Consider the following 57,671-nt stretch of genomic DNA (forward strand, 5'->3'; position numbering starts at 1 on the left):
CCCCAGCGATTTCATCGACCAGGTCCGATGAGCCGCATCGCGTTGATCGGTGGGTGACACCAGGGTGGACGATAAGCCGATGAGGCCACTCGAGACGTCGGCACTGGTCAGCGCGCGCATGAGTCGGCAGAAGTCTCGAAACACGCAAGTCGAGATTGAGTTGCGTAGGTACCTGCACGCGGCCGGCTTGCGTTACCGGATCCACCGACGCCCGGTACTGGGAGTTCGGCGGGAGGCCGACATCGTCTTCGGTCCTGCACGTGTGGCCGTTTTTGTCGACGGGTGCTTCTGGCATGGATGTCCCGAACACGCTACGTGGCCCAAGAGTAATGCGGAGTTCTGGCGAGAAAAGATTGAGGGCAATCGCCGGCGGGATGCCAACACAGACGCCCTCCTCGCGAAGGCGGGGTGGCTCGTAGTACGGGTCTGGGAGCACGAGGGTATCGAGGCCGCCGCCGCACGCGTGCAACGCGCGGTAGCGGCACGACGCGTAAGTCAAGGGCGAGTCGTCAAGTAGCCCGGCACACTGCCTGAAGGAGTGGACACCAAGAGAGCACGGTCCAAGAAGCTGTTGTTCGTCTCGCAGCTGGTTTCCGGGAGCAGGACACAGGCATGGCACGCTGCAAGATTCACGCTGTCGGCGCCGCTCGCCTCGGACTCCATACAGAGCGGATCGTTGGAGCACCAGGTGGCTCGCTCAAAGGCTGCGGGAAGGGAGGATGCCAGGCTGGCGATTTCGCCTTGAGCGACCAGGCCGCCCAGGCTTCCGGCAGAGTCACTGGTCGCTGTGTAGATCAGCACGCCAGCCATGTTCTCATCGGCGTACAGGCGTTCCCGGAGGGCTGCGGCCGGGTAGCCGCCGTCGAGACTCCATTCGTTGATCAAGACGTGGGCTAGCGTGTGAAGGAGCAGGAAGCGTGGCGTAACTGGCGACTCAGGTACCGATGTCTCAGCTCCGCGATCAACAGCCGCCCGGCCTCGGAGCAGTTCGAGATGGTTTCGCCGGATTTTCTCACTGCGTGCGATGATCGCTGGAATAGTCTCCCAAGACTTCAGGCGATTCTCATCGAGTCGCAGAAATACACCTTCGCCGCTGACCTCCATCGCCGGAAGCCAGTCGATGTGTGTAGCCAGGGTCAGCGCTGCATGGCGTTGCGCCGGGTCAGCATCCGTCGGGATCGCCCCTCTCGAAAACGAGGTCAGGACGCGAACCTCGCGGAGGCGTTTCACCAGCATGCTCCGGTCGATGCCCAGTTCCTGGATCGGTGCCGTATCGGCCGCTGGCCTTTCGCACTCGAACTGTGACGCCACACGGGATTCCGAGCGATGCCCGCGAACGAGACTCTTATACTCCTCGTTCCGCAGTGAATCGAACCCCGTCGCGTAGTGGACCTCTTCTTCAGCGGCGAGTCGGTCCTGTTCTTCGATCTCCCGAACCTCATGAATCAAGTCTTCGAGGTCCACGTCGTGTTTTTCACTTGGCCGAAGTTGGTTGGAGTAGACCCAGCGGATCACCTCGTCAGGGGCGCCGATGAGGCGGTGCCGTTCGATCACTGCGTGAATTCCCTCGCCCCAGGGCGGAATCGACAATGCGCTGCGCATGATCGGGTGCCAGGTGGAAGACGAGCCACGCTGCATAGTGCGAGGTTGTTGATCGCAGGCCTCTACTGGGGCGTCCCTTAGCCAGGGCCGCCTTCCCTCACAGCGAATGCGAAGCTTATTGAGCTCAGTGGTTCGAAAGGCACCTTCCATCGATACCTCGGGCACACCACAGCTACAGCTGATGACGACTGACCGAAGTGACGCACTGCTGGCAAGAGTGTTGATGGAGATGCTCCCACCGCAGGAGCCACCAGAGTGATCGCTGCCCCGATGGATCCACTTCCAGTATGGGAAGTCATCGATATGACCGTTGTCGCAGCCGAGCACGAATCGGGACGGTACGAGTTCAATTTCGCACTCTAGGCACTTCGCATGACCAGTCGGTGAGTTGAATCTCCCGAATGGCTGGAGGGCGCTGCATTTCGGGCAGGAATAATATTCCGGAAATCGGCGGACCCGCACTCCGTCGGTTCCGCGGTCGAGGTCAGGCGTCGGCGGCAGGCGGAAAGACCGGACGCCCAGCACGCGAGCGAGGCGGCGTTCGAAGATCTCGGTTGTATCCCTGGTATCCCAAGAGTCGAGTCCGGCCACAATAAAGGACTCGTTGTCGATCGCGATCATCGCTCCCACTCCGTAGGTGGTGATCAGTTGGGACCGTCGAACCATGCCCAGCTTGCGAGGTACTACTTTCGGGGAACTGCCGGGCCGGCAACGTCGAGATGATGGCAAGCCGGGCATTTCAGCGCTCCTGTCGGCTGTGTTCGAAGAAGAGCGTCGACTGGGCGTCGACGTCACGCAAGCTCCACAAGGTGGACCAGGCGGCGGGTCTGTCTGAATGCTCGGCGCGTTCGAATCCGTCGAGCAATGCTGGACTGGAGCTGCCTCCTCTGGATTCATAGACGAGATTTGGGCTCCAGCTCGCCGCCTCCTGCCAGAATTCGATAAACCTGTCGAACTCTCCGGCGGTCTGCTCGCGCTCCCGAGCATCTACGGATCCGACTCGTCGCAGAAGGCGCGGACGCACTGTCGAATTGATGTCTTCCAAAAAGTTGTTGATGCGCGCCGCATCGGCGTCACCCGAGGCTGCGGGGATCATCAGACGTGTCAAGGCGACAATAACTGCGTGTAGGCCCCGGTCACGGGCGCGTGCGGAGAACGGAGTCACGCTGGTTGACTCCACCTCTCGATAAAGGGCTGAGTGGAACGCGGGGAAGTTTTCGTAGTGGGACCTATCCCTGGAGCGTGCCGAGTTCAGCATGACCGCGATGAGACCGGGGTGACGACGCCCCACCCGGCTCGTCGCCTGGATGTACTCCGCGGTGGTCTGAGGTTGACCCATGACGGCCATCAAACCCAATCGGTCGATGTCAACTCCGACCGAAATCATGTTGGTGGCAAGCAGGACGTCGACCACATCCCTGTCAGGCTTCGACCGTTCGAGCTCCCCTAGATAGCGAGGGACGTCGCTTGAACTGGCACGGCTGCTGAGCTCGATGATTGTTGGTGCCTTGCGTAGCCGGCTCTGACCCTGTGTCGCCAGCATCTCGAGGCGGTCTTGTACGTCGTCGCGCACCTGCAGTTCTGCGGCGGATAGAAGGCGCAGGCTGTTGAAGTACCCGACCAGGGTCCAGTAGGCATCGCGAATCTCGTCGATCTCCTCACCGGCTTCGACCGCATTCAACAGCGCCGCATAGGTTCGGATCAGCAGCGTGGCTTGACTTGTGCTGGGTGTCAGGAGGCCAACGTATCGGCGGGAAGCCTTCACAGTCCTCGGGGCTTCAACTGCAAACCAAGAGTCACGCGAGTCGAGGCCCGCGGGTGGGAACTGTGCCACTTCGCGATCGAACAATGCCCGAACTTGGTCGGATGCACGCCGAATGGTCGCGGTCGATGCGATCACCTTCGGTCCATCAGCGAGGACATCGACCGCAGTCTCATACAACCCTGTCAAGGTGCCGAGCGGCCCGGAGATCAAATGCAACTCGTCCTGGACGATAAGCTCAGGCGGCCGCACCCCGGCCGGCAGATCTCGATTGAAGAGTGCGCCCGTCTGCGGTCTCCACGGCATCGCAGCAAACTTGTCGACGGTGGCGATGATCAGGGTCGGGTGCGCTGCATAGATCGCCTCGTCTACCAAATGGACCGGTAGGCCATCAGCGGCATTGAAGTCGCAATCTGGCTCAGGACACCGCGTGTGCATTCGGACCGACTCGATATCAACTTGGTAGTTCGTTGCGTCTAGCGGCGAACCACACCATGGACAATGGTGGAGTTGTATGGGGTTTTCGCGTTGTAGGGACTTATGTGGCTGCCTCCGAACGACGGCGAGTTGTTCCTCGGCCCGCTCGAGTGTGTTCGGCGTGGCAGATGATCCGACCCACATGCCGATCGAGATGGGTGTCGATCCTAGCTTGATGTCCGGGCGTCGCCGAATGGTCTCCATGGCGCAGATCAGCGCGGTCGCCCGCTCGAACTGTTGGAGGGTGAGCAATCGTAAGGTATAGCGCATGAGGACGGTGACGCCTTGGCCGGTGTCGCCTTCACGCAGCCGCCGCAGAAAGACAGTAAAGGCGATGAGCCCTAGGTACGCTTCCGTCTTCCCGCCACCAGTTGGAAACCACAGCAGATCGGCTAGCTCACGATCCGGGTGATCCTGATCGGCTATGCCCTCCAAACAGAGCAGCATGAAGGCGATTTGGAACGGACGCCATCGACCCTCATGCGGCTTAGGGTTGCCATTCCTGCCGGTCTTGATCCACGATGTCCGAGCCCGCTGTTGAGCCATTGCTTCGTTGGCTAGTGCGAAGGCGGTGAAGATCTCAGATTGGCTCTGGTCACCAAGCAGGGCCACGCCGCGTCGCATTCGCGCGTGCGCTTGGCGACACATCATGAGCTGATGATCCGCCGCGATGGCGAGCTCGGTTCCCTCAAGGTCCGAAGCTTCTTTCGTCCGGTCGGCAATCCATTGTTCGTAGCCGTCGAGCAGTTGTCCGAGAGAAGACACAACCGCCTCTCGAGGAGCACGAGCAAGGCAGAGCATAGCGAGAGCCTCGTCGTCGATCTCCGGATTGGAGTCCGTCAGAAGCACTTCATGGGTGGGGATGAACTCAGTACGGATAACAGAGACGGCAGCCCTGGATGGCATCGGACTGCGGATCGGAGCAGGCACCCAGTCCCACGCAACGGAGCATCCATGACCGCTCGCGAAGTACGGCGCATGACGGTGAAGGAGTCTGCTCAATGCTTGCTCATCATCGACTGCTCCGAGGGCCGCAGGACGTTCGACGAAAGGACGTGTGCCTACCGGACCTGAGATAGTCAGCTCTGGTTGGAAGAAGCAATAAGCGTCTTGTAGATCGAACTCACCGGTTTCCCAGGTATTGACGAGGGTGATGGTGACTGTCCTGATCCCATCGGACCTTGGCGGACGTACCAGTGTCCGAAGCTGCAAACCGTCGCAAATGCCTTGCGGTTCGTGCATACCTTCGATCCGAAGATCGACGCTGATTGGTTCGCATCGGACGGGGACGCGGTGCCACCGTTCCTTCTGTTGGCCTGTACTGCGAGCTTCGCTGCGGCGCGGTTCAATCCGCGCGCCGTTCTCGTCGTGCGGCTCATAAATCGCGGCCGTGACTTCGGCGAACAGCGTTTCGGTGACCAGCAGATCGACGGCCAACGTCAGGCCCATGGTCGAAGGCTTGCGTCGGTTCGCGAGCGTGATGCCAAGATCCGTGGTTCCTTGTTCCTGATCATCTCTGGTGACAATGTCCGGAGGAGCATCGTCTGCAATGTCGTCCTCGACCCGATCCCTACTCTCGCCAGCGGCCTGAGGAAAGAGAACGCCGATCGGATACGCGGTGATTGGTGCGTCGTTCGAGAGAACCTCTTCCTCACCGCCCAATGGTCCGAGAAGGTCGGCCTGCAACGTGTCACGAAGCCTGGTACGCAGCTTGTAGTGCTGATCATGCTTGGAGCCGGTCATGCGTCAAAGCCGCCTTCCAGCTCTGAGCTGCCACCATGCCATTCGAATCTGCCCAAGCCGCACAGCCGGGGCGCCAGCCAGACGCCGCGATCATTCAGGCCAAAGCGCTTGGCGACCGCCGGAGAACCTGCCACCGTCTCAAGTGCATCAATCCTTAGCTCGGTGATGCGTAGCGGCCACCGCTCGACCTTCCAATCGCGGCTGACCTTGAGTAGCCGCCATAAATCCTGTCGGAAGCGCTCGGAGGTAGAGCCGATCGGGCGACCTTCGTGGAAAAGTCCGTACTGTGGCGTTTCTATGGCCGACATGGGCAGGTCGTGGAGGCGGCGTAACTCCACCGCGTCGCCGCTGCGCACGCAATCGGTGAGATAGCGCTGGGTTCCCACCGGATCGGAGGTCGGCTCGTCGGCTCCGGCTGGCACCTCGCGATTGATATCCAGACCTGCTGCCTCCATGCCGTAACGCTTCCACCGTGCCTGTGGACCCCGGCCACCACCCCGATACCACCGTTCCATCGGCGGATAGCCGTGGGCGAACTTGCGGACCATCCAGTCACGGTCTCGAGAGATTCGGTACAGATCGTGGCGAGCGCGGGTCAACGCAACATAGAGGAGGCGCGCCTCGGCCGGCGGATCATTATCTGCTCGGCCGTCCGGTAGCGCGCCAGGGGTAAGGACCAACACGCGATCGAACTCTAGACCTTTAGCCCTGTGGATGGTCGACACGGTGATCCGGTGTGCGAACTGACAGGTAAGTTCATCAGGAAGGCGATCTTCGGCAATAGCGCGATGTAGGGATGACAAATCGAGCTGACCCCGCGCTCCGGCGACGCGCAGCATGGAGCGCCAGGCCCGAGTCACGTCAAGTCCGTCAGGTGTAGTGAGCGTTGTCATGATCTCGAGGAAGCGGTCTTCCGCGATCGCTGCCGCAGATGTTGCAACCAGGATGTCGGCCAGCCACTCAGGTGCCAGTCGATCACGCGCAGATCGCTGGATACGGTGATCGACGCCGTTGTCGCCGAGCTCCTTGGAGAGAAGGAGAGCCTGGCCGTTATCCCGGCACAAGATTGCGGTGGTGCCGGCGTAGTCGAGGAGTGAATCTCGAACGAAGCCGTCATCGAAGCTTCCGAAATCGATCACCCTCTCAAGTAGAGCCCGCAATTCGTAGTGGATCGCCGTCGCCTTTGCATCGGCATCAGACTGCTCGCGGGGCAGGTCCTGAAGGCGTCGCCCGTAGGGCAGCGCGAGGCGAGCCTCGGACGTCACCGCCCGGAAGTTGTCAGTTAGCCGGAGCTCGACCAATTCCACACCGAAAGACGAGCGGAGCCAGTCGAAGAATCTGTTTGTTTCGGCGGCTCGCTCACGGGTATCAGAGACTTGAAAGCCGTAAATCGCCTGAGCGGCGTCGCCGACGACGGTGAACCCACTGTCGCCTCCGAATCGATCGAGAAGAGCTTCGACCAGCTCACGCCGGACACCGACGAGGTCCTGAACCTCATCGATGACAACGTGGGCTGGCCGACCGATCTCGGTCTGCTCGATCAGGCCGGCCTCGATTGCCTCGGTGGCCATCTTTATCCGCTTGTCGAAACTTAGGCTTGTGAGGTCTTCCCGGCCGGGGTCTTGTTGCAATAACAACGAGAGCGCCCAGCTGTCGAATGTGTAGGCCCGGACCCGTCGAGCCGTGACGGCGAGTCGATCGACTCGCTCACGAAGCTCCCGGACTGCGGACCGCGAGAAGCTGAGGACCAGGATTTCGGAGGCCTCCAGCTCCTCGACAGCAGTTAAGTGCTCGAGCCGGTAGGTGAGCGTTGTCGTCTTGCCCGCGCCGGCACCCGCGGTGACAAGTGTCCACCCATCCCATGGCTGTGTGACGACCGCTTGTTGCTCGGCAGTAAGCGTAAGGCGGACGTCGCTGGTGACGGTCATCGCGGGTCCTTCTTCCACAGGTAGTCGAACTCGTTGAATGCGAGTTCCTCGTGGAAGTTGGTGATGTTGTCTCGCATGTCGAGGATCAGGCAACTGTCCTTGCCGCCGTTGCGCAGGCCGCGCAGTCCGCGCCCGATCATCTGCTGATAGGAGTTGGCGCTGTAGACCGGCCGTGCGATGACGACTGCTCGGGTGGCGGGCGCGTCGAAGCCTTGCGTCAGGACCCCGTAGTTCGTGATGACCCGCACCTTTCCGGCACGGAAGGCGTCTACCCGTTGACGTCGCTCGGCAAGCGGAGTCGCCGAATCTATCGCGGTTGATCGAATACCTCGATCACCCAGCTTGGCGGCCAAGAACTTGGCATGCTGCACTGAGGTGGCGAACACCAGCACCGGCCAGTCGGGCGGCAACGAAGAAATCTCGTCCAGCAGTACGTTGTTTCGCCCTTCGTCCTCAGCCAGCCGCTGCTCTGCCGCACGTGGAAGGAAGCCACTGAACTCGGCGACATGCGCCAGCTCGTCAGCGTTGAGCTGCATGTCGGCACCAGTCAACTCGCGGTGCTCAACTCGCGAGAGAATCCCGAGGTCCTGCAAGCTGCTGATCGGTTCGCCAACGAAGATGCCCTCGTCCAACCGTGAATCTCCGAATCGCTGGACCAGGCGCTGAGTGAGATCGGCATTGCTCCTGAACGGTGTGGCTGTCAATCCGACCAGGTGTCTCGACGTCTCGCGATGGGTCAGTCCGAGCTGAGCGAGAAGGTTGGTATAGGTCGCGGATATGGCTCCGTGTGCTTCATCCACGAGCACCAAGGATGCCTGCCGTAGCCAGGAATACTGGTCGGCATCGAGAATCGATCGGAGCTTCGCGTCGGTCGCTACCACGAGGTGAGTACGTTCGGTGACCGGGGTCGCAGAGTTCGTATGCCAGAGCCGATCAATGACCAACGGAAGTTTGGGACCAACCCTCTCCCAGACGAACTTCCAAGACTGCACAGCCTGCTCACAAAGTTCGCTGGTCTGGGCAATCCAGAGAATCGGTCCTCGTGGTGCCCCATCTTCTCGGATCCATCGAATGACACCCTCAGCGGCGACACGGGTCTTGCCGGCGCCGGTGGGGAGGCTCAGCATGGCCCGTTGAGGTACATCGTGACGGAGTAGGGCGACCAATCGAGTCGCGATCCGTTCCTGATAGTCGTGTAGCGCTGGGAACTCAGTAGGACCATCTGTCTCGACCCGCATTGGTAATGGCGGGATGCGAGCGCCCGCGAACGTGTCCGGAAAGCCCAGATCTGTGACGAACCGCAGGGCCGTCGGGCCGCCGTCGAATTGGGAGGGCGCGGTAGCCAGCTGCGCGGCAATATCTTTCGCGTGAGCGCGCAAAATTCCGTCATCGTGTGCGTTATAAGCCATCGCGGCCAATCGGCGGGCATCAGGCTCCTGCCCTGCCTCGATAATCTCGCTTTCGAGCAGACCTGCCGGCAATCCTTTCCGTAGGTCGTCTTCGGGGATGAGCAACGAGATCTTGTCCACGACGCTCTCAGCTCGCCGAATCGATTCGAGCCGCACTCGTACTGCCTGGTCGGTCTGCTGCTGTCGATGGACCTCGATCAATCTTCTGCAACCCTCGCTGCCAAGTCCCCAGCCGAGTTCGCGGTCGATGAGCGTCAGCGTCTCCTCGAAAGAGATCGTTTCCGTTACCAGAACGGTCCCCTCCTGGCGGGCGCTCCTGAGCGGTACAGTCCGGATTCCGTGCGGTGTGCGGACGACCTCCTCGAGCTCTGTGCAACGTTGGAGCAGTAGGCCTGCTGCTCGGGGACCGAACCTTTGTCGCAATGGGGGATACTCGTCGGTGAGCAAGACTGAGAGGCCGCTAGGAACGGCCCTCACCCTCTTCTCGATCACGTCGGTGACCCGGCGCATACCCCACTCGCGGATCATGAAGTCGGCCTGCTCGGAGTCTGTGCTGGAGGCGACCAGTAGCGCTGGATGATTCTCGCGGATCAGCTCGTCGTATTCTTCGCGGTTGATTGCAACGGCGATGTCGCTATCAGGTCTGTGCTCCCAGCGATCACCTACCCGACAGCGAACATCAGACTCAGTGGTCACTAGCTCTAGAGCGACGCGGATAAGCAGGGCATACGCGCTACCGACGAATGCGTCGTCTGTGCTCTGCTTGGCCATTGCCAGAAGGTCCGCCCAACGCTCGGGCGCGACGGCCTCAGCGCTGTCAGGCATGCCTAGGCGCCGCGCCTTGTCAGGGCTGATCTCTGCAACCGGCAGCACCGTCGCATACGCGCTGAGCTGCGGCCCTACTGCGTCTCGAACCGGGACCAGTCCCTTTGAGGTCTTTACCATCCCATAGCTGCGCAGCAGCCAACGTATCGGTGATGAGACTGCTACCCGGGTGCTAACGGCCTTGCCGATCTGGCGGGTCCAGTTCTCGACCAGTCCGTCGTCGGGGATCGCGGCAAGGAAAGACGCCTTACCCTGTTCGGACAGCTGATCGAAAAGGTGTAGAGGGCCGGCGGTCGGGGAGCCTTCGAGCTTCACCGTCTGGAGTTGCACTCGGTGCGCGGTGACGTCGAGCTCTTCGCAGTACGCATCGTAAGCGGCTTGGTGGTAGAGGATGAACCAGTTGTCGTTCTCCGGTCGGTGGCCCTTCGTTGGCCTGTCCGTCATACCAAGCTCACGGAGTACTGCCAGATCATCGGTGTGGAATCGAATGTCCACAGTAAGATTGGCGTCGCGCGAGCCGTCATGAGGTACGACAGGCCCGGGGAGCAAGCAGTTCTTGATAGGGCGGAACGCGCCAGCGACCGTTCTGACCTGGAGAATGACGGAAGCGTTCTGAACTTTGTCCCGTATCGCTGGGGTCTGGCTTGTTCCCCCAGCGCTGCGCATTAGTTCCCAGAACCTGGTCCACAATTCTGGCGTGTACCCGCGGAAGCCTTGGTCCAGGACACTGTGAAACCGACCCTGACTGTCAGCATCACGGATACCGAGACGGTCGAGCTGGGGCCTCATGGCGGGATTGTCGGAGATCCTCTGATCTACATAGATCAGGTCGTCTCTCAGCCCGTCTTCGACCGAACGTCGGAACACAAGGCCGGCAACGGGCGCAACGAACCCATGTTCTTCGGTGAGCACGATCTTGGCCTTGCGGGCCTCGTCCGCTAGAACCTCGTGAGCACTGTCAATCGACGCGAGTTCGTGATCGAGAAGTCTTGCAAGGACGCGGATGGCCGCCGCCGAGGCCTCGGCCGTTCCATCTTCGACCAGCGCCTCCAACCAGTCACGGATGGTCTCAGGTTCTCTCCGTGCCGCGGCGTCGAGGATATGGTTCATTTTGCCGCGACGCACGGGGTTTGCATCAACAGAGTGATGAACCCAGTTGCTGGGGCGACCGGGATAGTCACGCCAGAGAGAAAGGGATGCTCCGCTCAGTCGTTCCGGGTGGATGCGGAGCGCCGAGGGCACCCTGAGCGTCCCTTCTTGGTCGGGTAGGGACGGGCTAATAGCGGCGAGCGTCCAGACTTGGTCGGTCAGATAGGCGCAGGCCCAGTTCGGTGACTCCTTGGTACGGCCAGGTAATAGCGGCAGATATGCGGCCGGGTCACCCGGAACGACCAGCTCAGGGAGGGAACCAATGACCAGCTTCGCAGCCACCGCCAACAGTTCTGAGTTGAGGTCGCTGCTGTCCAGGAGGTTCTGTCGATCCTCGTTGGTCTTCCACGCGGCATTGAGTGCCCCGCTCAGAGTGGTCGGGTACTTGGTGGGGAAGAACGACCAGAACATCCCTCGTTCGTTGGGCACCTGGTACTGCACATCCCCGGATTCGTTGATCACCGAGCTGTACTCGGGAACTGCCCACGACACCTCGAGGGTGACTCGGTCGTGCAACTCTCCTGCTCTGCCGCGGGCATTGTCGCTGATCTGGTGCGGAAGAACGAAGACTCGATACTGCTCGGAGCGAGCCTTGGCGCCGCTACGCGCCTCGTGGATTGTGTGATGAGCGCGGTGATGACTCACCGTGATCTCACGCCGGACAATTGGCATCAGACGACGATCTTCGAGCAGCACAGTGCCCACGTGATTGGAGAAGAGCTGGAACAAGTGGGGGAACTCGCGGGCGCCGGATCCGTGCCTGAACTGAGAGTCCTGCTGGATGTCGTTTCCGAGGCGTGCGTGGACCCCAGTCAATAAGGGCAAGCGGACGACTGTCGTCGCCCAGGTGAGCAAGTCGCTGAGGATCGGATCAGCAGCTCGCTCTGCATCGAGGTCCAACGCGCGGGCCAGCCGCAGAACCGGTGTTTCTCCCACGTCCTGAACGGGTGGAAGGTCTCTCCTCTGCCGTCCTTCGTTGACGGCCTTGAGTATCTCGGCAGCCGACCAATCTGCGTCGAACCCGAAGGATCCGGATCGGCTGAAGAACTGCGGTGTTCGAGTCACCGAAAGTACCGATTTCACGCCGACACCAAAGCGGCCGATCTGGCCGCCGCGCTTCCTGGAGACCCCCATACGCAGGATGGTGTCTGCACCCTCAGGCGTAATCGGGGTGCCTTCATTCGCGCAGTACAGGTTCTCCTCGGTGAGGATCGCGTGGATCGTTCCGCCGCGATGTTCGTCGCCGATCATCTCATCGGCAGCATTCTGTACGAGCTCGAAAAGCTGGCGATCGCCGTAGCCGCCCTGATGAATCCGCCGTTCGCCGTTGGTGTCTTCCTCGATGCGATCGGGGTTATACGCGTATGTACCTAGCGCAAGTTCGGTGAGTTCGGCAACCCGTCTCAGGACAGGTCGATCGATCGGCGTGTTCACTCAGTGCTCCGATCCGCGCGTGCCGGTCGGAACAGTCCACGGCTAAGCCGTGTCTGCGCGTTTCCCGGCGTAGTGGATCGTGATAGTGCCTGATGTGACGTTGATGCGCGCACGAAGTTCCCCCAAGTAGTGGAGCAGGCAGCGAACCTGCCCCCATGGTTGTACTACCGCTCGCTGACTACGTTTCGTTACAACGGAGTGGCTCTCGTTTTGGCAACGGTTCCTCAGCGTGTTACTTGAGAGGATCAGCGGCGTCTCTGTCTATCGTAATTTGACAGAGATCATCGTGTCAATCAAAATTTGAGTACGAAGTCGATGTATCAACTGGCAGGCAGCAGAGGGAGCACGGCGATGGAACCGCAGCAAGCTGAGCCGTTCGGGCCATGGCTGGGACGCCAGCTCCGCCGAGCTGGATTTTCCCAGGCTCAGCTCGCCGAGCGGCTAGGCCTGACTAGAGCGGCTGTGTCGGCGTGGATCACTGGGCGGGCTGAGCCGCGCGAAGATACCAAGCGTGCGATCGCGGACGTGCTGGGTACAGATCCGGCGTCGATCTACAACCGAACTGTCGACATCGAAGTGAGCCGGCCTCTTGGCTGGCATCATCGACCGGCCCACGCAGATGGTGGGCGGGAGTACGGCAACGCCGCCGCCTTTGCTTTCGATGCGGACCTCTCTATTCTCGCTCGAGAGGCCACGCAGAACTCCATCGATGAGCGTTACGACGTCACCAAGCCGGTTGGCGTGCACTACATCTTGCATGAGCTTAGCGGCGAATCCCTTGATACATTCCTGACAACGTTGCGATGGAATGATCTGAGGCGGCACTACAGTAACGCGGCTTCGTCGCAGCAGAAGGTCTCCCGTAGCCTACAGGTGGCTCTAGACGACCTCGCGGAGAGTCAGACGCTGCTCCTGTTGAGAGTCGACGATCACAACGCGGCGGGCCTTACGGGACCGGAGTACGGGGATGGCCGATTCGCCGCTGTCGTGCGCAGGCAGCTTGACAGCCACAAGCAATCCGGCAGTCGCGCCGGCGGATCATATGGCCTAGGCAAAGCCGCATTGTGGGCAACAAGTCGCTTTGGGTTTGTCTTGATCAACTCGACGCTCTCCATTCCGCACGAAGGCCGTACTGAGCGCCGCATGATCGGCCGGCTCGACCTGCCGTGGCACGAGGTGGACGGCGAAGCGTACGCAGGCCCAGCGTGGTTCGGCGAACCCGATACCGAGCCCGATCATGAGGGTGTTTCCCGATCTTGGTGGGCGGATAAACAGACTGTCCGTAACCTCTGCATAGAGCGCCCAAACGGGGAGCCAGGCACCTCCTTTCTGATTGTCGGAGCCCACGACGCCTCGGGAGATGCTGAGACCCTGCAGGAGATGCACGACAAGCTGGTGAAGTCACTCGCTGACGGGTTTTGGGCGGCGATGGTGGCCGGCAGGACCACAAGACCGGTGCTAGAAGCTCGAGTGACCACGTTGCGGAACGGGCAGATTCACATATCCGAGGAGCGAGTGGATCCGGAAGCCCATCATCCGGCACTGAGCCGTGCGGTTCAGGCCTACCTAGATGGTGAAACCGTCGACGGGTTGACGTCAGCGGACCAGGTTGCCCGCATCGATGTGCCGCTCGTCGTACCCCCGAGAAAGGATAGTAGTAAATCGCAGGTCAAAGGATGTACGCATTATGCTGTTCTGCTGGTCACGGCTCCTGACGTCAATGAGGACCGGATCAATCGCGTGATCTGCATGCGAGGTACACGTATGACCGTTACCGAACAGCGTCCGCGAGAGCTACCACTGGGTGCGATGCCATTCCAGGCAGTACTTCTGGCCGGATATGCAACAGGCCGGGGAGATGAGAACGTAGGACTTGCAGAGCAATTCCTACGCGCCTCCGAACCGCCGGATCACGACCGGTGGGATCGCACGGAAGAACTGACATCTACTTATGAAAGGGGAGCGCTGTCCCGCCTCCGGGAGTTTCGGGCTGAGATCGACAAAGCTGTACGACACCTTGTCGGACGTCGCGAAATCGCCCCGACTGCAGGCCCAACCGTTCTCCGCGAGTTGTTGAAGCTGGACGGTGTCGGAATGGCAGGGACACGCCGTGTGCAAGGAGCGCCGACAATCCATAACCTCGGTGCACAGGTCGAACTCAGTGGTGCGTGGCGGGTCCGAGTCGAACTGAGGCTGCCCAACGCAGAGGATCCGTGGCTACTCACACCAGTCGCCAAGTTCGACGTCAGGTCAGGTGGTCGGCCGACTGTCAGTTGGAAGCTCACCGCATCCGACAACTGCTTCGTGAAGGACGGCAATCTACTCATCGAAGCAGGGATCCGCTCGGCGACGTTCGTCGGGGTCACCGATCCGTCCAGCCATCCCATCCATAGTGGTTTCGCCCGTCTGATCGTTGAGCTTCAGAAGACGCGTGGAGGTGCCGCATGAGATCCGTCGTTCCGTATCCCACACTCTTCGGAGAGATTGACTTCGAGGTGGTGGCGGTGGCTGTGGACGGCGCGGATCTGCCGTACGGAAAGATCTCCAGGGCGGAACGGGCTGTGGCAATGCACCAGACCGGCCGTACAGAATGGGATACAGCCGTCCTCCGGCTGAAAGCGGTACTTCCCGATGACGAAATCGCTGACGGCCCGTGGGAAAGCATTGTCTGCCTGGCTATCCTCGCAGAGCGGGCGACCAACGTACGGTCAACCGCGTTCTTGACCCACGACGCGGACGGCAGTTGGCGCGGGATGATCGATCTCAGTCATGCGCGCCATCTCCAGCGGGCAACCCTGTCTCTAGCCGTCGTTGGCAAGGTCGAAGGCATTGGCGGGCGGCTCATCGGTGCAACGGACAAAGACTGGGTCGTCGATCTGGAGGCAGCAGCTCCCCTGCGACAAGGAGCGATCGAGATCGTCCAAGTCGACTTCGTAGAGAGCGCCGATGAGTGGTTACGACCATTTAAGGAGTCGGCCTGGATCGTTGAGACAAGCGGTGAGATCCCGACCGTTTACATCAATACGACTGCAGTTGATGGCCTCGTCGCGGTCCTTAACGGGAATAGTACCCAACCTGCAGAGAGATTGTTACGCGAGGCGACGGCTAGCCAAATTGCTCAAGATGTGTGGACTGCCATGTTCCATACGGCAATCGGAGATTTCGAGTTCGACGAGGACGGTACGCCACAGATGCCCACTGGATGGCGTGAGCGTGTTCTACGGGTGATGCTCCCCGATATCCTGCCTAATCGTCAGTTGAGTGATGCGCTGTACGAAATTCATGAACGCCGCACCAAAGGATTCGGCTGGGCCGAGCTCCAGACCAACATTCAGCATGCTGCGGGGCGACGCAGTCAGGTCACCAAGAAGTTGACGAACGCTATTCGTTCTGTCGCTCGTGGCGAAGCAAGAGAGGCTCGATGAGCCAGAAGAATGCTGGACATGCGCCCGGCGTGTTGGGGCTGCTCCCCGACTCGAGCGTAACCAAATTCCTCGGACACGGCATTCAATCCGGCACGGAGAGCCCTCCGCTGGTCGCGCTCCTCCGGACGGCTACGACACTTCCCGACGGGGAGGTTCGCTGGCGGACGGGTCCGCTACGCGAGTTGGTCGACGAGGCGATGCGTCGTTTCGATGCTAGGCGGGTAGAGGCGGACGCCTGGCTGGCGCCGCGGCTGCATGCGACCTTGCGGATGTCGAGGGCTGAAGCTGCCGATAGTCGTCGATGGAACTACCTTGCCATGGTCGTTGCTCCGGACTACGTGGTCTGGCGCCACCGTGGCGCGGTAGCGGCGGCAGCCAGTCGATTCAGCGGACCCCATCACACTCAGGCATTTGCCCGCCTATGGTGGGCGGCCGAAATGTTCCGCAACGGTTCCGATTATGGACCGGTCGAGACGGCTTGCCGGGTCCAAGACGTACTCAACACGACGTTGAGGCTAGACATCATCGATCACCGACCGACGGCGCTGGCCATCATTCGTGTACTGGAACGGCTCATCGCTGATGAAAGTCCGCGTCTTGGCGACCGAGTTAACGCCCTGTCCTCGGCTGTCAATACGGCCGGCAGCACACTGATCTACGACGTGTTGGCTCCTGACGTGTTGGTTGACAGTGCCGCGCTACAGGATTGGATCAGCGACTCGATGAGCATGCCGCCCGTCCCCTGGGCGCGTCTGCCATTCGGTCCTGAGGACGGCGAAGTGCCCAACGAAGCTGTGGAGGCGCTCCTGCCGCTTTTCGAGCGGTTACTTGGCGATTCTCAAGTTCGGGCACGGCCAAGGCACGCGGCCGGCGAAGACAACTGAAGCAGGTCCGGGTTGGGTGCGGTGATCTGATTCGCACCCTGGATGGCTAGACATGCTGGAGCGATCTGGGGCGGGCCGCTCAAGCTCAGATTGCGTTAGCCAGCGGCGGCTCGTCATATTCAGTCGCTCGCCATCTACCTTTGACCGCCGCGTTGAGGGCGTCTTCGTCGAGCCTGTGGTCCAACGCCGCCGCTAGGACATGAGCGGCAAGTCGCGGAGGAATCGCATTGCCGATCTGCTGTGCGATGTCTCTTCCCGCCCACGGATAGTCGACGGGAAAGGTTTGTAGTCGTCCCGCCTCTGAGAGCGTAAACCGCCCCTCGTTCGCGGACGTTAGTAATCGGTTGCGTGAGACCTTGCCGGTGACGGTGGCGGCGGGCTCGCTCGAGGTGCGCCGACCGCGAGCTCTCGGGTCGCCGCCGGTGCCGTAGTTGGAGATCACCTCGAATGGACCACCTCGATCGAGAGCATCTGCCATGGTCTCCCAGGGTTGTAGCCCAGGATCCCCTTCGAACCGTGGAACGCCCTTGCGATAGCGGCGGTGTGTCGGCTTCGGAAGTTCAGGCTGGCGGTCAATGCGAGCGATCAGAATCGCTCGGCGGCGTGTTTGCGGTACCCCGAACTCTTCAGTGTGAAGGATGCCGCAGACGGTCTTGTAGTCGGCTCTCTCCAGCGCATTGCCGACGGCCTGCCATACTGGGAGTACAGCTGGCACCTGCTCCAACACGATGGCCTCGTATGGACGATTCCGCTTCACTGCCGCTAGCGCCCACCGCAGCGGCTCCAGCACCAGACCGGTGCGCTCGTCATCCAATTGGTCCAGATTCTGCGTGATGTCATCGCCATCGGCCATTTGCTTGACGAAGGCAAGTACTTGATCCAAGGCGCGACGTCCTGCTCCGGAGCCGGCGACTGTGTATGTCTGACACGGCGGACCGCCTGCGAGAACGGTCGCATCAGGAAAATCGGCGGGTCCGCATTGACGGACATCGGCCTCGGTGGTCCGAAGACCCGCAGCGCGCCGGGTGGCGCAAGCGTTCGGATCCCACTCGATCCCTTCAGTGGTCACGCCCAGCCACCGAGCGGCGACATCGAGCCCACCAGGTCCGGCGAAGAGGTCCACCATCTGTACGTCCGCTGAGGAGAACGGCTCGGGCTGGACGGATGTCATGGCGTCGGATCTTATCCGATATCGATGGCCGCAGCCGTCAAGACACTTCCAGCGCTGATCGGATCGCATAGCCCAGCGCCTCACCCACTGGTGGTGGAGAGGCATGCCCGACCTGGCGGTATCTGGCGGTCTTCCGGCCGGCGAATTGCCAGTCGTCGGGGAATCCCTGGATCCGTGCTGCCTGCTCGACCGTCAGTGGCACCATGCCCGCTCGTCCCAGGGTTGGATTCCAATCGAAGCTCGCCCCGGGGACCTCGTCGGCAACGGTCCCACCGTCGACTCCCATTCTCGCCCAGGCGGCCTTCGTCCCACTCGGCCCGAGGTCGGCGCCTCCGCGCTCCCAAGAGCCACCCACCAACGTTGGAGCGATTCTGTCCGCTTGGGCAGCCCACTCCGCAGCGCCGCTCCAGCCCCCTGCTGCCATGGACTCCTCGAGTACCGCACCCACAGTGTTGGGAGGCTCAAGGCGACGAGGCGGCACTGCGAACGCATCCATCGCAGAGCCTTTGAACGCGATTAGAACCCCCTGCTTGCGATCTTGTGGGACGCCGTAGTCGGCAGCGTTGATCACGAACCAGCTGAACCGGTAGCCGAGGTGGTCAAGTTCGTTGCCCACGAACTCGCGGATCGGTGCAAAGGTGTCCCTGGTCACGAGGTCCGGCACGTTTTCCACGAGGAGTGCGCGTGGTTGCACGCCGTGGAGAAGGAGGATCGTTGCCTTCAACAGCTCGAGTTCGAGATCACTGCCGCGAGGGCGGGTCACGGTGGCTGTCGCCTGCACGCGGGGCAGTCCCGCCGCTACCAGATCCACGTCATAGACCTGCTGATGGTCAACAGGATCGAAGTCAAGCAGGTCCATGTTTCGCACGTCCCACTTGGGCCGGTTCAACCGCAACGTAGTGCAGGCGACAGCACGCTTGTCGAGCAGCAGTACAGGGTCAAAGCCAGCTCGCTCAAGGCCGAGTGCAAGACCGCCAGCACCTGCACACAGCTGAAGTGAGGACCACCGTTGTGCCGGGCTCTGCTCTGCGGATCGGGCGGCTTCCACTGGCGACATGCCCCTCCGGTCGTCGGACAAATACTCGGTCCCGAAGCTGGGACGGCTGCATGACTCGACACATCATCGCACTGCAAGGCTGGCGCGTACTTCGGTCTACCCGGTCGAAGGCCCCGTCGTCGGACACGAGCAGACCGAGATCCGTGGCATCGTCGATCGAGGCTGCGGCCGACAGTACGACATACAGGCGGCTGGGCATGAATGGCTCCGGAGTCGACGGTTGGTGTCCGATCGCCGATATTCATCGGAGCCGCGGTCGCAGCGCCGGAGCACGTGGGCGTCTGCGACCGTTCGCTTCAGACTCTCGGGTCGGTGGCGGAGCGCAGAGTCCTGAAGAAGGTGCGGAGGTCGTTGGTTAGCTGGTGCAGGGGCTTCCATGGCGGCGAAGTGGCCGCCGTCCGGGTGGTCGGACCAGAAGGGGGCTTGGTGGGTGGGGTCCATGAAGCAGCGGACGACGGGGGTGGTGTTGCAGACTGACCAGCCGGCGGGGACGGTCGAGGGGGCTAGCCAGGAGAGGCCGGAGTGGGCGGCTTCCCAGAGGAAGCGGGCTGCGGTGGCGCCGGTGCGGGTGAACCAGTAGAGGGTGATGTTGGTCAGGAGTTTGTCGCGGGAAACTGCCTGGTCGGAGGTGGTGGCGCTGGGGTTGGTCCAGGTTTGGAACTTTTCGGTGATCCAGGCCAACTGGGCGATGGGGGAGTCGGTCAGGGCTGCGGCGATGGTTTCGGGGCGGTGGGGCTGGAGGTCCAGGTAGCCTCGTTCGGCTTTCCAAGACTCGCGCTCAGGCTCGAGAACTCCGAGTTCGTCTTCGGTGAGGTGGTCGGGGATGGGGAGCTGTTCGCCGGCCAGGTCGAGCGAGCCTCGGTCGCTATTGACGAGGGTGCCGATGACGGAGTCGGGATACAACGAGGCGAGGCGACCGGTGATGCCGGCGCCGACGGCGCCGCCGTGGGCGCCGTACGAGGTGTAGCCGAGACGCTCCATCAAGACGGCGAACGCTTCCGTAGTACGGGCGACCTCCCAGCCGGGAGACGAGACTGGTGTGGAGAAGCCGAAGCCGGGGATCGACGGGATGATTAGGTGGAAGGCGTCGGTCGCGGAGCCGCCGTGGGCGACGGGTTTGGTGAGCGGGTCGATCAGTTCGAGGAACTCGACGAACGATCCGGGCTAGCCATGGGGCATCAGGAGCGGCGTCGCGTCGGGTTCGGGGGAGCGGACGCGGAGGAAGTGGATGGTCTGGCCGTCGATCTCCGTGAGGAACTGCGGGTACGAGTTGAGTGGGGCCTCCTGAGCGCGCCAGTCGAAGTCGTTGGCCCAGTAGGTGGCGAGTTCGCGGAGGTAGGTCAGCGGTACGCCGCAGCTGAAGTCGGCCGCCTCGGTTGGAGCTGGCGCGGGCCAGCGGGTGTTGGCCAGGCGGGAGCGGAGGTCGTCCAGGCCGGCCTGCGGAATCTCGATGCGGAACGGGCGGATCGCTGATGTGTTCATGTCTGAGACGTTAGAAGTGATTGCGGAAGACTTTCATCCGCGATGCTGAGAAGATCTGAGAATGTTGGAGACCTCCGCACGACTGCTGAGACTCCTCTCGCTGCTGCAGAAGCGGCGGGATTGGACCGGACCCGAACTGGCCGAGCGACTCGGGATCTCGACGAGGACGCTCCGGACCGACATCGAGCGGCTGCGGACGTTGGGGTATCCGGTGCACGCTCAGCCGGGCGTCGCGGGCGGGTATCGGCTGGGGTGCGGGTGCCGCGTTGCCGCCGTTGTTGCTGGATGACGACGAGGCGGTGGCGGTCGGGGTTGGACTCCGTACTGCGGCCGGCGGGAGCGCGGCTGGTATCGAGGAAGCCTCGGTCGGGGCGCTCGTGAAGCTTGAGCAGGTGCTGCCGTCGCGATTGAGACACCGAGTGAACGCGATGAAGGCAGCTGGGGTCGCCGTACCGGGGTCGGGGCCGACTGTCGACGGGGAGGTGCTGACGGTGGTCGCGACTGCGATTCGGGCGCGCGAACGGCTGCGGTTCGGCTACTCGAGTCACGTCGGTTCAGAGAGCGTTCGTACTACGGAGCCGCATCGCCTGGTGACCTGGGGACGACGCTGGTACCTGGTTGCCTGGGACAACGATCGCGAGGACTGGCGGACGTTTCGGGTGGATCGGATGACACCTCGTACGCCGACCGGGCCGCGGTTCGCGCCGAGGGAGCTGCCGTTTGAGGACGTGGCCGACGATGTGCGGCCGAACGTGAGTGCTGCGATTTGGCGCTACTCCGCGCGGATCCGGGTGCACGCGTCGGCGGAGTAGGTGATTGCCCGGATGCCGGTGCCGATCACGCCCGAGGCGATCGATGACGACAACTGCATCATCACGGTCGGCTCGGATACCCCGCATCAGCTGGCTTTGTGGATCGGCATGATGGACGTCGACGTCGAAGTATTGGATGCGCCTGAGTTGGGCGGCCGCGTTCCGAGCGCTGGGGGATCGGCTTTATCGAGCGGCGCCGTTGGTTGACTGAGGCGCCCGGGCAGTGCTTGATCGGCAACTGGGCGCCGCTGGGCGTATGCAGTACGGGCTGACATTGGTCGACGCTGAACTGTCGGAGGCGGGCGTTAGCGTCGGGTGGTGAGGAGGTCAGCGTGGCTGAGACCAGTGATGCGCCGGTTGGAGTCGTGGAGCGGTTGGGGGAGATTTGCGAGGGGTTCCCGGATGCGTATGAAGAGGATGCGTGGGTGGGCACGCGGTGGCGGATTCGAAAGAGAACGTTTGCGCATGTGCTGACGATCGTGTCGGGCGTGCCTGCTGCGTACGTCGATGCGGTCGGCGATGGCGGACCGGTGACCTTGATGACATTTCGTGCGGCTGGGCCTGAGCTTGCTGCGCTGACTACTGTCGGGCACCCGTTCTTCAAGGCGCAGTGGGGCGACGACGTCGTGGGGATCGTGCTCGACGAGGACGAGACCGACTGGGAGGAGGTGCCGGAATTGCTTGCCGAGAGCTACTGCATCATGGCGCCGAAGGGGCTCGCCCGGCGACTCCGGGAGAGCTTGGTTGCGAAAATCGGCTGACTCAATGCCGTACGGGGGGCGTGGGTGAGTGAGGGCAAGGTGGTCGGTCTCGTCGCCAGTGGGGCAGGCGGTGTCGAAGACCTGCGGACCGGCCCGGTTGAACCGCTCGTTGCCTTGGGGCATACAGTCAACCACGCTGCCGCCAACGGCCGCTCGGTGGTTGGAAGACCTGGACGAGATCGGCAAGCTTGAGGCCGTCACCCGGGCTGCCGGTGCGGTCGGAGCCACGCCTTCCTGGCGAGCCGCTGCCACATCCGAGGGCTGTTGCGTACGTCGTCGCGCCGGGGTCGGCCAACACGGTCGCGAAGCTGGCGCTCGGTATCGGCGACAACCAGGTGATATCCATGCTCTGCGAGTGCGTCGGCACGACTCCCATGCTGGTGTTCCCCCGAGTGAAGCCGCGCACGTGCGCCATCCAGCGTGGCGATCACTCCTCGCCGTACTACGAACTGTCGGCGTCCGACTCCTGTACGGCAACGACATCTGGCCGCTCCACGAGCCCCGCTCCGAGGGCGACCAACGTCCGTTGCCTTGGACCCAGATCGTCGATGCCACGCAGCAGTTGGTGTCCTGAGGACCAGCAGGCGGTGGCGATTTCGTAGTACGGAATCCTGCGGCCTGTCGTCGGGCTAGCGGTGGGGCTCGGGTCCTAATGGCGAGTTCCGACCAGTGGGAGCTCTTGGGGAAGTGTCGTGCCGGGGCGCGTTGACTGCTCCGCGAGCGGGAGCGAGGCCAGACGATGCGGCCAGGGCCGTGCGCATGTCGGGTGGCAAGGGTAGGCGAACAGGGGCCGTTCCGCCTGGACCGCGTGAGCCGAATCGCGGCCGAAGACCAGAGACGCCGTCCAAGGACGGGAGTCTGACGCCTAATCCGCGTCCGAGGCGGGCAGCGGCCTCTTTGAACGGGCGGTCACCACCCCTGTGGGAGAAGGAGATCACCTCGCGGTACGGCGGACCGCCGTCCTCCGGCTCGAATTCCCGGTAGAGCAGGCGATGTGAGGGACCGAGCTCGCGGTTGCTTCGCGTCTCGTTCACGACGGGAAGCTTGATCTCCGCGCAGTCTCGGAGATCGTGATGGTCCGGCGAGTAGCCGAGGCGTTTGCCGTCGAAGCCCTCCTCCTCGCCGTTCGCGATCGCTCGCAGGCCGGCCTTGAGAGCGCGGAACTCACGCTCACGCAGGCCACCCGGCTGAGTTTTCGCGGCAATGCTGAGCGCGGCCAGTTGTTGGAGCACTTCCCGTCGCATCAGCAGCCGGTACTGCGTCATCGCGGCTTGCGGAACTCGGAATCATCCACCTCTTCGTCGAGATCCCAGCCGATCTCGGCTGCAGCCTCCTCCAGCGGGATGGAAGGCTGAGGATCCGCCAAGCGCTGCCTTGCTGTGTCGTACATGTGCTTGAAGCCGTCCTCGTCGGTTGCGAGGGCATCCAGGCGTTGCCAGAGCGCCCACGGGATGACTACGCCTTCTGGCTGGCCGGCGTCGCCGAAGACCATTGGTTCGGACTCGCCGGAGCGGAAGAGACGGAGAAGGTTCGGCAGGAGCCGGGCAGCCTCCGAGGTCGCGATGACCCAGACACGATCTCCGTTGGGAAGCAGATGCTCTGTCTCCGGGTGGTCCATGGAAGTCCTCTCTCTTGGACGCTTGAACAGAATAGAGCCGCCAGGCCGACTGGATCGGGAGTTATCCACAGGGGCCGGCGGGTGACATTGCGATCGGATGCGGAGTGGGTGAGGGGCGTTTACGCTGGTTGGAGGTTACTGAGCGTGAGCGAGGCGGGCCGGAGGAGGGGCGATGTTTGGGGGTGGGGACTTCGGCACGCTGGTGGCGCTGCGGGCTAAGCAGGGGGAGGTTTGGGCGCTTGAGGCTGTGCGGGACGGGGGCGGCGTAGCCATTGCTTCAGTTTGATGGGGGAAGTGACGGGCAGCTCGACAATGTGGAGAAGGTTGCGCGTTGGTTGTACGGGCTCGGGCGGTTGATCTTGGTGGATGCTGCTGATCAGCCGGGGGCGCTCAGCTTTGGTGGGGAAGAGCATGGTGGGCTTGGGGCGTTGGCTGACAGGTTGTCTGGGTCCGATGAGCTGTTCGGTGGGCAGATTCCGTTCGTTCCGATCGCTCGCGGGGATATGCCGGCTGGTCGGATCAAGTGGATCGGGCGGTTGGGTAAGGAGCTTGGAGCGGGTGGGGCGATTAGGGTGGGCAGGGACTGGGCGACGTCGGAGGACGTCGATCGCATCGTCGGCCATCTCGAACTGGACGTTACGCAGATCGATCTGATCGTGGATCTGCAGTATCTCGACTTCTGCAGTCCGCAGCTCGTGGAGTGGACGTTGGCGACGTTCGCAGCTCTGCGACGCTCGGACGGTTTCGGTCGATGACGACCTTGAGTGGCTCGGTTCCGTCGACGTTGGAGCAGACTGCGCTGTGGGAGCGGCCTCGGTTCGAGGAAGAGCTCTGGCGTGCTGTGACGGCAGGCGGCGGGCACGGGATTCGGCTCGGTGATTACGGCGTCGTTCATCCCAACCCCGGACCGTAGTTTCCCAGTAAGCACGTGAACCTGAAGTACACCTGCGCTGATCACTGGTTGTTCGTCAGGGAGCGGGTGAGGGAGCAAGTAGGTCGAGGACCGACTCTGCAGATTGTTTGTCGGGACCTCGTCCAGTCGGGCAGCTTTTCGGGGCCGCAGTACTCGTGGGGTGATGAAGAGATCGCCAGCGCTGCGAGCGGTGGAGGCAAGAGTCTTGGCTCGACCAGTAAGCCGGTGGCGATCGGGACATCACACCATCTCGCTTACCTGGCTTCTCTGACTACAGCTTGAGGCCGGCTAGCGGGTTGGGCGGAGGGCGGTGATGGCGAAGCGTTCGACGGATTGAACGTGGCCGCCGGTTGAGGTGATGAGGGTTAGGGCTGGGTCGGTTGCGCCTTTGTAGGTGACTCGGGCTGACCATGGGTGGCTGGTGCCGCCGGTGGGGACGCAGCAGAAGTCGCCGATCGGGTTGGGGGAGGAGGGCTGTCTGACTGTTAGCCGGATGGTCTCGTCTACGCCTGTGATCAGCCCGCTTGCGGTCAGCGGGGAGGTGACGGTGGCGCCGTAATGGGGGTGGTCGAGGGTGAGGGTGGTGTCGACTGTGCCCACGACTTCCCAGGGGGCGTCTGTGCCCTGGCCGATGCGGGACAGGTGGAGTACGGCGGCGACGCCGGCAGCATGGCCTACGGCGATGCGGGCCTCGTTTCTCTGGACTGTGCTCGATACGACTTTGTTGATGTCGGTGAAGCCGAGGAAAGCGGTGGTGAAGGAGAGGGCGGTCTGTTCTGGGTCCAGGTGCCACGGTTGTTGACCGCCTTCGCGGTAGGCGCGCTGCCAGGCGGCGGCCGCGGCTGTCGAGGTGAAGGGCCACAGCGGCTGGTATCGGAAAGGCGTGGCCGAAACAGACGGGCTAGGAGAAACTGGGACGCCGGGTGTAGAGGTGGGCGCGGTGGCCGGCGTACTGCGTGCCGGCAGCGGAAGCGCGGGCTGGCTCGAGGTCGACGGGCCTCTGAGATACACAACGGCGAGTCCGGCCAGCAGCGCGGAGAGCGCCGTGATCAGTACGGCGGCAGCGACGATGGCCGCTGGGCGTCGCGAGCCTGCCGAGCGACCGTTCTGTGTCATGGCTGTCTCCCTCGTAACGAGGAAACACCATGAACAGCCGTCGTGGCAGAGCCAAGCGCCAAGAGGTCTGGAAAAACGATTTGGCACGACATCTTGACAGCCCGGATCGAGCACGCGACTGTTGTCCCCAATAGTTGGAAAAACGATTGGGCAAAGAGATGTCGCAGGCCAAGGTGTCGATCAAGGATGTGGCGGCGCATGCCGGGGTGTCGGTCACGACCGTGTCACATGTCCTCAACGACACGCCCGGGAAGCGGATCACCGACACCACGCGGGATCGGGTCCGTCAGTCCGCGGCTGAGCTCGGCTATGCGCCGAGCAGCATGGCGCGGAACCTGCGGCTTCAGCGGTCGCAGATGCTGGCCTTGGTCAGCGACGAGATCGCGACGACGCCATACGCCGGGCGGATGATCCTTGGCGCTCAGGAGGCCGCGTCGAAGGCCGGGTGGTTGCTGATGCTGGTCAACACCGGGTCGGACAGCGAGTTCGAGGCGGCCGAGATCCGGGCGCTTCGGCAGCGGCAGGTCGACGGCCTTCTCTACGCGACGATGTATCACCAAGAGATTGAGCTGCCGGAGGCGGTGGGCGATGTGCCGACCGTCCTGCTCGATGCGCGATCGTCGGACGACACTGTGCCTTCGGTGGTGCCGGACGAGGTCGCCGGCGGAAGAACTGCCACCGAGGAGCTGATCCGCCACGGGCATACCAGGATCGGCTTTCTCAACAACATCGACGACATCCCTGCCACGCACGGCCGGCTCGAGGGATACCAGCAGGCCTTGCAGGCGGCCGGCCTGACGTTCGACCCGCAGCTGGTGGTTGCCGGCAGGTCGGACACCGTCGGCGGGTTCCAGGCCGCACAACAGTTGCTAGAGGCAACTACAAGACCGACGGCGGTTTTCTGCTTCAACGACCGGATGGCCATGGGCGTCTATCACGTCGCGGCCGAGCTCGGTCTGCGTATACCTCAGGACCTCTCGGTGGTGGGGTTCGACAACCAGGAACTCATCGCCGATGGACTCCGCCCGGGGTTGACCACCGTCGCCCTGCCTCATTACGAGATGGGCGCTTGGGCCGTGGATGCCCTGATCGCACGTATCGAGGGACGGGAAAGCGACGGTGCGGAGCACGCGGCTCTGGACTGTCCGCTGGTGGTCCGCAAATCCGTGGACCGACCCAGCTGATCACCACGTAACAGCGGGGCCATCGACGCCCGCCGCTGCCACAGACACGCAGTACCGGCAGACCTTGCCTTGGTTCGGCCTGCCCGAAAACGAAGGGAAAGACCATGCAACAAATCACCAAGCGGAGTATCGGCGCAGTCGCCCTGGTTTGCGCGGCTGCCGTCGGTCTGCAGGCCTGCTCCTCGGGCTCTTCGGACAGCGGTTCGACCACCGAGGGCGGAGTCACCACGCTCGAGCTGTGGACGCACAACGGCGGCAACCCCGTCGAGCTGGCGGTGAACAAGAAGGTGGTCGACGCGTTCAACGCGAGCCAGAGCAAGTACAAGGTGAAGCTGCAGTCCTTCCCGCAGGCCGCCTACAACGATGCGGTCACCGCAGCCGCGGCAGCCAAGAAGCTGCCCTGCGTGATGGACATCGACGGCCCGAACGTGCCGAACTGGGCCTGGGCAGGCTATCTCCAGCCGCTCGATCTGCCGAGCGGATTCTTCGACAAGCAGTTGCCGAGCACGCTCGGCAAGGTCGACAACAAGCTCTACTCCTTCGGTCACTACGACGTCGCGATGAACCTGACCGCTCGCAAGTCGGTGCTGACGCAGTACGGCATCAGGATCCCGACGATCGACAAGCCGTGGACCGGCGAGGAGTTCGACGCCGCGGTCGGGAAGATCAAGGCGGGCGGCAAGTACGCGTACCCGCTCGACCTCGGCACGGCCGGGACCGGCGAGTGGATTCCGTACGCCTACTCGCCGATGTTGCAGAGCTTTGGCGGTGACCTGGTGAACCGCGACGGCTACCAGACGGCGAAGGGTGCTCTGAACGGGCCGGACGCCCTCAAGTGGGCGACGTGGTTCCGCAGCATGATCACCAAGGGCTATGCTCAGCAGAAGTCCGGCAAGGACTCGGCCGTGGACTTCGTCAACGGCAAGAGCGCGATCATGTGGAACGGCAGTTGGGCCGCGGACACGGTCACCAAGAAGTACGGCGCCGATGTGGTCTTCCTGCCGCCGCCGGACTTCGGCAAGGGCCCGAAGATCGGTGGCGCCTCCTGGCAGTGGGGCATGTCGTCGGCCTGCGCGGCCAAGGACGGCGCGCTGGAATACCTCAAGTTCTCGGCCAAGCCGCAGTACTACGTCGACTACGCGAAGGCACTCGGCCTGATCCCGGCGAACACCGATGCGGCGGCACAAGTACCGGCGTACGCGCCAGGCGGCAAGTACCGGATCTTCCTCGAACTGTCGCAGAAGTACGCCGAGGTGCGACCGGTCACGCCGGCGTACCCGTTCATCTCCTCGACGTTCCAGAAGGCCGTCTCGGACATCCTGGCCGGCGGTGACGCCCAGAAGATCCTCGACAAGGCAGCCGCCGACATCGACAGCAACATCAAGTCCAACGGCAACTACGCGTACTGACATGTCTGCCACCACAGCTCCCCGACAAGTCGCCGAACAAGCGATTCCACGACAGGTCCGTACGGCGAACGCCCGGTCGCGCGAGACCCTGATCGGTGCCGCGATGGCATCGCCCGCCGTCATCCTGCTGGTCGTCTTCTTCCTCGTACCCGTGGCCCTCGCCTTCGGGCTCGCCTTCACCAACGCCCGGCTGATCTCGCCGAGACCGCCGCGATTCGTCGGCGCGGACAACTTCATCAGGCTCTTCGGTGACAGCTTCTTCTGGGCATCGTTGCGCAATACGGCGTACTTCGCGGTCGTCGTCGTCCCCGTCCAGGCCGGGCTCGCGCTGGTCCTGGCGCTGCTGGCCAACGCCAAGGTCCGCGGGACGAACTTCTTCAGGACCGTGTACTTCGCTCCCGTAGTGACGTCGATGGTGGTGATCTCGCTGCTCTGGCGGTTCATCTACCAGCCGGACGGGCTGCTGAACCAGATCATCTCGGCGGTCACCTTCGGGCACTCGCACGGGACCGACTGGCTGAACAATCCCACCACCGCGATGCCGGCGATCATGTTCATGTCGGTCTGGCAGGCCGTCGGGTTCCACATGATCATCTGGCTGGCGGGCCTGCAGACCATCCCGCGGGACCTGTACGAGGCCGCGTCGCTCGATGGCGCCTCTGCGTGGAAGACGTTCACTCACGTCACCTGGCCGAGTCTGCGGGCGACCCGGACCTTCATTCTCATCACCATCACTATCGGCGCGCTGAGTCTGTTCACCCAGATCAACGTGATGACCCAGGGTGGGCCGCTCGACCGGACGACCACCGTGGTCTTCATGGCGGTCCGGGCGGGGTACGAACAACAGTCCACCGGCTACGCGGCGGCGGTCTCGCTGGTGTTCTTCGTGCTCGTGCTGACCGTCTCAGGGGTCCAGCGCTTCCTGACCAGAGAGAAGGCCTGACATGAAACGCGTGCTGCCCTTGCAGTTGGGGCGGTCGGTGCTGGTGATCTTCTTCGCGTTCCCGATCGTCTTCATGCTCATCTCGTCCTTCAAACCGGACGCGCAGATCTTCGCCGACCTGACCTCGCTCAAGGCGATCCTGCCGGTCGGCGACATCTCGCTGGACAACTACCGCGGCGTCTTCCACCGCGTGCCGGCCGAGCGGCTACTGCTCAACTCGGTCGGCATCTCCCTGGTGACGGTTGCCTTGGGCATCTTGATCAACAGTATGGCGGCGTTCGCGCTGTCCCGGATGCGGTGGCGCGGGCGGCGCGTAGTACTGGCCGCCATCATCGCGACCTTGATCGTGCCGTTCGAGACCTTCGCGCTGCCGTTGGTGTGGTGGGTCAACAAGCTGCCCTGGTTGGAGGTGCACGGTTTCCACCTGACGCTGACGTCGGGCTGGCTGGACACGTACCACGTGCAGATCCTGCCGTTCGTGGCCAACGCCTTCTCGATCTACCTCTTCTTCCAGTACTTCAGCAGCATCCCCGTCGAGCTCGACGAGGCCGCGCGGATGGACGGCGCCGGTTGGTTCGGTATCTACCGCCGCGTGGTGATGCCACTGTCCGGACCCGCGATCGCGACCGTCGCGATCCTGACCTTCCTGCCCGCGTGGAACTCCTACCTGTGGCCGCTGATGGTGGTGCAGAGTGAGGACCTGCGTCCGGTGATGGTCGGCATCCAGTACTTCTTCCAGCTCAACGTCTCCTGGGGGCAGATCATGGCCTACGCCTCGATGATCACCGTGCCGGTCCTCGTCCTGTTCGTCGCATTCCAGCGCGCCTTCATCGGCAGTATCGCCTCCGCGGGGGTGAAGGGCTGATGCTCGAACTGCCCGACTCGTGGGTGTGGGATTTCTGGTTCGCTCACGACGGCGACCAGTACCACCTGTTCTTCCTGTACGCCTCACGTGCCCTGCACGATCCGAGCCGGCGTCACGGCCGGGCTTCCATCGGTCATGCGGTCTCGGACGACTTGCGGGACTGGACGCGGGTGGCGGATGCCCTTGTCCACGGGGATCGCCCGGCCTTCGACGACGCGGCGACCTGGACCGGGTCCGTAGTACAGGGGCCTGACGGTACGTGGCACATGTTCTACACCGGGGCGAGTGAGCGGGACGGGGTGCTGATCCAGTCGATCGGGGTGGCGACGTCTCGTGATCTGGTCAGCTGGGAGAAGTACGACGGCAATCCGGTCGCGTCGGCGGATCCGCGCTGGTACGAGAAGTACGACGGCTCGACGTGGTTCGACGAGGCGTGGCGAGATCCCTGGGTGTTCGAGGATCCCGGCGGTGACGGGTGGCACATGCTGATCACCGGGCGGGCGAACCATGGGCCCGTCGACGATCGCGGTGTTGTCGGCCATGCGCGGTCGCGTGATCTGCTGCAGTGGGAAGTTCAACCGCCGTTGAGTGAACCGGGGGCGGGCTTCGGGCATCTCGAGGTGTTCCAGGTCGAGGTGGTCGAGGGACAAGTCGTCCTGCTGTTCAACTGCCTGCGGAACGAACTCTCGGCCGCCAAGAAGGCGACGTCGGGCAGCGGCGGCGTCTGGTCCTTGACCGCCGACAGCGTGACGGGCCCGTTCGACATCAGCAAGGCGACGCCGCTGACCGACGATTCCCTGTACGTCGGACGCCTGGTACGCGACGTCGACGGAGCTTGGGTGATGCTTGCCTTCCACAACGAAGGACCGGACGGCTTCATCGGCGCCATCAGCGATCCGATGCCGGTCTACCTCACCCCCGACGGCCTTGCGTTGAAACCTGCCTGACCTGGGGCATGCGAAGGCCGGCTCGCCGCGTGGAGCGGGGAGCCGGCCTTCGCGGCTGGTCAGTTGGAGCGGAGGGTGTTGAAGAACGTGCGGAGGTCGGTGGTGACGTCCTCGGGGCGTTCGAGGGAGGCGAAGTGGCCGCCCTTCTCGAAGGTGGACCAGTGGACGATGTTGGTGTTGTCGCGTTCGGCCAGGGGGCGGATGGTCTTGAAGTCGTCGGCGAAGACGGCGACTCCGGTGGGGGCGGTGTTGGCGGCAGGGTTCGGCTCGGCGTGGGCTTCTTCGTAGTGGTAGCGGCCGGCGGCGGCGCTGGTGTTGGTGAACCAGTAGAGGGTGACCTCGGTGAGGATCTGGTCGCGGGTGACCAGGCTGGTGCCGTTCCCGAAGTTGTTGAAGAGTTCGTTCCAGGCGAGCTGGCCGACCGGGGAGTCCGAGATGCCGACGGCAACGGTCTGCGGGCGGGTCGAGTTGATCGCGTTGTAGCCGCCGACGGACTGGAACCACTTGAGGTGTTCGAGCGCGGCGTAGTCGGCCGGGGTGAACTTCTCGAACTCGGCCGGGGCACCGGACGGGAACGAGAACAGCTGCAGGACGTGCAGGCCGAGGAAGCCGGGAGGGTTCAGCAGGCCGAGCTCGCGGGAGATCATCGCGCCGCCGTCGCTGCCGTGCGCGCCGTACGAGTCGTAGCCGAGCTTGCGCATCAGCTTGTCGAAGGTGCGGGCGACGCGGGCCATCGTCCAGCCGCGGTCGACGAGCGGAGTACTGAAGCCGAAGCCCGGGATGGACGGTACGACGACCGAGAACGCGTCCTCGGCCGAGCCGCCGTGGGCGACCGGGTCGGTCAGCGGGCCGATCATGTCGAGGAAGTCGACGAACGAACCCGGGTAGGTGTGGAGCAGGAGCAGCGGGGTCGCGGAGGCCTCGGCGGACGGCACGTGGATGAAGTGCACGGTCTGGCCGTCGATCTCGGTCAGGTAGTGCGGGAACTCGTTCATCCGGGCTTCCTGCTCGCGCCAGTCGAACCCGTTCTGCCAGTGGTCGACCATCTCGGCCAGGTAGTGGTTCGGCGTACCGAGGTCCCAGTCGTCGCCGGGCGCCGGCTGCGGGAGGCGGGTGTTGGCGAGGCGGGCGAGCAGGTCGTCGAGGTCCGCCTGGGCCACGTCGACGGTGAAGGAGCGGATGTCTGCGGGGGAGCTGCCGTTGTTGTTCATGGCTCTACCGTAGAAGCCATATAGGAACGATAGATTCCTATTCGAAGTACTATTTTCTCCATGCGTGATACCTCGTCGAGATTGCTGTCCTTGCTGGCCCTGATGCAGTCGCGGCCGGCCTGGCCCGGGTCGGAGTTGGCCGAGCGGTTGGGCGTCAGTACGCGGACCATCCGCAACGACATTGATCGGCTCCGCGAGCTCGGCTATCCCGTCGACGCGACCCGCGGGTCCGCGGGCTACTACCAGTTGGGCGTCGGGGCGAAGCTGCCGCCGCTCTTGCTGGACGACGAGGAGGCGGTCGCCGTGGCCGTCGGGTTGCGGACGGGCGCGGGGGTGAGCGGGATGGCGGAGAGCAGTAGCCGCGCGCTGGCGAAGCTCGAGCAGGTGTTGCCGCATCGCCTCCGCCGGCAGGTGAACGCGATTCACACGACGCTGTCGAAGGGGCCGGACAACACCGGTTCCAACGTGCAGGATCCCGAGGTGGATCCTGCCGTGGTCAGCACGATCGCGGCGGCGATTCGCGACGAGCACTACCTGCGCTTCGAGTACGCCGTACCGGAGAGCGCTCCCTCGTTGCCGATCCTGGTCGAGCCCTATCGGCTGGTGAGCTGGCAGCGGTACTGGTACCTGGTCGCGCGGGACGAAGCCGGCGAGTGGCACACGTATCGCGTCGACTGGATGGACCTGCGGATGGCGACCGGCCGGCGGTACAAGCCACGCCCGATGCCCGAGGACGACTACACAGACTTCGTACTTCGTGACGTCGCCACCACCGGCTGGAAGGTGCACGCGACCATCACCGTCTTCGCTTCGGCCGAGGAGGTGCTGTCCCGCATCCACGCAGCCGTCGGGATCGTGGAATCGGTCGACGAGAACACCTGCATCCTCATCACCGGCGCCGAGAGCCTCGAAGTCGTCGCCGTCTACATCGGCATGCTCGGCCTCGACTTCCACGTCACCGCGCCACCCGCCCTGGTAGAACACCTCAAGACCATCGGAGAGCGCTATCTCCGCGCCATCGAGTGAGGCTAGCTGTTTCCGAGGCCGGCGTTGCGGGCTTGGATGATGGCGGTGGCGCGGTCGGCGACGGCGAGTTTGGTGAAGATGGTGGACACGTTGTTGGCGACGGTCTTGGCGGCCAGGTTGAGGTGGGTGCCGATCGCGGCGTTGGACAGGCCGGCGGCCAGGAGATCGAGGATCTCGCGTTCTCGGGCGGTGAGTTCGGGGAACGGGTCGGGGGCGGCGGGCGGGGGAGCGGAGAAGAAGGAGAGCATCCGGCGGGCGACACCGGGCCCGAAGATCGCTTCGCCGGCGGCGACGGCCTGGATGGCGCGGGCGATGTCTTCCTGCTCGGCGCCCTTGACCAGGTAGCCGCGGGCTCCGGCGCGCATCGCGGCGAAGACCGAGTCGTCGTCCTCGAACATGGTGAGCACGAGGACGGCGACGTCCGGCGCGCACCGGGCGATCTCGCGGGTGGCGGCGAAGCCGTCGAGGTCGGGCATCTGGAGATCGAGTACTGCGACGTCCGGGCGCGCGGTGACGACTTCGCGTACTGCTTCTCGTCCGGTCGCGGCGACCCCGACCACCTCGATACCGGGGAGCGAGGTGAGCAAGGCGGCCAGCCCGGCCCGTACGACGGGGTGATCGTCGGCCAGCACGACGCGGATCATCGCGGCCTCACCGTGGTGAGCCACACGGCGGGGTGATCGTCCGCGCTGGTCATGGTGCCACCGCCGGAGTTGCCTACCGCAATCATCCCGATCATGGCGTTGCCAGCGGGAAGGTGGCGTGGACGCGGCCGCCGGTGGGGGAGGGGCCGGCTTCGAAGGCGCCGCCTAGTTCGGCGGCTCGTTCGCGCATCGCTTGCAGGCCGACGCCTGGTTTCCAGGCTCCGTTCGGCGGGCCGTCGTCCGTCACCTCGATCTCCAATTCCGTTCCGCACCGCAACGCCAGTACTGCGACTGTCGCACGCGAATGCCGAACTACGTTGGTCAGCGCCTCCGTGGCGATCCGGTACGCCGCGACCTCGAGCGCAGCCGGCAATGCGGGCAACCCCTCGGCAGACACCGAAACCGAGACCGAAGCGCCGTCCGCCCGCCAGGACAGCTGATCCGCTCGTTGCCGCAACGCCCCGACCAGACCCAGTTCGTCCAGCGCCGGCGGCCGCAGATCGTCAACCAGCCTCCGTACGTCGCCGATCGCCGTACGCGTGTCTCTTCGCAGATCGCTCAGCAACTCCGATGCACGCGTCGCATCGACCGACACCAGATTGGCCGCGGCGTCGGCGGTGAACGCGACCCCGGTCAAGGTCGGGCCGAGTCCGTCATGGAGATCTCGCCGCAGCCGGCGACGCTCCTCCTCGCGCGCCGCGACCAGCTTCTCGCGCGAGGTCTGTAGCTCGACCGACAACCTGGTCGCGTGAACGGCCACCGCCAGCGGTACGGCGACCAACGCGAGCACGTTCCGATCGGCCGGGGACAACGCCGACTCGCCGGAGCGGAGCCCGACGAGGAGCGACCCGACCGTGGTTCCGCCGTACGAAAGGTCAACCGGTACGACGTTTCCCGGCACTCCGGCGGTCGCCAGGAGTTCCCCGTCGACGGCGATTCCGACGTACGGGAGTCTCAGGGCGGAGCGGATCGCGCCGACCACTCCCGGCATCCCTCCGGCCGGGTTGGTCGCCAGCTGTTCGCCTACGCGGGAGGCGACTCGGGCGGGATCGCGACGGTCGCCGTACATCGCTCGGTCGACCAGGCGCTGGAGTTGCGGGAGCACCGGCGCGATCAGGAGAGCGACGATCACGGTGACCGCGGCCGAGCGGCCGAAGCGCGAGGAGATGAACGAGTCCGTCATCGCGACCAGGGCGGCATAGGCGCCCATGGCAACGATCGACAGGAGCGCCCAGGTCAGCGCGCGGGAGACGACCAGGCGGATGTCGAGCAGTTGGTGCCGCACGATCGCGACGGTGACGGCGATCGGCACGAGCGGGAACGCGAGGAGGACAAGGATCGGCGTACCGGCGACCAAGGCCCACGGTGTCATGAAGATCAGCACGATCACCGCGGCCAGTAGCAGCCAGAGCAGTTGGCGGCGACGGGTCTCGTCCGCTCGGCGGAAGCGCACGACCAGGCTGGCGATCGCGAGGGCGTAGGCGAGCAGGCCGCGGAGTTCGGTTGCCGTCCACAACGGTTGCAGGGAGTCGTACCAGGAGAAGGTCAGGTACCCCGTGACGCCGCCCTCGAAGGCCGGGGAGGGACCTGCGCCCATCTCCAGCGCGAACAGCGGTGCGGTCACGACGATGGCGATCGCGGCGATGCGCCAGCGCGGTGAAGCCAGCTTGCCGTCCGGGAACAGCAAGAGGGCCAACGGCAGAAACAGGGCGATCGACCACGGCCAGGAGTAGGAGATCAGGGTCGAGAGGATGCGCTGCAGACCGATCGGGGCCGACGCGTCGTGGAGTACTTCGGTCAGCGGTGCTCCGACGGCCGTGGTGGCGTGACCGATGCCGTCGGCCACGAACAGCCAGCCGATCGGGTTGTGCGGGCGGTACCACGCGATCAGCGCGCCACAGATCGCGAAGCTCAGCCCCATCAGACCGTTCGTGACGGTGAAACTGTCGATCGCCTCCTGCACGGACCAGCCGGCGGCGCGAGAGAGCGCGATCCCAGCGATCACCTCCGCCACCCCGAACGCCGCCAACCCAACAGCGACCCATCGCCAGCCAACCCACCGCCACACCGCCCAGCGCCGGACTTCGGGCCGGCTGGCCGGGCCGCCCTGGGCCTCGCCCCGCCGGGCTGCGGCGCTCTTGGGGGCTGGGCGGCGGAGGGGTCGTCGGCGGGGCAGGGGATGGGGGACCGCCGTTGGGGTGGTCTGTTGGGGCGACTGGGCCTCGCCTTCCGTCATGGGAATCAGTGTGCTCCTCGAGGGCTCCCGGCGTCCCGGGAACGCGTTCCCGGATGTTCCGGGCAAGCTCCCGCCGCCCGGTGAACCGCTGCCCAGGCGGCGGGCGCCTCCGGGCGCGACGGTGGTGACACGCCCGCTTCGGGGCGACCCCGGTGGCAGCTCGAGAGAGCGTGAGCACCGGGTTCCACAGGGGAGGTTCTGATGTCTCGTACTTTTCGGGCCGGTCTGATCTTGTTCGGACTGCTGTCGGTCGGCGATCTGGCCGGTCCGTTGCTGACCGACGGTGAGCACCCGCCGATGTCGATCGCGCTGATCGGGGCGGTTCTCGGGCTGATCAGCCTGGTGCTGGTGGTGCTCGCCTGGCGTGGTGAGCGGCGGGCCGTAGTACCGCTGATCGTGCTGCGGGTTCTGTCCGCAGCGAGCGCTCTCCCGGCGTTCTTCGTCGGTGACGTGCCCGCTGCAGCGCTGGTTGCCGCCGGGGTGACCGTCGCGCTTGCTGTCGGAGGAACCGTGCTCGTTCTCCTGCCGGCGCGCGAGTTCGCAGGTGTGCGATGACAACGACAGCCGCTCGTACTACGAACAGCGTCGGCGGGCGCGGTCTGTCGAGCTACGCGGTGGCGCTCCTGCTGCCGATCGGCCCCGCCGCGGTCGCCGTACTGCGATACGCCTTGCCGTACTACACGGTCGACGACTCGACCGCCATGGCGAACAAGGTGATCGCAGCAACGGGACGAATGTCGCTCGTGCTGTGGCTCGGCTTCATCGCAGTACTGACGCTGGTGCCCGCCGCGTACGCCGTCAGCCGGGTGACTCGCCAGCGGGCGCCGCGCATGACCCTGGTCGCGATGCTGCTCCTGGTCCCCGGATATCTCGCACTGGGCTGGTTGATCGCCGAGGATCAGCTGATGTTCGCGGGTGCGAAAGCCGGCCTGGACGCGGGAGCGATCACGCGGCTGATTGACCACCTGCATCCATCGGGTGCCGTGGCCGGTGTGTTCTTCGTCCTCGGACATGTCGTCGGGACGATCTTGCTCGGGATCGCGCTGTGGCGGACGCGAGTGGTCGCGCGCTGGGCGGCGGTGGCGGTGATCGCCTCGCAGCCGATCCACTTCTTCGCCGCGGTGATCGTCCCCAACCACACGATCGACCTGATCGGCTGGGGGCTGCAGGCAGTCGGGTTCGCCGCGGTGGGGTGGGCGATCCTCCAACGACCGGACACCGACGTCTGACGGAACGGTTGTCGGCCGGGCTCGCTTCGGGGGACGAGCCCGGCTCATCGACCGGCCGCCGACGGCCGAGCGCCGGCCGTCAGGCGGTGGCGAGGTCGTGGCGGAGGAGGACGGTGCGGTTGTCGAAGGTGCGGGATTCGGCCAGCTTCAGCGCGAGGCGCTCCTTCACCGGGTGGTACGCCGGCTTGCCGCCGCCGAGGGCGACCGGGTGGACGATCAGGTGGTACTCGTCGAGCAAGCCGAGATCGGTCAGCGCCGCGGCGACCGTCGAGCTGCCGGTGAGCAGGATGTCCTTGCCGGGCCGGGCCTTGATCTCGCGCAGCGCCTCGGCGTCCCGGATGATCTGCGCGTTCCAGTCGGCGCTTTCCAGCGTGGTCGACAACACGACCTTCGGCATCTCGCGCCAGATCGGCGCGAAGGCGAGCCCGTGCTCGTCGGTCCCGATCGACTCCGCGTTCGGCCAGTACGAGGACATCATTTCCCAGACGGTCCGCCCGTACAGGAACAGGTCGGCGCGCTCGGCCAGGCTCAACGAGTAGTCGGACAGCTCGGGCCCGAGCGAGGCCCAGTCGAACTCTCCGTTCGGTCCTTCGACGAAACCGTCGACCGACTGGTGGACGTAGTACATGATCTTGCGCATGAGGTGCTCCTGATCTCCCGGGCCCTGTCGGCCGCTCTCGCCGATGAGTCGGAGCCCATCGCGCTGGTTTGACATCCGGGTCGGAACTTTAGGCAGCCGACGGGTCGAGCACCCCGCGGTACGAGGGATTGACTAAACGGTTTAGCGGGGGGAAGGTCGGGGGGAACGAGGTTGTCAGGGGGAGGTCTGGCGGCCGTCGGGGGAACTGGCGCTCTCTGGGGAGGGTTCCGCGCCGTTGCCGACGGAGGCTCGCCGGTCTGGTCGGCGTGCCCGCGATGCACGCCGGTCGAGAGGTGAAGGCCCGCTCGGCTTTGGAGGAGTCATGGGCGAAGGCACGATCGAGGACTTGAGGGAGCGCACCAGGGGATCGGTGTACGCCGCCGGGGACGACGGGTACGACGAGGCGCGCAAGGTCTACAACGCGATGCACGACAAGCATCCGCGAGTAGTGGTCAGCTGCGAGAACGCCGGCGACGTGATGGCTGCGGTGAAGTTTGCCGCCGGCAACGGGTTGGAACTGGCCGTTCGCGGTGGTTCGCACAGCGTGCCCGGGTTCGGGACCGTCGACGACGGTGTGGTCGTGGATCTGAGCAGGATGCGGCAGGTCCGCGTCGATCCCTACACCAGAACGGCCCGCGCCGGCGGGGGAGCGACCTGGGGCGACTTCAACGCGGCCACGCACGCGTTCGGGCTGGCCACGACCGGTGGCATCATCTCGACGACCGGGGTCGCTGGGCTGACTCTCGGCGGCGGGATCGGGTACCTCGCGCGCGGGCTCGGGCTGTCCTGCGACAACCTGATCTCGGCGGACGTGGTGACGGCGGACGGGCGGTTCCTGATCGCCAGTGAGAAGGAGAACGACGACCTGTTCTGGGCCCTGCGCGGTGGCGGCGGCAACTTCGGCGTCGTGACGGCGCTGGAATTCCGGCTCGAACCGGTCGACACGATCTACGGCGGGCCGATGCTGTTCGAGATGTCGGACGCCGCCGCGGTACTGGCCGGGTTCCGGGACCTGATCAAGGACGCGCCGGAGCAACTCGGTGGTTTCCCGGCGTTCCAGCTCGCGCCGCCGCTGCCGTTCATCCCCGAGGACCGGCACGGCGATCCGTTCGCGCTGATCGTCGGCTGCTGGGCCGGCAGCCCGGACAAGGGTGAGCAGCAGATCGCGCAGTTCCGCGAGTTCGCGCCGGTGGTCGCCGAGCACGTCGGGCCGATGCCGTATCCGGCGCTGAACGCCGCGTTCGACGGGTTGGTGCCGGCGGGATTGCAGCACTACTGGAAGGCGAACTTCGTCACCGAGTTGACCGACGACGCGATCCAGGCGCACCTGGAACACGCGCCCGGGCTACCCGCGGTCAACTCGACCGTGCACATCTATCCGATCAACGGAGCGTGCCATCGAGTGGCGGCCGACGCGACGGCCTTCGCGTACCGCGATGCCAACTTCGCAACGGTGATCGCGGGGATGTGGCCCGACCCGGCGATGAACGACGCGGGGATCGAGTGGGTCCGGAACTACTACGACGCGGTCGCGCCGCACTCGGAGTCCGGCGGGTACGTCAACTTCATGGCGGACGACGACCAGGGGCGCGTCGCCGACAACTACAAGGGCAACTACGACCGGCTGGTGGAGGTCAAGCGCAAGTACGACCCGGAGAACCTGTTCCACCTCAACCAGAACATCGTTCCCTAGGTACTGCGGAACGTCGGGTCGCGTTTGACGGTACGACGTACAGCGGCCGCCGCAGCGAGCTCGAGAGCGGGCTGCGGCGGCCGGTTCGGAGGTGATTACAAGGTCAGCAGGCGGTCGAAGAACGCGCGGTAGCGCTGCAAGGCGCCGCGGAGGTCCTCGGTCGACGGTTCGCCGTCGGCCCATTGGCCTTCGAGGCTCTGGTGCTGCTTGTCGAAGGTGTTCGACAGTCGCTGCAGCACGTCGCCGACCAGCTTGTCCGCGTCGGTCACCGCGGACCGCGGATCGTCGACGAAGCCTTGCTGGATGACATCCCAGCGGGCCCGGAAGTCCACGACGACATCGTCCGGAACCAACGGGTCCTCCGGGCTCACATCCGGCTCGTTGTCGGACTGCGCCGATCCCCGCTGCTCGCTGATGTCGCCCAGACCCCGCTCGTTGGCACTGGTGTCGTCGAGCCCACGCTGGTCGTTGGTGTCGCCCAACCCGCGGTCGCTGTCGACGGTATCGTCGACCGGGCCGGCGGTCGGGCGGTCGTACGAGTCGTCGCCACGGTTGTCAGCCGGTCCACCCAGACCGCCACCACTGCTCCCAGGCGTCGCGTCCAAGGCGTCGTCACGGGACGCGTCGCCTCCCAGGGAGTCGTCGCGCGAGCTGTTGCCCAAGGCGTCGTCCCGCGAGGAGTCGTCCCGCGAGGAGTCGTCCCGCGCAGCGCCACCTAGAGCGTCTCCACGGTCGTCGCGCGAACTGTTCAGAGCGTCGCCGTCGCCGAGCCGGTCGTCGTTTCCGTACGCAGCACGGTCCCCTTCGGCTGCGTAGTCAGAACTACGGTTCGCTTCACCGGAGTACGCAGTACGGTCGTCGTCCACTGCCTGCGAGGTCGGTGTGCGTTCGTTGTCGGGCGTGGTCATGCTTGCTCCCTGCTGTCCGTCGTTCCCGTGGTGTGCCGTTCGTCCCCGTGGTCGAGCAGTACGGAGACCAGTCGCCGGTACGCCGTGACGGCCTGCCGCAGATCTTCGGTGTCGGCCTGGCCGCGGCTCTGTTCGACCGCGATGCGGTGGGCCTGCCGATAGTTCTGCGCGACCTCGGGGTGGTCGACGGAGATGTCGTCGGCACGCTGTTCGAAGTCGTCGACCGGGTAGCCGGACTCGCGCATCATGCGCAGGACAAGGCGATCGGCCTTGGCCACCGAGTCTCCTGGTGCGTCGACGAAGCCGCCCTGCAGCTGGTCCCACTCGACCCGGTACTGCGCTGTCGACTCGGCACTCAGCGGCTTCAGGTCGAGCTTGGACCGCCGGTGCTCGCGCTCGCGCAGGTCGCGCTCCGCAGCCCGGCGATCACCCGACTGCTCCAGCGTGCGGTCGTACTCCGGCCCGAACCGCTCCTGCAGTTGGCCCGACCTTCTCCGCTGGAAGGCGTAGAACGCCGCCGCGGCGACGATCACGACCGCGACGATGACGATGATGGTGATGACGGTTCCCATCAGACCTCCAGTCCGACGTGTGGCAGGCCTGCGATCTGGGGCGGATCGCCGGACCTCTAACCCGGCCACCGTTTCCGGTACGCCGTTCGTCCCCGTACATCCCCCAGTACCCAGGCCGAACCCCCACAAGCCGTCCCTGTACGGAATGCGAAACGTCCGGAGCACCCCGAGGGTCTCCGGACGTCCACCGCGCCGTCAGGCTTTCGGTGCCAGCTTGTGCACGACGATGCCGGACTTGAAGGTGGTCGAGTCGAGCAGCTCCAGGTGGGTCAGCGACTGGCCGTCGAACAACCGGTCACCACTGCCGGCGACCACCGGGAACACCCAGAAGTGGTACTCGTCGACCAGCTTGGCGTCCAGCAGGGCCTTGGAGAACTCGCCGGTGCCGTACTTGATCAGCGTCCCGCCGTCCTGCTCCTTGAGCCGGCGCACTGCCTCCACAGCGTCACCTTCGAGCAGCTGTGCGTTCCAGGTCAGCTCGGTGAGCGTGCGGGACGCGACGTACTTCGGCATCGCGTTGAAGTGGTCAGTGAACGGGTCACCACTGCGCTGCGACCACGCCTCGGCAAAGCTTTCGTACGTACGACGGCCGAGTACTTGCGCGTCGACCCCTTCCATCAGGGACACGGAGTACGCACTGTGCTCGTCGTCCCAGTACGGCGGGCTGTACACGTGGGGGTCGGAGATGACGCCGTCCAGGGTGACGAAGGTTGACTCGAGCAACTTCCTCATGACGCGTTCCTTTCCAGGGTTGGCTTTCTAGGGTCGATAGGGACGCTTCGCGCGCGCATCCCTCAGCGCTTGGGCCCACCAGACGAGCTGGTCGAGCAACAGCTTGGCGGCGGCGTCGTAGCCGCTGCCGGGGCGGGGCCAGCTGCCGTCGGCGGCGAACTGTTCCCAGTAGCAGGGCAAGGTGACGGTGTTGCGGATGGTGACCGCCTGCAGTTCGGCGAACACCTGCCGAAGTTGCGCCACGGCGTACAGGCCACCGCTTTCGCGGCCGTAGGCAACGATCGCCACCGGCTTGGCATGCCACTCGTCGTAGTACCAGTCGAGTGCGGTCTTCAGTGGCGCAGGAAAGCTGCAGTTGTACTCCGGTGTCACCACAGCGAACGCATCTGCGGCAGCAAGGCGCGGAGCCAGTACTGCGACCGTGGCGGGCGTCGGCTCGTCAGTGCCGGTGAGCGTGGGCGGCAGGTCGGCAGTAGCGAGGTCGATGACGTCTACGTCGAGATCGGCCCGCTTGGCAGCCTGCCGTGCGAACCACTCGGCCACTGTCGGCCCGAACCGTCCTCTGCGAGTACTCGCGATGATCACCGCCAGCCGCAACTTCATTGCCGCTCACCTCCTCCCTTCCTTGCTGTTGATGTTCCTGACTCTGGCGGAGAGGGTTTACGGTTTCTTTCCGGTCGGCCGTCACGCGGCGGAAAGATAGGGTGCGGCCATGCGTTTCGGGGTGCTCGGACCGGTGACGGCCTGGACCGACGACGGGGTGGCCGTCACGGTGCCGGGGCTGAAGGTGCGGGCTCTGCTGGCCGACCTCCTGGTCCACGAGGGTCGACCGGTGCCGGCAGACCGCCTGATCGACGACCTGTGGGGCGACGACCTGCCGGGCAACCCGGCCGGAACGCTGTCGGCGAAGGTGTCGCAGCTCCGCCGGGCGTTCGAGGACGCCGAACCCGGCAGCCGCACTCTGGTGTTGTCCGGACCGGCCGGCTACTCCCTCAAGGTCGACAGCGCCGGCTGTGACGCGCTGCAGTTCGCGGAATGCCTGGAGCAGGGGCGGCTGGCCGAGGCACTGAAGCTTTGGCGGGGTCCTGCGTATGCGGACTTCGCGGACGAAGCGTTCGTGGAGACGGCCGTCGCCCGCCTGCACGAGCAACGGCTGACCGCTCAGGAGGAGTACTTCGAGGCACGGCTGGACTGTGGCGACTACGCCGTGAGCGAGTTGGCGGACCTCCTGACGCAACACCCGCTGCGCGAGCGTCTCCGAGCCACGCATATGAAGGCCTTGTACCGGGCAGGCCGGCAGAGCGAGGCGCTGGAGAGCTACGAACAGGTACGTCGGCTGCTGGCTGAGGAACTGGGACTGGACCCAGGCCCTGAGCTGGTCGCCCTGCAGCAGTCGGTCCTGGCGCAAAACCTTCCGCAGACCCGGCCGGAGCGTCAGCCGACAGCCCGGACGAATCTGCCGGCGCAGCTGACAGAACTGATCGGACGCTCCGAGGCGATCCAGGAGATCAGGGCACGGTTGTCCGGCGATCGGCTGCTGACCCTCACTGGTCCCGGCGGGGTTGGCAAGACTCGACTGGCCTTGGCTGCGGCCGCTGGAGTGGTCGACAGGTTCCCGGACGGTGTGGTGCTGGTTGAACTGGCCGCAGTGGCACCGGATGCGCTCGACGTCGCCGGGTCGCTTACGGACGCAGTACAGGCTGCTCTGGAGTTGCGGGATGCGGGTGGCTCGGGGAAGTCCGTGGTGGCGCGGTTGGCGGCTGTGCTGGGGGAGCGGTTGCTGGTGCTCGACAACTGCGAGCACGTCATCGAGGAGGCTGCCGCGCTCGTCGACGAGCTACTGGCCGCTGCACCTGGGCTGCGAGTGCTTGCGACGAGTCGGGAGCCGCTGGGCCTTGCTGGGGAAGCGGTCTGGAGTGTTCCGACGCTAGAGGTCCCAGAGGTTGCCACTGGCCTGGAGGATCTCGCAGAGCTCAGTGCCGTGCAGTTGTTCGTCGCCCGAGCCGTTGCTGCGGATCGGAGCTTCGTACTGGACGCCGCGTCCGCTCCTGCTGTCTCGGTGCTCTGTCGACGGCTCGACGGCATCCCGCTCGCCCTGGAGCTGGCCGCTACCCGCGTACGCGCACTGGGCGTCGACGGTCTGGTCGCTCGACTCGACGACCGCTTTCGGCTGCTGGCGACCGGGCACCGCGGTGCTGCGCCTCGCCAGCAGACACTGATGTCGATGATCGACTGGAGCTGGGACCTGCTGTCCCCAGAAGAGCAACTGGTGCTCCGGCGGCTCGCAGTACATGCAGATGGCTGTACTGCGGACGCGGCCGAGCGGGTCTGCTCAGAGCCGGCCGTGCTCGACATACTCATCCGCCTGGTCGACCGGTCCCTCGTAGTACAGGCAGGTGGTCGGTACCGGCTACTGGAGTCGGTAGCGGCGTACTGCATCGACAAGCTTCGCGAGGCCGGCGAACTCGAGCAGACTCGACACCTGCACCGGCAGTACTACGCCGAGCTGGCGGAGCTCGCCCGACCTCACCTGCACGGCGCGGAGCAGCGTGTGTGGCTACAGCGGTTGGACGATGAGTCGGCCAATCTGCGGAGTGCATTGGACGGTGCCGTAGCCGACCGTGAGTACCAGGTGGCTACACGGCTGGTGGAGTCGCTGGCTTGGTACTGGTTCCTTCGCGGTCGGTTTGCCGAGGCCAGGCGCTCGCTGGAGGCACTGCCCGAATCCCCTGCGGTCACGGCGTGGTTGGCCGGGTTCATGTATCTGCAGGGGGATCCGGCCGCGGCCGGTGTTCGAGACCGCCTGGTGGCTATGGATGCGCGGGCGGAGTGGTGGCTGGCCTTCACTGCCAGCGACGTGGGCGACCTGGTGCGGTGTCTGGAGCTGTTGGAGCACGCGCTGAAGACGTTCACGGCCGAGGGCGACCAGTGGGGAATCGCTGCGGTGCTGGTGGCTCGGGCGAAGCACGCGCACGTTCGGGACGAGCTGACGGCGTTGGAGAGCGACGCCAGGGAGAGCGCGGCGATCTTCCGGTCGCTGGGTGATCGGTGGGGCTTGCTGCAGGCGACCGGCTGGCTCGGTGCGCACGCGGAGCTGGTCGGTGACTTCGAGAAGGCTGCGCGGCTCCATACGGAGGGCCTGCGGATGGCGGAGGAGCTCGGGTCGTGGCCGGAGGTCGCTGCCGAGCTCGGATGGCTCGGCTGGACGGCGATCCGGCAGGGCGACTACGAGGCGGCGCGCGAGTACGGCGTACGCGGGCTGCGGTTGGCGACCGAGCAGGGGCACCGGTCGTCGCAGGCGTTGACCGAACTCGTTCTGGGGTTCGCGGCCCGGCGTACTGGTGAGCTGGACGAAGCAGAGGAGCGCTTGCAGGCGTTGGTGGACGCCGCACGGCGTCAGGACCAACCGGTGCTCTACTTGTCGATCGTGTTGGAGGAGCTCGGGTACACGTACGAGCTGCGTGGGTCGTACGCGAAGGCGCTCGATCTGCATGCGGAGGCGTTTCGGATCTCGCAGGACTACGAGTCCGGGCGTGGCATGTGCTGGGCACTGGAGGGGCTTGCCGCGGCCCTGGTGGACGAGCCTGAGGTCGCTGCCTGTCTGCTCGGTGCCGCGGCCGAGGTGCGGACCGCTGAGGGCTACGTGGTGACCGCTGCGGAGGCTGCGGACATCGAGCGGGCCAGAGCGCGGGTGGAAGGCTTCGACGCCGCCTATGTGCGGGGCGGTGAGTTGTCGCTGGAAGAGGCGTTCGCGCTGATCCCTAGTCGGTGAAGACCGCCGGAACGTCGGCGACGAGGCGGCCGAGGCTCCGGGCGAACCGCTCACGTTCGCTGGTGGGCAGATCTTGCAGTAGTTGGTCCAGCCGCTCGGTCAACTGGTGGTGGAACTTGTGGACCGCATCGGCACCGGCCGCCGTCAGCGTCACCTTGACCACGCGGCGGTCCCGCGCATCCCCCTCCCGTACTACGAGGCCGCGGTGCTCGGCGCGGTCGACGAGACCGGTCAGGCTGGAGCGCTCGAGGCCCAGCACGCCGGACAGGTCGGCCATGCCGAGGGACTCCTCGGTCAGCGCGCACAGCATCTGGGCCTGGGCGACCGTGAGGTCACAGCCGCGGCCGACCTCGGCGTACAGGTTCTGCACCAGGAAGGTCAGGCGGACCAGGCCGCTCGCCGCGCCGAGAGTCTGCTTCACGCTGTCTCCGCTTGTGATTGTTCGTGGCACGAAGTAATTTGTTCGTCAGGTCAATATTACGTGGCACGAAGGATCTGGAGCAACGAATGACGGACTACGGGCACGAGCTGGTCTTCGGCACGTTCCTGACCCCGGCGGTGCAGGTCCCGGAGCGGGTCATCGCACTGGCGCAGCTGACCGAGCAGGTCGGGCTCGACCTGGTCACCGTGCAGGACCATCCGTACCAGCCGCGGTTGCTCGACGCATGGACGCTGCTGTCGGTGATCGCCTCGCACACGCAGTCCGTCAAGGTCGCGACGAACGTGGCGAATCTGCCGCTGCGGCACCCCGTAGTACTGGCTCGGAGCGTGGCGACGCTCGACCTGATCACTGGCGGCCGGGTCGAACTCGGTCTCGGCGCGGGTGGCTTCCGGGACGCGGTCGCCGCGAACGCCGGGCCGCGGCTGACGGCGGGGGAGAGCGTCGAGGCGCTGGAGGAGGCGCTGGCGATCATCCGTGAGGTGTGGACGCCGGAGGGCGGCGGGATCCGGCTGGCGGGCAAGCACTACGAGATGTCCGGGGCGAAGCGGGGGCCGGCGCCCGCGCACGACGTGGAGATCTGGCTCGGTGCGTACAAGCCGCGGATGCTGGCCGTGACCGGGCGCCTTGCCGACGGGTGGTTGCCCAGCAGCGGCTACACGCCGCCGGAGGCGCTCGCGGGGATGAACAAGATCATCGACGAGGCTGCTGTGGAGGCCGGCCGTTCGCCGTCCGACGTACGGCGGCTGTACAACGTCGGCGGACAGTTCGGGCGCGGTGGGGGGTTCCTGCAAGGACCTGAGGCCCAGTGGATCGAGCAGTTGGCCGAGCTGACCGTCACGGAGGGGATGAGCACTTACGTCCTGGCGTCGGACGACCCGGACGACATTCGCCGCTTCGCCGACGTCGCCGCCGGAGTACGGGAAGCTGTGGCGGCTGAGCGCTCAGGTGCCGTAGCTGTCGAGGCACCCACTGCTGTCGTCGTGGGGTCAACTGCGGCGGCGTCTGGTGCGTTCAGCGTCGTGCCGACGCCGGCTCCCGTCGTACGGCGTAGTGCTGTGCAGCCATGGGACGAGTCGGACCGGCCGACCGGGCCCGCGCTGGACCCTGCTCGCAGCTACTCGCCTCGCCAGCTCGCGTCGGGGCAGCACCTGATCGACGTACACGATCACCTGCGGGCCGAGCTCGAGCAAGTGCGGGACCTCGTCGAGCAGGTGGCGGCCGGGTCGATGGGTGTCGGTGCGGCGCGATCGCACATCAACACGATGACGATGCGACAGAACAACTGGACCCTGGGCGTGTACTGCGAGTCGTACTGCCGCCTGGTGACCACGCACCACTCGATCGAGGACGCCTCTATGTTCCCCCAGCTCCGCCGAGCCGACCCAGCGCTCGCTCCGGTCGTGGACCGGCTCCAGGAGGAGCACCTGGTCATTCACGACGTACTGGAAGGCGTCGACAAGGCCCTGGTCGCGCTGGTCGACGGGTCCGGCGACGTGGATGGCTTGCGGGCCGCCGTGGACCTCCTCGACGACGCGCTGCTGTCCCACCTGTCCTACGAGGAGCGCGAACTGGTAGAGCCCATCGCACGCCTCGGCGTCCTGTAGGACTGTCTACTTCGCCTCGCCGAGGAGGGAGGCGAGGATGTCCAGCAGACGGAGGGTCGGGGCTTCGGACAGGAGCCGCGCCGCGGAGGTGGCCGGCTCGGCGATCAGGCGAACCTGGAGAAGCTTGAAGTCGCGGACGTTGGCCGGGTTGACCAGGTCGCGGTGGACGGCGGCGAGGAAGTCCGGCCCGGCCGAGGCATCGCTGTAGGTCATCCGGATGAAGCTGTCGCTGACCGGGAAGAGATATGGCCGCTTGAGGTGCAACAGCTTCGACTTCTTCGCGTGACCGAAGCCGCGGTGTCCGGAGAACTTCTCGTCCAATGCTGTGGCGGCCTCGAACAGCGGGCTGCCGGGGGTCGCGTCCTCAAGCCGCGCGTCGACCGGCACCGCCGCGAACTCCTTCTCCGCCTCCACCTCCAGCAGCCAGGGGAAGTCGAGTGCCCGCAGGTCCGAGCCGGCCACCATCGTCCGGGCCAGATCCTCGAGCGTGATCCGGTCCGGGTCGGAGCCGCCGATGGTCGTCGGGCCGGGGAGACCGTCGTAGTACTTGAGCACCGCACCGTTGGTCTCGGCGTACAGCCGCAGCTGCGCGATTGCCTCGTCCACGACGATCTTCCTACTGCCGATAATCATGGCCACACCCTCACACTCTTCGTGGCAGACCCGCCAGCCGGATTGGGCCATCCGACTCCGAATCCGAGCAACATCCGGATGCGGTGCATCGTAGGGGACGACCCAGTGACTCCCGCCACAGGGTGACATGCCCACTCGCGCGGATCGCGTAACCATCCACCCCATGCGAACCTCGAATCACCCGATCCCTGACAGCTCAGGCATGCGGCGATGCAGGTGAGGGGATGGCGCCGGGTCAGGGGTGGGTGAGGAGGTGGATGGCCAGGGCGGTGATGAGGAAGGACGAGAGCAGAGCTGTGATCAGGCGGGCTCGGGGGGTGGTGAGGGCTCGGCCCAGGAGGGCGCCGCCGGACGCCAGCAGGAGTTGCCAGCTGGTGGAGGCGAGGAAAGCGGCCAGGACGAAGACGATCTGGTCGAGGAGGGTTGGAGTGGTGCGGCCGCCCAGGACGAGGGCGGTGAAGTAGATGACGGTGGTGGGGTTGAGGACGGTCATGCCGAGGAGGGTGAAGTAGGCGCGGGCTGGGCTGGTTTCTGGAGTGTGGTTGGAGGTCTGGTGGCGGCGGTGAGCCGCTAGTGCGGTGGCGGCGCAGCGGAGGGCCAGCAGGAGGAGCACCAGGGCGGAGATCCAGCGCAGGGGTGTGCTGATGGGCGTGATGAGGGGCGCGATGGCTGAGCCGCCGAGGGTGGCGATGAGGGCGTAGAGGCCGTCGGCGGTTGCTACGCCGAGGGCGGCGTACGCGCCGTTCTTCAGCGAGGTACGCGCGGTGAGTGCGACGAGGTAGGTCCCGACGGCGCCGACGGGGATGGCGATGCCGTAGCCCGCGAGCAGCCCCGCCACGAGGGCGGCGATCACGACCGCGAGTGGGTCGACCTCCGCACCAGGCCGGCCTGCTGCTGGACCCGCGCCGTACGGACGGCAGAGGCCAACAGGAGAACGGTTCCGGTCGTGGTCATACCGGCATGTTCCGCTGCCCGACCGCCCTCCTGCAAGCTAATTAATGATTGCCTGAGGCCCCTTTCAGAGGGTGTGGGCGACGGCGGTCGTGGGGGCGAGGAAGAGCAGGACCGGGCGGCCGCTGTTGGGGAGCATGTCGGTGTAGGCCTGCAGCTGAGGGGCGTAGTAGGCGACCCGCGAGTCCAGAGCGGCCGTTGGTACGGCGTCGGTTTTGTAGTCGACGATGATCAAGGTGCCGTCGTCCTCGCGGTAGATCAGGTCGACGAAACCCTCCAGCACGGTGCCGTCGGGTTGCAGGGTACCGACGTACGACTCGCGCCAGTGCTCGCGCGCGGCGGCCCGGCGCACGACGTCCGAACCGAGAGCCGATCGCACCAGCGCGGTCACGACCTCGGCGTACTCGACCACTCCTTCGGCCAGGCACTGCCCGGCGACGGCGTCGTCGAGGCCGGCGCCGGTCGCGAGATCGACCACTTGCAGTACGCCGTGGACCGCGCGGCCGATCGCCGTGCCGTAGCGGCCCTTCGACCAGGGCGGCAGTTCGATGTCACGGGCCGCCTTGGCGCTGCCCGGATCGGCGCCGTGCAACGCGACGTCCGGACCGGTGCCTTCCAGCCCGGACGCGCTCTGAGCGGACCGGCGCCGGCTTGCTTGCCGCGCCTCGGCGATCTTGGCTTCCCACTCCTGTCGGTTGACCGGGGGAGCGACCTCGGCGGAGGCACGCGCGTCGTCCGGAGCCGCTTCGACCGGTGAGCCGTCGAAGAACGTCGTATGAGGTGCCTCGGCGGCACCCGCGCCGGTCAGCAACTCGGCGTTGCTGGAATGCCGCCGGCTACCGGAACGGTGCAGCGAGACGACCAGGTGATCCCGCGCACGGGTCGCCGCGACGTACAGCAGCCGCCGTCGCTCGAAATCGTCCATCTGCTCGTCGACCGGCTGCACCAGGTCGAAGTCCTCGGTCTGCACCGAGGCTTTGAGCTTCACCGCATAACCGCCGTCGGGCGGCCACAACACCTGGACGCCGCGTTGCCGGTTCGGCGCGGCCGTCATCCCGGACAGGATCACGATCGGGAACTCCAGCCCCTTCGCGGCATGGATCGTCATCACCCGTACGGCGTCCGCGTCGGTCTCGGGCAGCACGGCCTCGGCGACCCGCGAGGCCTCCTCGCCTTGGTGAGCGGCCCAGGCCAGGTACGAACGGAGGCCGCCGTGCTCGACCTCGGACCACGCCCGCGCCTGATCGACGACGAACCGCACCCGCCGCCACGCGTCCCGGGCCCGCGGTCCGGTCGCGGCGACTTCGAGCATGCGGCGATCCGCGACGATCTTCGCCAGCACCTCGCTCGGCGTCAGCCAGCGCGCGGCGTAGTACGTGCGGCGCAGCCACTCCATCGCCTCGCCGACCGGGTGGGCCAGCAGCGAATCGGGGACGGGTGCGGTGAGGGTGAACGAGCCGCCGGCCTTCTTCCAGACGAACAGGTCGTCGTCGCCGCAGCCGAACAACGGGGAACGCAGAGCAGTCACCAGCGCGAGTTGGTCGCTCGGGTCACCCAACGCGCGAGCACAGGCCAGCAGTTCGCGGACCTCGGCGGTCTGGTAGACGAGCGAACTGGCCTCGGCGCGGTACGGGATGTCGGCCCGGTCGAACGCGTCCTCGAGGAACGGCAACGACGTACGGGCGGGAACCAGTACTGCGATGTCGCCGGCTCCGGCTGCGCGCCAGGTCTCCGCCTTCTCGTCGTACACCTGCCAGCCTTCGCGCAAGGCGCGCTCGACCACGGCGGCGACGTCGGCCGCCTCGAACTCCCGCAGCGCGGTCGCCTGGGCGCGCGGGAGATTCTCATGGGGTTGAGCGCCGAGCACAGTGACCGCCGGGCCGCCAGGTGGTGATGCGTCGCCCGGTGCGACGAGGTCGCCGCCCGGGTCGGCGTCGTCGGCGGTGAGAGCCGGGACCGAGACGGCGAAACCACGGCGGAGGGGAATGACGGTGGCGAGATCCTGCTCCTCTGCTGGGGGGTCCTCCTCGTCGAGGAGGGACAGTTGATCGCCACTGACTGCGGTCGGCTCAGGTGGGGTGGAGGTCGACGTGAGGTGCCGGGTGATGGGGGCGGGAGAGCGATGGGGGCTCAAGGACTGATAGGTGGGCTGGGCGTTTTCCTGGGGCTGGATGAGAGTGGCGAAGACGTGGTTGACCCAGTCGAGGACCTGGGGGACCGTGCGGAAGTTGGTGGTCAGCTCGACCGTCTCGCCGAGCAGGTCCTGGGCGGTCAGGTACGTCGCGATGTTGGCGCGCCGGAAGCGGTAGATCGACTGTTTCGGGTCCCCGACCACGAACAACCGTCCGGGCGGCACCTCCACGTCGCGCCAGTCCGGCGCGTCCGCGGCCGCTCCACCGGCGATCCGCACGGCGAGCTCGATCTGGATCGGGTCGGTGTCCTGGAACTCGTCCAGCAGCAACCGCTGGTACCGCTCCTGCAACGCCGACCGCACCGACGGCTCGCGCCGCAGCAGGTCTCTGGCCAGCACCAGCAGGTCGTGGAACTCGAGCCGCCCTTCGGCCCGTCGCAACTCGGCCGACTCCAGCACCCGCACCGCGACCCAGTGCGAAAGGTGCCGTAGGCAAGCATCCAGCAGCAGCTCCACCAGCGAACCGGCGACCTCGACCACCTCGGCGCAGTCGCCGCGCACCTTGGTGATGTCCGGCCAGTTCTCCTTGCGCCCGATCCGGCCCACCTTCAGCCCGCGGAGTTTGTGCAGGACCGCCAGTTGCGTCTCCTGGTCGGTCGCGGTGCCGAGCATCAGCCCGAGCTCGCGAATCTCGTGCACCTTCGGCAGCAACCGGTCGTCATCGGCCAGACAGTGCTCCGCGACCGCTCCGATCTGGGCGGTCGCCGCCACCAGCCCGTCCAGGTCCGGCATGGACACCAGCTCGGGCGGATCCACCAGCACCCGGTCGCCGATCAGGTCCCAGTCGTTGCCGAACAGCCGCGCCAACGATCGCAGGTGTTTCAGCTCGACCCCGACGGCCATGGCCAGCAGCAGCGGCTCCGCGATGGTGTCGTCGTCCAGCAACTGCTGCTGCAACTCCGACCAGCGTTCCTCGAACGCGACCGACGACCCGACCTCGTCCAGGACGTCGATCAGCGGCGGCAGCCCGGCCTCGATCGGATGCGCGAGCAGAATCTGCTGAGCGAAAGAGTGCAGCGTCCCGATCGATGCCGAATCCAGATCGTCCAGCGCCGCATCGGCGAGCCGACGAGCAGGCCCGCGCCGAGCCTTCTCGAACTCGACCCGCAGCCGGTCCCGCAGCTCGGCCCCGGCCTTCTCGGTGAAGGTGACGGCAGCGATCGTGCTCAGCGGGATCTCGTCGCGCAGAACCAAGGTGGTCACCCGGTCCACCAGCGCGTGCGTCTTCCCCGACCCCGCGCCGGCCTCGACGAACAGGGTCTCGCCGGTGTCCGACCGGATCTGCTCGCGCGCCTCCGCGTCCAGCAGATCCTCACTCATCGAGGGCCACCTCCTCGAACGCGGGCAGCGCGCCCGGGTCGATCAACCGCACCAGCCGCTCCAGCTCAGGATCGTGCCGCTTCCGCTCCCACCTCGTCCGGACCTCACTGTGCCCGATGCCGTCCGGGTTGCAGTACGGGCACTGCACCCAAAGGAAGTCCGGTACTTCGGGAGCCTTGGCCGGGAACTGCCCGGAAGCGATCGACGACACGATCACCTCCAGCGTGTCCACATACCTGGCCTCGACCTCGTCGGTCAGCGGCACCGGGATCCGGCGGCCACCCTTGCGGACGAACCAGTACGCCGCCTCGACCGCCGTCGACTCGTCCCCCAACCGCGCCCGCGCCGCATACGCGTACACCGGCAACTGCAACTTGGTCCCCGCCGCCACCGGATCCGACTCGATCGCCTCGTACCGCGAGAAGCCGCCGGTCTTCACATCGGTGACGTAGATCGTGCCGTCCCGGCCGAGATCGACCTTGTCGGCCGAGCCGCGCAACAGCACCCGCCCCGACGGGATCGGGATCTCCACCGGCGGCTCCCCGTCGAACCCGAACCGCAGCTCGCTCGCGACCACCGACGCGTCGTGCTCGACCCGCCAGCGTTCGTCGTCGCCCAGCAGCACCAGCAGATCGCCCAGGATCCGCAGACGCTCCCGCTGCCACAGCCGCGGATGGCCGGTCAGCCCTTCGGCCTCGAACCGGTCGGCCAGATCCGCGCCGATCGCCAGCAACAGCGATCGCTGCTCGGCCGTCCACGGCTCGCCGTAGCCAGGCAGCGATCCCGACAGCCGGGTCACGAAGGCGTCCAGGCTGTTGTGGATCAGATTCCCCACCTGCAAGGGCGAGATCACCAAGAGGTCCTCGGGCGCCTCCAGCGGCTCCACCTGCAGCAACCGCTCGACGAAGTACGCGTGCGGGCAGGTCGCGAACGACTCCAGCGACGTCGGCGACGCGACGCGGTCCTCCGAGGCGTAGTCGGGCAGACCGGGCACGCTCGACAGGTTCCCGTCGAAGCGCGTGAACTCATCACTCGACCGCGCTCGCAGCAGCACGCGGGCCCGCTCGATCACCTGGTCGGGCAGCGCGAGACCGGCCGACAAGGCCCGCACGCGCCAGTCCTGCTCGGTCGCCGCCATGGTTGCCGTGGTCAACGAACCGGCGTACGACGCCGACGTGGTCAGCCGGTCGCCGTACTCGGCTCGGTCCCACTCCGTCGCCGCCAAGCCATGATTGCCGGTCAACTCCCGCAAGGTGCCGAGCAACCAGCGCGTCGGTAGCCGGCGGCTGGATCGACGGAGATCGCCGCGTGGGAACGACGCGACAACCCGCTGCGAACCGGCCGAGAAAGCCGCCAGCAGATGTCGCTGCTTCTCGTCCAGCCGGTCGCGGAACGACGCCAGCTCCGGCGCGGCCGCCTCCCGGACCCGATGCGGTAGCAGCGCGTCCTCGTGGACCCGCCCCGGATAAAGGTCTTCCGACAACCCCACCACGAACACGACGTCGACCGAGAGCCCGATGCTCGTCGACAACGGCGCCACGAGTACGCCGGTGCCGAACGTGCCCACACGCGGCAGCGACTGCTGCAACTCCAGATCGAGAACGTCTCGCAACACCGTCAGGCTGGCCGGCGTCCCAAGTTGGTCAAGGGTCGACAGTCCCCGCAGCGATCCCTCCACCGCGACTGCGGCGTACTGCTCTTCGATCGGCAACGAGTCGGTGTCCCCAAGGAGGTCCTGGAACAGCTTGAGCACCGCCGCCGCCAACTCCGACCAGGTCTCCAGCAACGCGGTCGCCTGCAGCCGCCGCCGCAGCTCCGATGCGAACTGGTGCAGCCTCTCCGCCGTCTCGGCGCTGGCCTGCGCACGCCGTACTGCGGCAGGACGGGAGTCCTCGGCCGCCGCCTCCTGATCAGCCGTACGCCGTTCCGACTCCGCATACCGCGCGAGCCGCTCGTCCCAGTCGTCACCACGGACCACCCCGGCGACCCGGGACAGCCGCTCCCACTGCGGCACCGGTATCCGCTCGCCGGTGAAGTCCTTCGTCGGCGCGTTGGCCAATGCGCGAAACAAGTCGGCGCGCGGCAGGTCGTGGTCGACCAGCGCGAGAACCTCCAGCACCGTCCTGGCCAGCGCCCGCTCGTGAACCGGTCGAGTGCCCGGACCGTTCACCTCGATCTTCGCTGCCGCGAGATGCTCGTGCAGGAGTCGCGCATACGGCGTCGCGGCCGAGTAGAGCACCGCAATCCGGTGCGCAGGCGTGTGAGCCAGGGATTTGACGACATCGCGCACCACGCAGCGGACTTCGTCGTCGGCATCGGACGCGTTCAGCACCTCGGTCGCGACCGGGTAGTTCTTGGAGATCGACGTCGGCAGGTCGATGCCGATCCGGTCGAGCGATCGCCGTACCGCGCGGTCGGCGCGCTTCACGTCGGTCAGGCCGACGACGACCGTCAGGTCGGCCGCGGCTTCGCCGAGCGCCTCGACGAAGCCGGCCTCGGCCTGGGTCAGCTCCTGAGGCAGGTAGAGCACCAGGGCGCCGAGCTCCGCGACGATCGCCGGACTCTCGACGACCTTGGCGGCAGCGGTTCTCAGCAGGTCGGTCTCGTCGTACCAATCCGGCGCCAACTCACCGGTGACATGGCGATGCAGGCGAATCAGGTCGGGTCCGAGAAGTGAGGCCGAGGCCACCTTGTCCAGAGCCGGATCGCTCAGGTCGCGCAGTTCCCGGTGTGCTGCGGCAAGCGCTTGGATCGTGGCCGGGTGATCGGCGACGTCCGCGAAGACGCCGGGAGCCTTCGACAACGCAGTACGCCAGGTCGCTGCCACGATCGGCCGGGTCGCCGGGCGTCGCGGCGCGAGCAGGCCTGCGGCGAGTTGCTCGGCCAGACGGGGGAGGGTGGCGAGATAGAGGCCGGCGATGCCGGTGGCGGCCAGGAAGCGGCGCGCGGCCACGCCCGCCAGGTTGTTGGGCAGCAGCAAGGTGACGGGCTTCATCGGATCGTCGGCCTTCAGGCTCGTCACGACAGCGCGCAGTTTGTCGAGCGCGGCCGCGCCGTACGCCGTCGTCTCGATCCGGGTCGCGCTCACCGTGCCTCCCCAAAACAATGCAGTGTGACTCGCCGTTCATGCACCCCAGACGCTAGACCACCCCGCGGACAAAATGTGCCGGGCCGTCCACAGGAGCAGGGACCGAGGGCGCGCCCGTGTCGCTGCGGTGGCGGCTGAGGGCTCGGACAATGAAGAAATGACCAAGGAGACCGTTGTCGCCCGCGTTCTGGTGGTGCTGGTCTTCGCCCCGGCGGGTGGCCTGTTCGGCAAGGCGGTCGCCGCCGTGGCCGCGGGTTCGGGCTGGTGGCCGTGGCTGGCCGCGGCGGTGATCTGGCTGGTCGTCGTGGGCCTGGCCGCGGTAGCGGTGTCCAACCGTTTCGACGAGCACAGATAATGCTCCGATGGCCGCCGCGCTGCACCACGTCGAGATCTGGGTCCCGGACCTCTCCCGAGCGCTGACCAGTTGGGGCTGGGTGCTCAACCGGCTGGGCTGGAAGGACGGTGACAGCTGGCCCGGCGGGTACATCTGGATCGCACCCGACGGCAGCTATCTGGTCGCCGAGCAGAGCCCCGCGCTGTCGGCTCCTGAACACGACCGGCTGCGGCCGGGGATGAACCATCTGGCCCTCAACGCCGCCAGCCGGGCCGAGGTCGACGCGATCGTCGCCGAGGCGGCCGGGCACGGCTGGACGCTGATGTTCGCCGACCGCCATCCGTACGCGGGCGGGCCCCAGCATTACGCCGCATTCCTGCATAACCAGGACGGGTACGAACTCGAGATCGTCGCCCCCAACAACTAGCCCCAACGACTAGTCGGCAGGTGAGACTTGTGATGACGGAAGTGACACACGGGGCTGATGGTGTGACATGGTTTACGCAGGCAGCGGGAGAGGTCGCGTCGCAGTGGTGGAAGGACGGTGCTCGTGACGGAGAAGCCTGACGGGGAAAGCATGCCCGGACCGGTTTCTCCGGAAGTTCTGGAGGCACGGGTCCGGGGACTGCAGTTCGCGCTCGGGGAGCTCCTCGAGACCGCGCGTCGGCTCACCCATGGCGAGCACCAGCGTGCCGTGCAGCTGCACCGGCAGTTGCAGGAGCAGACCGTGCTGGCGCGGCGCGAATCGCGTGGCCTGGTAGAGGCCGCGACCGCGGAGGCACTGGCGACGGCCGAGCCGGCCGCTCGCCTGCTGGCCGACCGCTTGGCGCCAGGGCTCGCCTCGATCCCGCCGAACGACGCCCGCTGGCGGTCGAGGCAACTGGTCGGCGCGGGCACACCGTCGTACGTGCGGATCGGTCAGCTGGAAGCCGGTACGCCGGTGGTCGCGCCGCTGCTGCGGACGAACGGCTGGAAGGTGACGGCCGACCGCAACGAGGCCGCCCGGCAGCTCCTGCAGAGTGTGGCGCTGCGGCTGATCGCGGCCGCCGAACCGTTCCGGTTGCGGATCGACGCGTTCGATCCGCGGCTGACCGGGATGATGGGGCTGCTCGGGCACCTGACCACGAAGTACCCGCAATTGGTGCCGCGGGCAACACACACCGCGGAGCAGTTGCACACCGTGCTCTCCGGGCTCGTCGACGTGTCGTCGCTGCGGGCCAGCAGGCAGGCGCAGCTGGGGCACAAACGGTTCGAGGAGCTGATCCGCGAGACCGGCCGGGTCACCGACCCGTACCGGCTGATCGTCCTTTTCGACTACCCCTCCGGCATCGATTCCCTGGCGCAGCGCGATCTGGTCCGGTTGGCGGCCACCGGGGCGGATCGGGGCATCTGTTTCCTGGTCCATCACGATCCTTCGTCGGCTGGTGAGCACGAGGTCGATCCGCGCCAACTGCTGGACCTGCTCGACCCGGTCGCGATCACCGGCAGCCGGGTCGAGATCTCCCAGCTGCAGAACGTTCCCGCCACGC

48 protein-coding genes and 2 pseudogenes (2 of these 50 cut by a window edge) are annotated in these 57,671 nt (G+C 65.6%); 27 read left to right on the forward strand and 23 right to left on the reverse strand.

Features of this window, described 5'->3' with window-relative positions:
• Positions 1-31: the 3' portion of a UvrD-helicase domain-containing protein gene (locus EV138_RS27705; RefSeq protein ID WP_133982207.1), read on the forward strand. Its footprint begins 2,060 nt before the window's first position; only the last 31 of its 2,091 coding nucleotides appear in the window; its start codon lies off the left edge, out of view; the stop codon is at positions 29-31.
• A gap of 87 nt (positions 32-118) precedes the next feature.
• Positions 119-517 carry a very short patch repair endonuclease gene (locus EV138_RS27710; protein ID WP_238158564.1) on the forward strand — a complete coding sequence of 133 codons (399 nt, stop codon included), beginning with the start codon at positions 119-121 and terminating at the stop codon, positions 515-517.
• On the opposite strand, the gene drmB is transcribed toward EV138_RS27710, so the two are convergent.
• Genes drmB through EV138_RS27730 form a run of 4 tightly spaced genes read right to left on the reverse strand, consistent with a single transcriptional unit; the run spans position 496 to position 12,329 of the window.
• Positions 496-2,340: a DUF1998 domain-containing protein gene (drmB, locus tag EV138_RS27715; protein ID WP_133982211.1), complete on the reverse strand. Its 1,845-nt coding sequence runs from the start codon at positions 2,338-2,340 to the stop codon at positions 496-498. The genes EV138_RS27710 and drmB overlap by 22 nt on opposite strands.
• Before the next feature lies 1 nt (position 2,341).
• Positions 2,342-5,584, reverse strand: a complete 3,243-nt coding sequence (locus EV138_RS27720; RefSeq protein WP_133982213.1) for a helicase-related protein — start codon at positions 5,582-5,584, stop codon at positions 2,342-2,344.
• Complete coding sequence (locus EV138_RS27725) at positions 5,581-7,512, reverse strand: ATP-dependent helicase (protein WP_133982215.1); 1,932 nt, start codon at positions 7,510-7,512, stop codon at positions 5,581-5,583. Before EV138_RS27725 ends, EV138_RS27720 begins: the two co-directional genes overlap by 4 nt.
• A complete protein-coding gene (locus EV138_RS27730; RefSeq protein ID WP_133982217.1) occupies positions 7,509-12,329 on the reverse strand; it encodes a DEAD/DEAH box helicase family protein in 4,821 nt (1,606 codons plus the stop codon). Before EV138_RS27730 ends, EV138_RS27725 begins: the two co-directional genes overlap by 4 nt.
• A gap of 351 nt (positions 12,330-12,680) precedes the next feature.
• Here EV138_RS27730 and EV138_RS27735 point away from each other — a divergent pair, with 351 nt between their 5' ends.
• Genes EV138_RS27735 through EV138_RS27745 form a run of 3 tightly spaced genes read left to right on the forward strand, consistent with a single transcriptional unit; the run spans position 12,681 to position 16,638 of the window.
• Positions 12,681-14,777 carry a helix-turn-helix transcriptional regulator gene (locus EV138_RS27735; RefSeq protein WP_133982219.1) on the forward strand — a complete coding sequence of 699 codons (2,097 nt, stop codon included), beginning with the start codon at positions 12,681-12,683 and terminating at the stop codon, positions 14,775-14,777.
• Positions 14,774-15,754 (forward strand): hypothetical protein, encoded by a 981-nt coding sequence (locus tag EV138_RS27740; RefSeq protein WP_133982221.1) that lies wholly within the window; start codon positions 14,774-14,776, stop codon positions 15,752-15,754. The genes EV138_RS27735 and EV138_RS27740 overlap by 4 nt, the downstream gene beginning before the upstream one ends.
• Positions 15,751-16,638 (forward strand): DUF6339 family protein, encoded by an 888-nt coding sequence (locus EV138_RS27745; RefSeq protein WP_202866973.1) that lies wholly within the window; start codon positions 15,751-15,753, stop codon positions 16,636-16,638. The genes EV138_RS27740 and EV138_RS27745 overlap by 4 nt, the downstream gene beginning before the upstream one ends.
• An 85-nt stretch (positions 16,639-16,723) precedes the next feature.
• On the opposite strand, the gene EV138_RS27750 is transcribed toward EV138_RS27745, so the two are convergent.
• The 4 genes from EV138_RS27750 to EV138_RS38240 form a co-directional block, all read right to left on the reverse strand.
• Complete coding sequence (locus EV138_RS27750) at positions 16,724-17,809, reverse strand: DNA cytosine methyltransferase (RefSeq protein WP_133982223.1); 1,086 nt, start codon at positions 17,807-17,809, stop codon at positions 16,724-16,726.
• A 37-nt stretch (positions 17,810-17,846) separates the two neighbouring features.
• Positions 17,847-18,866, reverse strand: a complete 1,020-nt coding sequence (locus tag EV138_RS27755; protein ID WP_133984447.1) for a DNA cytosine methyltransferase — start codon at positions 18,864-18,866, stop codon at positions 17,847-17,849.
• 96 nt (positions 18,867-18,962) lie between these two features.
• Positions 18,963-19,850, reverse strand: a complete 888-nt coding sequence (locus EV138_RS38235; RefSeq protein WP_238158462.1) for a hypothetical protein — start codon at positions 19,848-19,850, stop codon at positions 18,963-18,965.
• Between the two features lie 180 nt (positions 19,851-20,030).
• Positions 20,031-20,348: an epoxide hydrolase N-terminal domain-containing protein gene (locus tag EV138_RS38240; protein WP_238158463.1), complete on the reverse strand. Its 318-nt coding sequence runs from the start codon at positions 20,346-20,348 to the stop codon at positions 20,031-20,033.
• 61 nt (positions 20,349-20,409) lie between these two features.
• Between EV138_RS38240 and EV138_RS38690 the strand changes: the two genes are divergently transcribed.
• The 6 genes and pseudogenes from EV138_RS38690 (at position 20,410) to EV138_RS38260 (ending at position 22,495) form a co-directional block, all read left to right on the forward strand.
• Positions 20,410-20,637, forward strand: a complete 228-nt coding sequence (locus tag EV138_RS38690) for a helix-turn-helix transcriptional regulator (RefSeq protein WP_238158464.1) — start codon at positions 20,410-20,412, stop codon at positions 20,635-20,637.
• Positions 20,615-21,160 carry a helix-turn-helix transcriptional regulator gene (locus EV138_RS38695; RefSeq protein WP_238158465.1) on the forward strand — a complete coding sequence of 182 codons (546 nt, stop codon included), beginning with the start codon at positions 20,615-20,617 and terminating at the stop codon, positions 21,158-21,160. Before EV138_RS38690 ends, EV138_RS38695 begins: the two co-directional genes overlap by 23 nt.
• 12 nt (positions 21,161-21,172) lie before the next feature.
• Complete coding sequence (locus EV138_RS38700) at positions 21,173-21,367, forward strand: hypothetical protein (protein WP_166678769.1); 195 nt, start codon at positions 21,173-21,175, stop codon at positions 21,365-21,367.
• 125 nt (positions 21,368-21,492) lie between these two features.
• Complete coding sequence (locus EV138_RS27770) at positions 21,493-21,921, forward strand: MmcQ/YjbR family DNA-binding protein (RefSeq protein WP_133982225.1); 429 nt, start codon at positions 21,493-21,495, stop codon at positions 21,919-21,921.
• A gap of 212 nt (positions 21,922-22,133) precedes the next feature.
• Positions 22,134-22,253 (forward strand): annotated as a pseudogene (locus EV138_RS38520) (flavoprotein); the annotation flags it as partial.
• A 74-nt stretch (positions 22,254-22,327) separates the two neighbouring features.
• Positions 22,328-22,495 carry a hypothetical protein gene (locus tag EV138_RS38260; RefSeq protein ID WP_238158466.1) on the forward strand — a complete coding sequence of 56 codons (168 nt, stop codon included), beginning with the start codon at positions 22,328-22,330 and terminating at the stop codon, positions 22,493-22,495.
• Positions 22,496-23,182: 687 nt separating this feature from the next.
• On the opposite strand, the gene EV138_RS27780 is transcribed toward EV138_RS38260, so the two are convergent.
• The gene (locus EV138_RS27780; protein WP_133982227.1) at positions 23,183-23,539 is read right to left on the reverse strand and encodes a hypothetical protein; all 357 of its coding nucleotides are present in this window, start codon (positions 23,537-23,539) and stop codon (positions 23,183-23,185) included.
• A gap of 314 nt (positions 23,540-23,853) precedes the next feature.
• Between EV138_RS27780 and EV138_RS27785 the strand changes: the two genes are divergently transcribed.
• Positions 23,854-24,294 carry a hypothetical protein gene (locus EV138_RS27785; RefSeq protein ID WP_133982229.1) on the forward strand — a complete coding sequence of 147 codons (441 nt, stop codon included), beginning with the start codon at positions 23,854-23,856 and terminating at the stop codon, positions 24,292-24,294.
• Positions 24,291-24,734 (forward strand): annotated as a pseudogene (locus EV138_RS38635) (beta family protein). Before EV138_RS27785 ends, EV138_RS38635 begins: the two are co-directional and overlap by 4 nt.
• 6 nt (positions 24,735-24,740) lie before the next feature.
• On the opposite strand, the gene EV138_RS27800 reads toward EV138_RS38635, so the two are convergent.
• Entirely contained in the window at positions 24,741-25,568 is an 828-nt protein-coding gene (locus EV138_RS27800) for a hypothetical protein (protein ID WP_202866975.1), read from the reverse strand.
• A 158-nt stretch (positions 25,569-25,726) separates the two neighbouring features.
• Here EV138_RS27800 and EV138_RS27805 point away from each other — a divergent pair, with 158 nt between their 5' ends.
• The 5 genes from EV138_RS27805 to EV138_RS27825 all read left to right on the forward strand — a co-directional run bounded on the left by EV138_RS27805 (position 25,727) and on the right by EV138_RS27825 (position 30,916).
• Entirely contained in the window at positions 25,727-26,752 is a 1,026-nt protein-coding gene (locus EV138_RS27805; protein WP_133982235.1) for a LacI family DNA-binding transcriptional regulator, read from the forward strand.
• A 104-nt stretch (positions 26,753-26,856) separates the two neighbouring features.
• On the forward strand, positions 26,857-28,161 hold the full coding sequence (locus EV138_RS27810; RefSeq protein ID WP_133982237.1) for an extracellular solute-binding protein: 1,305 nt from the start codon (positions 26,857-26,859) through the stop codon (positions 28,159-28,161).
• Between the two features lies 1 nt (position 28,162).
• Positions 28,163-29,104, forward strand: a complete 942-nt coding sequence (locus tag EV138_RS27815; protein WP_133982239.1) for a carbohydrate ABC transporter permease — start codon at positions 28,163-28,165, stop codon at positions 29,102-29,104.
• Position 29,105: 1 nt separating this feature from the next.
• Positions 29,106-29,969, forward strand: a complete 864-nt coding sequence (locus EV138_RS27820) for a carbohydrate ABC transporter permease (protein WP_133982241.1) — start codon at positions 29,106-29,108, stop codon at positions 29,967-29,969.
• Positions 29,969-30,916 carry a glycoside hydrolase family protein gene (locus EV138_RS27825; protein ID WP_133982243.1) on the forward strand — a complete coding sequence of 316 codons (948 nt, stop codon included), beginning with the start codon at positions 29,969-29,971 and terminating at the stop codon, positions 30,914-30,916. The genes EV138_RS27820 and EV138_RS27825 overlap by 1 nt, the downstream gene beginning before the upstream one ends.
• Before the next feature lie 59 nt (positions 30,917-30,975).
• On the opposite strand, the gene EV138_RS27830 is transcribed toward EV138_RS27825, so the two are convergent.
• Complete coding sequence (locus EV138_RS27830; RefSeq protein ID WP_133982245.1) at positions 30,976-32,127, reverse strand: epoxide hydrolase family protein; 1,152 nt, start codon at positions 32,125-32,127, stop codon at positions 30,976-30,978.
• 60 nt (positions 32,128-32,187) lie between these two features.
• Here EV138_RS27830 and EV138_RS27835 point away from each other — a divergent pair, with 60 nt between their 5' ends.
• Positions 32,188-33,153 carry a helix-turn-helix transcriptional regulator gene (locus tag EV138_RS27835; RefSeq protein WP_133982247.1) on the forward strand — a complete coding sequence of 322 codons (966 nt, stop codon included), beginning with the start codon at positions 32,188-32,190 and terminating at the stop codon, positions 33,151-33,153.
• A 2-nt stretch (positions 33,154-33,155) separates the two neighbouring features.
• On the opposite strand, the gene EV138_RS27840 is transcribed toward EV138_RS27835, so the two are convergent.
• Entirely contained in the window at positions 33,156-33,797 is a 642-nt protein-coding gene (locus EV138_RS27840) for a response regulator transcription factor (protein ID WP_133982249.1), read from the reverse strand.
• A 91-nt stretch (positions 33,798-33,888) separates the two neighbouring features.
• Complete coding sequence (locus tag EV138_RS27845) at positions 33,889-35,802, reverse strand: sensor histidine kinase (protein ID WP_238158467.1); 1,914 nt, start codon at positions 35,800-35,802, stop codon at positions 33,889-33,891.
• 432 nt (positions 35,803-36,234) lie between these two features.
• Between EV138_RS27845 and EV138_RS27850 the strand changes: the two genes are divergently transcribed.
• Positions 36,235-36,588 (forward strand): hypothetical protein, encoded by a 354-nt coding sequence (locus tag EV138_RS27850; protein WP_133982251.1) that lies wholly within the window; start codon positions 36,235-36,237, stop codon positions 36,586-36,588.
• Positions 36,585-37,262 (forward strand): hypothetical protein, encoded by a 678-nt coding sequence (locus EV138_RS27855; RefSeq protein ID WP_133982253.1) that lies wholly within the window; start codon positions 36,585-36,587, stop codon positions 37,260-37,262. Before EV138_RS27850 ends, EV138_RS27855 begins: the two co-directional genes overlap by 4 nt.
• Before the next feature lie 79 nt (positions 37,263-37,341).
• On the opposite strand, the gene EV138_RS27860 is transcribed toward EV138_RS27855, so the two are convergent.
• Positions 37,342-37,902 carry a dihydrofolate reductase family protein gene (locus EV138_RS27860; protein WP_133982255.1) on the reverse strand — a complete coding sequence of 187 codons (561 nt, stop codon included), beginning with the start codon at positions 37,900-37,902 and terminating at the stop codon, positions 37,342-37,344.
• A gap of 322 nt (positions 37,903-38,224) precedes the next feature.
• On the opposite strand from EV138_RS27860, the gene EV138_RS27865 reads away from it, so the two are divergent.
• Positions 38,225-39,595: an FAD-binding oxidoreductase gene (locus EV138_RS27865; RefSeq protein ID WP_133982257.1), complete on the forward strand. Its 1,371-nt coding sequence runs from the start codon at positions 38,225-38,227 to the stop codon at positions 39,593-39,595.
• 95 nt (positions 39,596-39,690) lie between these two features.
• Here the strand turns inward: EV138_RS27865 and EV138_RS27870 are convergent, their stop codons facing one another.
• The 4 genes from EV138_RS27870 to EV138_RS27885 all read right to left on the reverse strand — a co-directional run bounded on the left by EV138_RS27870 (position 39,691) and on the right by EV138_RS27885 (position 42,410).
• Positions 39,691-40,503 (reverse strand): hypothetical protein, encoded by an 813-nt coding sequence (locus EV138_RS27870; RefSeq protein ID WP_133982259.1) that lies wholly within the window; start codon positions 40,501-40,503, stop codon positions 39,691-39,693.
• The gene (locus EV138_RS27875) at positions 40,500-41,075 is read right to left on the reverse strand and encodes a hypothetical protein (RefSeq protein ID WP_133982261.1); all 576 of its coding nucleotides are present in this window, start codon (positions 41,073-41,075) and stop codon (positions 40,500-40,502) included. Before EV138_RS27875 ends, EV138_RS27870 begins: the two co-directional genes overlap by 4 nt.
• 195 nt (positions 41,076-41,270) lie before the next feature.
• On the reverse strand, positions 41,271-41,807 hold the full coding sequence (locus EV138_RS27880) for a dihydrofolate reductase family protein (RefSeq protein ID WP_133982263.1): 537 nt from the start codon (positions 41,805-41,807) through the stop codon (positions 41,271-41,273).
• 27 nt (positions 41,808-41,834) lie between these two features.
• The gene (locus tag EV138_RS27885) at positions 41,835-42,410 is read right to left on the reverse strand and encodes an NADPH-dependent FMN reductase (RefSeq protein WP_133982265.1); all 576 of its coding nucleotides are present in this window, start codon (positions 42,408-42,410) and stop codon (positions 41,835-41,837) included.
• Positions 42,411-42,519: 109 nt separating this feature from the next.
• On the opposite strand from EV138_RS27885, the gene EV138_RS27890 reads away from it, so the two are divergent.
• Complete coding sequence (locus tag EV138_RS27890) at positions 42,520-45,579, forward strand: AfsR/SARP family transcriptional regulator (RefSeq protein ID WP_133982267.1); 3,060 nt, start codon at positions 42,520-42,522, stop codon at positions 45,577-45,579.
• On the opposite strand, the gene EV138_RS27895 is transcribed toward EV138_RS27890, so the two are convergent.
• A complete protein-coding gene (locus tag EV138_RS27895) occupies positions 45,569-46,000 on the reverse strand; it encodes a MarR family winged helix-turn-helix transcriptional regulator (protein WP_133982269.1) in 432 nt (143 codons plus the stop codon). The two genes, EV138_RS27890 and EV138_RS27895, sit on opposite strands and share 11 nt — an antisense overlap.
• An 86-nt stretch (positions 46,001-46,086) precedes the next feature.
• Here EV138_RS27895 and EV138_RS27900 point away from each other — a divergent pair, with 86 nt between their 5' ends.
• On the forward strand, positions 46,087-47,625 hold the full coding sequence (locus tag EV138_RS27900) for an LLM class flavin-dependent oxidoreductase (RefSeq protein WP_133982271.1): 1,539 nt from the start codon (positions 46,087-46,089) through the stop codon (positions 47,623-47,625).
• Between the two features lie 6 nt (positions 47,626-47,631).
• Here EV138_RS27900 and EV138_RS27905 read toward each other — a convergent pair whose 3' ends face one another.
• The 4 genes from EV138_RS27905 to EV138_RS27920 form a co-directional block, all read right to left on the reverse strand.
• Positions 47,632-48,258 (reverse strand): DUF6308 family protein, encoded by a 627-nt coding sequence (locus EV138_RS27905; RefSeq protein WP_133982273.1) that lies wholly within the window; start codon positions 48,256-48,258, stop codon positions 47,632-47,634.
• A gap of 235 nt (positions 48,259-48,493) precedes the next feature.
• Entirely contained in the window at positions 48,494-49,111 is a 618-nt protein-coding gene (locus EV138_RS27910; protein WP_133982275.1) for a LysE/ArgO family amino acid transporter, read from the reverse strand.
• A gap of 165 nt (positions 49,112-49,276) precedes the next feature.
• Entirely contained in the window at positions 49,277-52,720 is a 3,444-nt protein-coding gene (locus tag EV138_RS27915) for a UvrD-helicase domain-containing protein (protein WP_133982277.1), read from the reverse strand.
• Positions 52,713-55,808, reverse strand: coding sequence for a PD-(D/E)XK nuclease family protein (locus EV138_RS27920; protein WP_133982279.1), 3,096 nt, complete (start codon positions 55,806-55,808; stop codon positions 52,713-52,715). The genes EV138_RS27915 and EV138_RS27920 overlap by 8 nt, the downstream gene beginning before the upstream one ends.
• Positions 55,809-55,965: 157 nt before the next feature.
• On the opposite strand from EV138_RS27920, the gene EV138_RS27925 reads away from it, so the two are divergent.
• The 3 genes from EV138_RS27925 to EV138_RS27935 form a co-directional block, all read left to right on the forward strand.
• Positions 55,966-56,163: a hypothetical protein gene (locus tag EV138_RS27925; protein ID WP_133982281.1), complete on the forward strand. Its 198-nt coding sequence runs from the start codon at positions 55,966-55,968 to the stop codon at positions 56,161-56,163.
• 7 nt (positions 56,164-56,170) lie between these two features.
• Positions 56,171-56,569 carry a VOC family protein gene (locus EV138_RS27930; protein WP_133982283.1) on the forward strand — a complete coding sequence of 133 codons (399 nt, stop codon included), beginning with the start codon at positions 56,171-56,173 and terminating at the stop codon, positions 56,567-56,569.
• A gap of 123 nt (positions 56,570-56,692) precedes the next feature.
• On the forward strand, positions 56,693-57,671 hold the 5' portion of the coding sequence (locus EV138_RS27935; RefSeq protein WP_238158468.1) for an FtsK/SpoIIIE domain-containing protein. 1,772 nt of this gene lie beyond the right edge of the window; only the first 979 of its 2,751 coding nucleotides appear in the window; the start codon lies at positions 56,693-56,695; its stop codon lies off the right edge, out of view.

This window comes from Kribbella voronezhensis, assembly GCF_004365175.1.
GTDB lineage: Bacteria > Actinomycetota > Actinomycetes > Propionibacteriales > Kribbellaceae > Kribbella > Kribbella voronezhensis.

Bases quoted from the DNA above. Each gene is read 5' to 3' on its own strand.
- EV138_RS27880 (WP_133982263.1), bottom strand. From the start codon at position 41,807: ATGAGGAAGTTGCTCGAGTCAACCTTCGTCACCCTGGACGGCGTCATC.
- EV138_RS27825 (WP_133982243.1), top strand. From the start codon at position 29,969: ATGCTCGAACTGCCCGACTCGTGGGTGTGGGATTTCTGGTTCGCTCAC.
- EV138_RS27725 (WP_133982215.1), bottom strand. From the start codon at position 7,512: ATGACCGTCACCAGCGACGTCCGCCTTACGCTTACTGCCGAGCAACAA.
- EV138_RS27885 (WP_133982265.1), bottom strand. From the start codon at position 42,410: ATGAAGTTGCGGCTGGCGGTGATCATCGCGAGTACTCGCAGAGGACGG.
- EV138_RS27720 (WP_133982213.1), bottom strand. From the start codon at position 5,584: ATGACCGGCTCCAAGCATGATCAGCACTACAAGCTGCGTACCAGGCTT.
- EV138_RS27900 (WP_133982271.1), top strand. From the start codon at position 46,087: ATGACGGACTACGGGCACGAGCTGGTCTTCGGCACGTTCCTGACCCCG.
- EV138_RS38690 (WP_238158464.1), top strand. From the start codon at position 20,410: ATGTTGGAGACCTCCGCACGACTGCTGAGACTCCTCTCGCTGCTGCAG.
- EV138_RS27830 (WP_133982245.1), bottom strand. From the start codon at position 32,127: ATGAACAACAACGGCAGCTCCCCCGCAGACATCCGCTCCTTCACCGTC.
- EV138_RS27890 (WP_133982267.1), top strand. From the start codon at position 42,520: ATGCGTTTCGGGGTGCTCGGACCGGTGACGGCCTGGACCGACGACGGG.
- EV138_RS27740 (WP_133982221.1), top strand. From the start codon at position 14,774: ATGAGATCCGTCGTTCCGTATCCCACACTCTTCGGAGAGATTGACTTC.
- drmB (WP_133982211.1), bottom strand. From the start codon at position 2,340: ATGCCCGGCTTGCCATCATCTCGACGTTGCCGGCCCGGCAGTTCCCCG.
- EV138_RS27810 (WP_133982237.1), top strand. From the start codon at position 26,857: ATGCAACAAATCACCAAGCGGAGTATCGGCGCAGTCGCCCTGGTTTGC.
- EV138_RS38700 (WP_166678769.1), top strand. From the start codon at position 21,173: ATGCCGGTGCCGATCACGCCCGAGGCGATCGATGACGACAACTGCATC.
- EV138_RS27735 (WP_133982219.1), top strand. From the start codon at position 12,681: ATGGAACCGCAGCAAGCTGAGCCGTTCGGGCCATGGCTGGGACGCCAG.
- EV138_RS27780 (WP_133982227.1), bottom strand. From the start codon at position 23,539: ATGGACCACCCGGAGACAGAGCATCTGCTTCCCAACGGAGATCGTGTC.
- EV138_RS38240 (WP_238158463.1), bottom strand. From the start codon at position 20,348: ATGAACACATCAGCGATCCGCCCGTTCCGCATCGAGATTCCGCAGGCC.
- EV138_RS27915 (WP_133982277.1), bottom strand. From the start codon at position 52,720: ATGAGTGAGGATCTGCTGGACGCGGAGGCGCGCGAGCAGATCCGGTCG.
- EV138_RS27875 (WP_133982261.1), bottom strand. From the start codon at position 41,075: ATGGGAACCGTCATCACCATCATCGTCATCGTCGCGGTCGTGATCGTC.
- EV138_RS27930 (WP_133982283.1), top strand. From the start codon at position 56,171: ATGGCCGCCGCGCTGCACCACGTCGAGATCTGGGTCCCGGACCTCTCC.
- EV138_RS27750 (WP_133982223.1), bottom strand. From the start codon at position 17,809: ATGACATCCGTCCAGCCCGAGCCGTTCTCCTCAGCGGACGTACAGATG.
- EV138_RS27925 (WP_133982281.1), top strand. From the start codon at position 55,966: ATGACCAAGGAGACCGTTGTCGCCCGCGTTCTGGTGGTGCTGGTCTTC.
- EV138_RS27820 (WP_133982241.1), top strand. From the start codon at position 29,106: ATGAAACGCGTGCTGCCCTTGCAGTTGGGGCGGTCGGTGCTGGTGATC.
- EV138_RS27755 (WP_133984447.1), bottom strand. From the start codon at position 18,866: ATGTCGCCAGTGGAAGCCGCCCGATCCGCAGAGCAGAGCCCGGCACAA.
- EV138_RS27835 (WP_133982247.1), top strand. From the start codon at position 32,188: ATGCGTGATACCTCGTCGAGATTGCTGTCCTTGCTGGCCCTGATGCAG.
- EV138_RS27865 (WP_133982257.1), top strand. From the start codon at position 38,225: ATGGGCGAAGGCACGATCGAGGACTTGAGGGAGCGCACCAGGGGATCG.
- EV138_RS27840 (WP_133982249.1), bottom strand. From the start codon at position 33,797: ATGATCCGCGTCGTGCTGGCCGACGATCACCCCGTCGTACGGGCCGGG.
- EV138_RS27855 (WP_133982253.1), top strand. From the start codon at position 36,585: ATGACAACGACAGCCGCTCGTACTACGAACAGCGTCGGCGGGCGCGGT.
- EV138_RS27805 (WP_133982235.1), top strand. From the start codon at position 25,727: ATGTCGCAGGCCAAGGTGTCGATCAAGGATGTGGCGGCGCATGCCGGG.
- EV138_RS27870 (WP_133982259.1), bottom strand. From the start codon at position 40,503: ATGACCACGCCCGACAACGAACGCACACCGACCTCGCAGGCAGTGGAC.
- EV138_RS27710 (WP_238158564.1), top strand. From the start codon at position 119: ATGAGTCGGCAGAAGTCTCGAAACACGCAAGTCGAGATTGAGTTGCGT.
- EV138_RS27800 (WP_202866975.1), bottom strand. From the start codon at position 25,568: ATGACACAGAACGGTCGCTCGGCAGGCTCGCGACGCCCAGCGGCCATC.
- EV138_RS27860 (WP_133982255.1), bottom strand. From the start codon at position 37,902: ATGCGCAAGATCATGTACTACGTCCACCAGTCGGTCGACGGTTTCGTC.
- EV138_RS27905 (WP_133982273.1), bottom strand. From the start codon at position 48,258: ATGATTATCGGCAGTAGGAAGATCGTCGTGGACGAGGCAATCGCGCAG.
- EV138_RS27815 (WP_133982239.1), top strand. From the start codon at position 28,163: ATGTCTGCCACCACAGCTCCCCGACAAGTCGCCGAACAAGCGATTCCA.
- EV138_RS27850 (WP_133982251.1), top strand. From the start codon at position 36,235: ATGTCTCGTACTTTTCGGGCCGGTCTGATCTTGTTCGGACTGCTGTCG.
- EV138_RS27745 (WP_202866973.1), top strand. From the start codon at position 15,751: ATGAGCCAGAAGAATGCTGGACATGCGCCCGGCGTGTTGGGGCTGCTC.